The sequence below is a fragment of the Pontivivens nitratireducens genome, assembly GCF_014235845.1.
GTDB classification, from domain to species: Bacteria; Pseudomonadota; Alphaproteobacteria; order Rhodobacterales; family Rhodobacteraceae; genus Pontivivens; species Pontivivens nitratireducens.
Genome location: NZ_JACJUQ010000008.1, coordinates 56165 through 111654 on the forward strand (window position 1 = coordinate 56165; position 55490 = coordinate 111654).

The 55490-nt window shown below is 62.7% G+C and carries 60 protein-coding genes (2 of these 60 running past the window's edge); 32 read left to right on the plus strand and 28 right to left on the minus strand.

What is annotated here, in order from left to right; all coding sequences use genetic code 11:
• Positions 1–440, plus strand: partial view of a HesA/MoeB/ThiF family protein gene (locus tag H1S03_RS10600; protein WP_185804418.1) — the 3' portion only. Its footprint begins 331 nt before the window's first position; 440 of the gene's 771 nt are visible here — the last part of the coding sequence; its start codon lies beyond the left edge, outside the window; its stop codon occupies positions 438–440.
• Here H1S03_RS10600 and H1S03_RS10605 read toward each other — a convergent pair.
• On the minus strand, positions 437–2926 hold the full coding sequence (locus H1S03_RS10605; protein ID WP_185804419.1) for a GcvT family protein: 2490 nt from the start codon (positions 2924–2926) through the stop codon (positions 437–439). The two genes, H1S03_RS10600 and H1S03_RS10605, sit on opposite strands and share 4 nt — an antisense overlap.
• A gap of 178 nt (positions 2927–3104) precedes the next feature.
• On the opposite strand from H1S03_RS10605, the gene H1S03_RS10610 reads away from it, so the two are divergent.
• Positions 3105–5096 (plus strand): M3 family metallopeptidase, encoded by a 1992-nt coding sequence (locus H1S03_RS10610; RefSeq protein ID WP_185804420.1) that lies wholly within the window; start codon positions 3105–3107, stop codon positions 5094–5096.
• Positions 5093–6478, plus strand: coding sequence for an MATE family efflux transporter (locus H1S03_RS10615; protein ID WP_185804421.1), 1386 nt, complete (start codon positions 5093–5095; stop codon positions 6476–6478). Before H1S03_RS10610 ends, H1S03_RS10615 begins: the two co-directional genes overlap by 4 nt.
• Here the strand turns inward: H1S03_RS10615 and H1S03_RS10620 are convergent.
• Positions 6453–7313, minus strand: coding sequence for a glycosyltransferase family protein (locus tag H1S03_RS10620; protein ID WP_185804422.1), 861 nt, complete (start codon positions 7311–7313; stop codon positions 6453–6455). The genes H1S03_RS10615 and H1S03_RS10620 overlap by 26 nt on opposite strands.
• 241 nt (positions 7314–7554) lie before the next feature.
• On the opposite strand from H1S03_RS10620, the gene H1S03_RS10625 reads away from it, so the two are divergent.
• Both H1S03_RS10625 and miaB read left to right on the plus strand, forming a co-directional pair.
• Complete coding sequence (locus H1S03_RS10625) at positions 7555–7968, plus strand: Ros/MucR family transcriptional regulator (RefSeq protein ID WP_185804423.1); 414 nt, start codon at positions 7555–7557, stop codon at positions 7966–7968.
• Between the two features lie 88 nt (positions 7969–8056).
• On the plus strand, positions 8057–9394 hold the full coding sequence (gene miaB / locus H1S03_RS10630; RefSeq protein ID WP_185804424.1) for a tRNA (N6-isopentenyl adenosine(37)-C2)-methylthiotransferase MiaB: 1338 nt from the start codon (positions 8057–8059) through the stop codon (positions 9392–9394).
• A gap of 65 nt (positions 9395–9459) precedes the next feature.
• Here miaB and H1S03_RS10635 read toward each other — a convergent pair whose 3' ends face one another.
• Positions 9460–9951, minus strand: coding sequence for an SH3 domain-containing protein (locus tag H1S03_RS10635; RefSeq protein ID WP_185804425.1), 492 nt, complete (start codon positions 9949–9951; stop codon positions 9460–9462).
• An 81-nt stretch (positions 9952–10032) separates the two neighbouring features.
• Here H1S03_RS10635 and H1S03_RS10640 point away from each other — a divergent pair, with 81 nt between their 5' ends.
• Together H1S03_RS10640 and H1S03_RS10645 are read left to right on the plus strand one after the other, a co-directional pair.
• A complete protein-coding gene (locus tag H1S03_RS10640; protein ID WP_185804426.1) occupies positions 10033–11019 on the plus strand; it encodes a 2-hydroxyacid dehydrogenase in 987 nt (328 codons plus the stop codon).
• An 89-nt stretch (positions 11020–11108) separates the two neighbouring features.
• Positions 11109–11489, plus strand: a complete 381-nt coding sequence (locus tag H1S03_RS10645) for a hypothetical protein (RefSeq protein ID WP_249777888.1) — start codon at positions 11109–11111, stop codon at positions 11487–11489.
• Here the strand turns inward: H1S03_RS10645 and H1S03_RS10650 are convergent.
• The 7 genes from H1S03_RS10650 to fabA all read right to left on the minus strand — a co-directional run bounded on the left by H1S03_RS10650 (position 11486) and on the right by fabA (position 17792).
• Complete coding sequence (locus H1S03_RS10650; protein WP_185804427.1) at positions 11486–12484, minus strand: NAD(P)/FAD-dependent oxidoreductase; 999 nt, start codon at positions 12482–12484, stop codon at positions 11486–11488. The two genes, H1S03_RS10645 and H1S03_RS10650, sit on opposite strands and share 4 nt — an antisense overlap.
• 1 nt (position 12485) lies before the next feature.
• Positions 12486–13457, minus strand: a complete 972-nt coding sequence (locus H1S03_RS10655) for a threonine ammonia-lyase (protein WP_185804428.1) — start codon at positions 13455–13457, stop codon at positions 12486–12488.
• Positions 13454–14281: an alpha/beta fold hydrolase gene (locus H1S03_RS10660; protein WP_185804429.1), complete on the minus strand. Its 828-nt coding sequence runs from the start codon at positions 14279–14281 to the stop codon at positions 13454–13456. The genes H1S03_RS10655 and H1S03_RS10660 overlap by 4 nt, the downstream gene beginning before the upstream one ends.
• Complete coding sequence (locus tag H1S03_RS10665) at positions 14278–14973, minus strand: haloacid dehalogenase type II (RefSeq protein WP_185804430.1); 696 nt, start codon at positions 14971–14973, stop codon at positions 14278–14280. The genes H1S03_RS10660 and H1S03_RS10665 overlap by 4 nt, the downstream gene beginning before the upstream one ends.
• Positions 14974–15132: 159 nt before the next feature.
• Positions 15133–15921 carry an enoyl-ACP reductase FabI gene (locus H1S03_RS10670; protein WP_185804431.1) on the minus strand — a complete coding sequence of 263 codons (789 nt, stop codon included), beginning with the start codon at positions 15919–15921 and terminating at the stop codon, positions 15133–15135.
• Positions 15922–16019: 98 nt separating this feature from the next.
• Positions 16020–17246: a beta-ketoacyl-ACP synthase I gene (gene fabB / locus H1S03_RS10675; RefSeq protein WP_185804432.1), complete on the minus strand. Its 1227-nt coding sequence runs from the start codon at positions 17244–17246 to the stop codon at positions 16020–16022.
• Between the two features lie 36 nt (positions 17247–17282).
• Positions 17283–17792, minus strand: a complete 510-nt coding sequence (fabA, locus tag H1S03_RS10680; protein WP_166193412.1) for a bifunctional 3-hydroxydecanoyl-ACP dehydratase/trans-2-decenoyl-ACP isomerase — start codon at positions 17790–17792, stop codon at positions 17283–17285.
• A 355-nt stretch (positions 17793–18147) separates the two neighbouring features.
• On the opposite strand from fabA, the gene irrA reads away from it, so the two are divergent.
• From irrA to odhB, 15 genes are all read left to right on the plus strand, one after another.
• Positions 18148–18579, plus strand: a complete 432-nt coding sequence (gene irrA / locus H1S03_RS10685) for an iron response transcriptional regulator IrrA (RefSeq protein ID WP_185804433.1) — start codon at positions 18148–18150, stop codon at positions 18577–18579.
• A 95-nt stretch (positions 18580–18674) separates the two neighbouring features.
• Positions 18675–19697, plus strand: a complete 1023-nt coding sequence (locus H1S03_RS10690) for a PhoH family protein (protein ID WP_221892675.1) — start codon at positions 18675–18677, stop codon at positions 19695–19697.
• Between the two features lie 10 nt (positions 19698–19707).
• A complete protein-coding gene (locus H1S03_RS10695; protein WP_185804434.1) occupies positions 19708–19899 on the plus strand; it encodes a hypothetical protein in 192 nt (63 codons plus the stop codon).
• Between the two features lie 7 nt (positions 19900–19906).
• On the plus strand, positions 19907–20401 hold the full coding sequence (ybeY, locus tag H1S03_RS10700) for an rRNA maturation RNase YbeY (RefSeq protein ID WP_185804435.1): 495 nt from the start codon (positions 19907–19909) through the stop codon (positions 20399–20401).
• Between the two features lie 54 nt (positions 20402–20455).
• Positions 20456–21373, plus strand: coding sequence for a hemolysin family protein (locus H1S03_RS10705; protein WP_166193428.1), 918 nt, complete (start codon positions 20456–20458; stop codon positions 21371–21373).
• Complete coding sequence (gene lnt, locus H1S03_RS10710; RefSeq protein WP_185804436.1) at positions 21370–22932, plus strand: apolipoprotein N-acyltransferase; 1563 nt, start codon at positions 21370–21372, stop codon at positions 22930–22932. Before H1S03_RS10705 ends, lnt begins: the two co-directional genes overlap by 4 nt.
• Positions 22933–23168: 236 nt before the next feature.
• On the plus strand, positions 23169–24362 hold the full coding sequence (gene sucC / locus H1S03_RS10715) for an ADP-forming succinate--CoA ligase subunit beta (RefSeq protein WP_166193434.1): 1194 nt from the start codon (positions 23169–23171) through the stop codon (positions 24360–24362).
• A 5-nt stretch (positions 24363–24367) separates the two neighbouring features.
• Positions 24368–24919: a hypothetical protein gene (locus H1S03_RS10720; RefSeq protein ID WP_185804437.1), complete on the plus strand. Its 552-nt coding sequence runs from the start codon at positions 24368–24370 to the stop codon at positions 24917–24919.
• Positions 24920–24951: 32 nt separating this feature from the next.
• Positions 24952–25257 carry a hypothetical protein gene (locus tag H1S03_RS10725; RefSeq protein ID WP_185804438.1) on the plus strand — a complete coding sequence of 102 codons (306 nt, stop codon included), beginning with the start codon at positions 24952–24954 and terminating at the stop codon, positions 25255–25257.
• Positions 25254–25682, plus strand: coding sequence for a hypothetical protein (locus H1S03_RS10730; protein ID WP_185804439.1), 429 nt, complete (start codon positions 25254–25256; stop codon positions 25680–25682). Before H1S03_RS10725 ends, H1S03_RS10730 begins: the two co-directional genes overlap by 4 nt.
• A gap of 78 nt (positions 25683–25760) precedes the next feature.
• Positions 25761–26375 (plus strand): hypothetical protein, encoded by a 615-nt coding sequence (locus tag H1S03_RS10735; RefSeq protein WP_185804440.1) that lies wholly within the window; start codon positions 25761–25763, stop codon positions 26373–26375.
• Positions 26376–26424: 49 nt separating this feature from the next.
• Positions 26425–27309, plus strand: a complete 885-nt coding sequence (gene sucD / locus H1S03_RS10740; RefSeq protein WP_166193446.1) for a succinate--CoA ligase subunit alpha — start codon at positions 26425–26427, stop codon at positions 27307–27309.
• A gap of 54 nt (positions 27310–27363) precedes the next feature.
• Positions 27364–27963, plus strand: a complete 600-nt coding sequence (locus H1S03_RS10745; protein WP_221892676.1) for a hypothetical protein — start codon at positions 27364–27366, stop codon at positions 27961–27963.
• Positions 27960–30917 (plus strand): 2-oxoglutarate dehydrogenase E1 component, encoded by a 2958-nt coding sequence (locus tag H1S03_RS10750; RefSeq protein WP_185804442.1) that lies wholly within the window; start codon positions 27960–27962, stop codon positions 30915–30917. The genes H1S03_RS10745 and H1S03_RS10750 overlap by 4 nt, the downstream gene beginning before the upstream one ends.
• A 1-nt stretch (position 30918) precedes the next feature.
• On the plus strand, positions 30919–32433 hold the full coding sequence (gene odhB / locus H1S03_RS10755) for a 2-oxoglutarate dehydrogenase complex dihydrolipoyllysine-residue succinyltransferase (RefSeq protein WP_185804443.1): 1515 nt from the start codon (positions 30919–30921) through the stop codon (positions 32431–32433).
• Between the two features lie 43 nt (positions 32434–32476).
• Here the strand turns inward: odhB and H1S03_RS17770 are convergent, their stop codons facing one another.
• Entirely contained in the window at positions 32477–32644 is a 168-nt protein-coding gene (locus H1S03_RS17770) for a YHYH domain-containing protein (RefSeq protein WP_185804444.1), read from the minus strand.
• Positions 32645–32887: 243 nt separating this feature from the next.
• Between H1S03_RS17770 and lpdA the strand changes: the two genes are divergently transcribed.
• Complete coding sequence (gene lpdA, locus H1S03_RS10765) at positions 32888–34273, plus strand: dihydrolipoyl dehydrogenase (protein ID WP_166193457.1); 1386 nt, start codon at positions 32888–32890, stop codon at positions 34271–34273.
• Positions 34274–34400: 127 nt separating this feature from the next.
• Here the strand turns inward: lpdA and trpA are convergent, their stop codons facing one another.
• From trpA to metK, 15 genes are all read right to left on the minus strand, one after another.
• Positions 34401–35189, minus strand: a complete 789-nt coding sequence (gene trpA / locus H1S03_RS10770; RefSeq protein WP_185804445.1) for a tryptophan synthase subunit alpha — start codon at positions 35187–35189, stop codon at positions 34401–34403.
• A gap of 125 nt (positions 35190–35314) precedes the next feature.
• Entirely contained in the window at positions 35315–35650 is a 336-nt protein-coding gene (locus H1S03_RS10775) for a hypothetical protein (protein WP_185804446.1), read from the minus strand.
• A gap of 77 nt (positions 35651–35727) precedes the next feature.
• Positions 35728–36096, minus strand: coding sequence for a hypothetical protein (locus H1S03_RS10780; RefSeq protein WP_185804447.1), 369 nt, complete (start codon positions 36094–36096; stop codon positions 35728–35730).
• A gap of 86 nt (positions 36097–36182) precedes the next feature.
• The gene (locus tag H1S03_RS10785; RefSeq protein ID WP_185804448.1) at positions 36183–36722 is read right to left on the minus strand and encodes a helix-turn-helix transcriptional regulator; all 540 of its coding nucleotides are present in this window, start codon (positions 36720–36722) and stop codon (positions 36183–36185) included.
• A 6-nt stretch (positions 36723–36728) separates the two neighbouring features.
• Entirely contained in the window at positions 36729–37001 is a 273-nt protein-coding gene (locus tag H1S03_RS10790) for a hypothetical protein (protein ID WP_185804449.1), read from the minus strand.
• 370 nt (positions 37002–37371) lie between these two features.
• Positions 37372–38592 (minus strand): tryptophan synthase subunit beta, encoded by a 1221-nt coding sequence (gene trpB / locus H1S03_RS10795; protein WP_185804450.1) that lies wholly within the window; start codon positions 38590–38592, stop codon positions 37372–37374.
• Between the two features lie 289 nt (positions 38593–38881).
• Positions 38882–39544 carry a phosphoribosylanthranilate isomerase gene (locus H1S03_RS10800; protein ID WP_185804451.1) on the minus strand — a complete coding sequence of 221 codons (663 nt, stop codon included), beginning with the start codon at positions 39542–39544 and terminating at the stop codon, positions 38882–38884.
• Positions 39541–39876, minus strand: coding sequence for a lipopolysaccharide assembly protein LapA domain-containing protein (locus H1S03_RS10805; protein ID WP_166193478.1), 336 nt, complete (start codon positions 39874–39876; stop codon positions 39541–39543). Before H1S03_RS10805 ends, H1S03_RS10800 begins: the two co-directional genes overlap by 4 nt.
• Before the next feature lie 23 nt (positions 39877–39899).
• The gene (gene ihfB / locus H1S03_RS10810; protein ID WP_166193481.1) at positions 39900–40181 is read right to left on the minus strand and encodes an integration host factor subunit beta; all 282 of its coding nucleotides are present in this window, start codon (positions 40179–40181) and stop codon (positions 39900–39902) included.
• A gap of 270 nt (positions 40182–40451) precedes the next feature.
• Positions 40452–42134 (minus strand): 30S ribosomal protein S1, encoded by a 1683-nt coding sequence (gene rpsA / locus H1S03_RS10815; protein WP_166193484.1) that lies wholly within the window; start codon positions 42132–42134, stop codon positions 40452–40454.
• Between the two features lie 184 nt (positions 42135–42318).
• Positions 42319–42939, minus strand: coding sequence for a (d)CMP kinase (cmk, locus tag H1S03_RS10820; RefSeq protein ID WP_185804452.1), 621 nt, complete (start codon positions 42937–42939; stop codon positions 42319–42321).
• A 59-nt stretch (positions 42940–42998) separates the two neighbouring features.
• The gene (locus tag H1S03_RS10825) at positions 42999–43403 is read right to left on the minus strand and encodes a GFA family protein (RefSeq protein WP_185804453.1); all 405 of its coding nucleotides are present in this window, start codon (positions 43401–43403) and stop codon (positions 42999–43001) included.
• Between the two features lie 9 nt (positions 43404–43412).
• The gene (gene aroA, locus H1S03_RS10830; RefSeq protein WP_185804454.1) at positions 43413–44747 is read right to left on the minus strand and encodes a 3-phosphoshikimate 1-carboxyvinyltransferase; all 1335 of its coding nucleotides are present in this window, start codon (positions 44745–44747) and stop codon (positions 43413–43415) included.
• Positions 44748–44895: 148 nt separating this feature from the next.
• The gene (gene trmB / locus H1S03_RS10835; protein WP_185804455.1) at positions 44896–45639 is read right to left on the minus strand and encodes a tRNA (guanine(46)-N(7))-methyltransferase TrmB; all 744 of its coding nucleotides are present in this window, start codon (positions 45637–45639) and stop codon (positions 44896–44898) included.
• Positions 45639–46790 carry a methionine adenosyltransferase gene (gene metK / locus H1S03_RS10840; RefSeq protein WP_185804456.1) on the minus strand — a complete coding sequence of 384 codons (1152 nt, stop codon included), beginning with the start codon at positions 46788–46790 and terminating at the stop codon, positions 45639–45641. Before metK ends, trmB begins: the two co-directional genes overlap by 1 nt.
• A 481-nt stretch (positions 46791–47271) precedes the next feature.
• On the opposite strand from metK, the gene H1S03_RS10845 reads away from it, so the two are divergent.
• Positions 47272–48468, plus strand: coding sequence for a type III PLP-dependent enzyme (locus H1S03_RS10845; RefSeq protein ID WP_185804457.1), 1197 nt, complete (start codon positions 47272–47274; stop codon positions 48466–48468).
• 237 nt (positions 48469–48705) lie between these two features.
• Here the strand turns inward: H1S03_RS10845 and mdh are convergent, their stop codons facing one another.
• Complete coding sequence (mdh, locus tag H1S03_RS10850) at positions 48706–49668, minus strand: malate dehydrogenase (protein ID WP_166193505.1); 963 nt, start codon at positions 49666–49668, stop codon at positions 48706–48708.
• A 255-nt stretch (positions 49669–49923) separates the two neighbouring features.
• On the opposite strand from mdh, the gene H1S03_RS10855 reads away from it, so the two are divergent.
• Positions 49924–50415, plus strand: a complete 492-nt coding sequence (locus tag H1S03_RS10855) for a response regulator (RefSeq protein ID WP_221892678.1) — start codon at positions 49924–49926, stop codon at positions 50413–50415.
• A 59-nt stretch (positions 50416–50474) separates the two neighbouring features.
• Here H1S03_RS10855 and H1S03_RS10860 read toward each other — a convergent pair whose 3' ends face one another.
• A complete protein-coding gene (locus tag H1S03_RS10860; protein WP_185804458.1) occupies positions 50475–50789 on the minus strand; it encodes a hypothetical protein in 315 nt (104 codons plus the stop codon).
• Positions 50790–51034: 245 nt separating this feature from the next.
• Between H1S03_RS10860 and H1S03_RS10865 the strand changes: the two genes are divergently transcribed.
• The 7 genes from H1S03_RS10865 to sdhA form a co-directional block, all read left to right on the plus strand.
• Entirely contained in the window at positions 51035–51892 is an 858-nt protein-coding gene (locus tag H1S03_RS10865) for an HpcH/HpaI aldolase/citrate lyase family protein (RefSeq protein ID WP_185804459.1), read from the plus strand.
• Positions 51893–51929: 37 nt separating this feature from the next.
• Positions 51930–52481: an NnrU family protein gene (locus tag H1S03_RS10870; protein WP_185804460.1), complete on the plus strand. Its 552-nt coding sequence runs from the start codon at positions 51930–51932 to the stop codon at positions 52479–52481.
• 3 nt (positions 52482–52484) lie between these two features.
• Entirely contained in the window at positions 52485–52688 is a 204-nt protein-coding gene (locus H1S03_RS10875; RefSeq protein ID WP_185804461.1) for a DUF1737 domain-containing protein, read from the plus strand.
• Positions 52685–53716 carry a MaoC family dehydratase gene (locus H1S03_RS10880; RefSeq protein WP_185804462.1) on the plus strand — a complete coding sequence of 344 codons (1032 nt, stop codon included), beginning with the start codon at positions 52685–52687 and terminating at the stop codon, positions 53714–53716. Before H1S03_RS10875 ends, H1S03_RS10880 begins: the two co-directional genes overlap by 4 nt.
• Before the next feature lie 198 nt (positions 53717–53914).
• Entirely contained in the window at positions 53915–54298 is a 384-nt protein-coding gene (gene sdhC / locus H1S03_RS10885) for a succinate dehydrogenase, cytochrome b556 subunit (RefSeq protein WP_185804463.1), read from the plus strand.
• 11 nt (positions 54299–54309) lie between these two features.
• Positions 54310–54681, plus strand: coding sequence for a succinate dehydrogenase, hydrophobic membrane anchor protein (sdhD, locus tag H1S03_RS10890; protein WP_166193526.1), 372 nt, complete (start codon positions 54310–54312; stop codon positions 54679–54681).
• Between the two features lie 10 nt (positions 54682–54691).
• Positions 54692–55490: the 5' portion of a succinate dehydrogenase flavoprotein subunit gene (sdhA, locus tag H1S03_RS10895; RefSeq protein ID WP_185804464.1), read on the plus strand. 1007 nt of this gene lie beyond the right edge of the window; only the first 799 of its 1806 coding nucleotides appear in the window; it begins with the start codon at positions 54692–54694; its stop codon lies off the right edge, out of view.

A 55490-nucleotide genomic window follows, 5' to 3' on the forward strand; every position in this document is an offset into this window, starting at 1 on the left:
AGCAGACTGGCCCCGACATGATTGATGGCCCCGACCTTATTGACGGCTATGACCTGATCCTGGACGGCTCCGACAGTTATCAAACGCGCTATCTGGTCAACGCCCTGTGCGTTGCGGCAGGCAAGCCACTGATTTCCGCCGCGATGACGCAGTGGGAGGGGCAGGTCAGCCTGTATCATCCCGCTGCGGGAACCCCATGCTATGCCTGCGTCTTTCCACAAGCGCCCGCGGATGGCCTCGCCCCCAGCTGTGCGGAGGCCGGGATCGTCGGGGCGCTTGGCGGCATCATCGGCTCCATGATGGCGATGGAGGCGATCAAGCACATCACGGGCGCGGGGCAAACCCTGGCCGGATCGCTGCTGCTTTACGATGCGCTCTATGCGGACAGCCGCCGGATCACGATCGCCCGCGACCCGGCATGCAAGGTCTGCGGGGTCTAGCCGTTCATCCGAATGGCGGCGTTGCCGGGATCGTAGGGTGAATCCTCGACGACTTCCGCATCCCAAGTCTCGTTGAACATCCGCACCTTCAGCCTGGTCCCGACAGCAGCCAGCGCGGGATCGACATAGCCGATGCCGATGGATTTGCCGAAGGCCACGGAATAGCCGCCCGAGGTCAGACGCCCGATCACCGCGCCGTCATGCAGCAACGCCTCACGCCCCCACGGGTCCGCGTCGTTTGGCCCGTCGATCAGCACCGTAACGCATTTCGCGCGAATGCCGGTGTCGAGCATGGCCTGTTTGCCGCGAAAGTCCTTCTCCATATCGACGAAACGGTCCAGTCCGGCCTCCAACGGGGTGGCGTCGCGGCCCAGGTCGGAGCCGAAAGCGCGGTAGCTTTTTTCCTGCCGCAGCCAGTTTTGCGCGCGTGCACCGCACAGCTTCAGCCCATGTTTTTCACCCGCCTGAATCAGCAGGTCGTACAGATAGTTCTGCATCTCGATCGTGTGGTGCAGTTCCCAGCCCAGTTCCCCGGTATAGGCCACGCGGATCGCCTTGACCGGGCACATGCCCAGATCGATATTCTTGGCCGACAGCCACGGAAACGCCTTGTTCGTCAACGCATTTTCAGGGCTCGCGTCCGAGATGATTTCCTTGAGAATATCGCGGCTGGCCGGCCCTGCGAGGGCAAAGACTCCCCATTGAGTGGTCACATCCTGCACCTCGATCCAGCCGAATTCGCAGCACATCTTCGCGGCCTCCTTGACCAGATAATCGTGATCATAGGCCTGCGCCGCCCCGGCGGTGACAAGGTAATATTGGTCCTCCCCCTCACGCACGATGGTGAATTCGGTGCGGATGGTGCCCTTGTCGGTCAGACCGTAGGTCAGGTTGATCCGGCCCACGCGGGGCAGCTTGTTGCAGGTCAGCCAGTCCAGAAACCGCGTCGCCCCCGGTCCGGTGATCCGGTGCTTGGCAAAGGCGGTGGCGTCGAACAGGCCGGCGGTTTTGCGCACGGCCTTCGCCTCGGCCTCGGCATATTGCCACCAACCCCCCCGGCGAAAGGACCGCGCGGCGTGATCGTCGAACCCGGCGGGCGCGAAGTAATTCGGCCGCTCCCACCCGTTCACCTGCCCGAACTGTGCCCCGGCGGCGGCCATGCGGTCATGGCACGGGGCGGTGCGCAAGCCGCGCGCCGCGGGGCGTTCCTCATCGGGGTGGTGCAGGATATAGACGTGTTCGTAGGCTTCCTCGTTCTTCTTCGCCGCGTATTCACGGTTGACCCAGCCGCCGAACCGGCGCGGGTCGAGCGACCACATGTCGATCTCGGCCTCCCCCTCGGTGATGAGCTGGCTGAGGTAGTGCCCCGCCCCGCCCGCCGCCGTGATCCCGAACGAGAACCCTTCGGCGAACCAGAAGTTCTCCACCCCCGGCGCGGGTCCGATCAGTGGATTGCCGTCGGGCGTATAGCAGATCGGGCCGTTAAAATCGTCCTTCAGCCCGCAATTTTCCGTCGAGGGGATCCGGTGGATCATCGACATGTATTCCTGCTCGATCCGCCCCAGATCGAGCGGGAACAGATCGGCGCGAAAGCTGTCGGGAACCCCGAACTTGAAACAGGCGGGCGCATTACGCTCATAAGGGCCGAGGATCCAGCCACCACGCTCCTCACGCACGTACCACTTTGCATCGGCATCGCGCAGCACGGGGTGCTCGCCGTGGGTCCGGCGATAATCGACCAGGGCGGGGTCCTTTTCTGTCACGATGAACTGATGCTCGACGGGTATCGCGGGAATGTAGGTCCCGATCATCGCGGCGGTGCGCTGCGCGTGGTTGCCGGTGGCGGTGATGACATGCTCGCAAGTGATGTCGAAGGTTTCCTCCCCCCCGATCAGGTTGCCACCCCGGTCGAGCATCCGGCGGCAATGCACGATCCATTCGTCGCCGCGCCGGGTGAAGCCATCGACCTGCACGCGACGCATGATTTCAACGCCACGCTGGCGCGCCCCCTTGGCCATGGCCTGCGTCACGTCGGCGGGATTGATGTAGCCATCGGTGGGGTGATAGATCGCGCCCTCCAAATCCTCGGTGCGCAACAGGGGCCAGCGGTCCTTCATCTGGGCGGGGGTCAGCCATTCAAACGGCACACCGACCGATTCCGCCGTGGTGGCGTAAGTCATGTATTCGTCCATCCGCGCCGTGGACTGGGCCATGCGCAGGTTGCCGACGACCGAGAATCCGGCGTTCAGGCCGGTCTCTTCCTCCAACGTCTTGTAGAACTTGATGGAATAGTCGTGGATCCACGTCGTCGCGTAGCTCATGTTGAAATAGGGCAGCAGGCCAGCCGCGTGCCAGGTGGACCCGGCGGTGAGCTCATCGCGTTCCAGCAACAGGGTGTCGGTCCAGCCTGCCTTTGCCATGTGATAGGCGATGGAGGCACCGACCGCCCCCCCTCCGACGACGACTGCGCGTGCGTGCGTTCTCATCCCGACCGACCCCTGGCTGACTATCGTTGCCATCCTTTCTAGCTGATAAGGCACGGCGGCGAAGCGGCGCTACGACCGATAAGGGATCGATTCCGACCTGACAGGTTTGCCGCAGGGGCCTTGTCTGCCTGCCGCAACGCTACAGATAGCCAAGAACGCAACCGAAGGCTTACCCCTCATGACTGACAATCCGCTTCTCGCCCAATGGAACACGCCATTCGGGATGCCCCCTTTCGATGAAATCGAAATGCAGCACTTCGCCCCGGCCTTCGATGCCGCCCTGGCCGAGGCGAAGGCGAATACCGACAGGATCGCGGCGAACCCGGACCAGCCGACCTTCGCCAACACCATCGCGGGGATGGAGTTCGGGGAAACGCTGATCGACCGTGTGTCGTCGGTGTTCTACCACCTCGCCGGAACCCAGTCCGACGCCGCAATCGAGGAAATGTCGCGCGATCTGTCGCCGCGCCTCGCCGCGTTCTACAGCGATGTCTTGCAGGATCAGGCCCTGTTCGCCCGTGTCGATACCCTTTGGGAACAGCGCGATCGCTTCGATCTGGCACCGGAGGAGGCCCGCGTGCTGGAGCTTTACCACCGGATGTTCGTCCGCGCCGGTGCCGCGCTCGATGAACCGGGGCGCAAGAGGCTGAGCCAGATCATGCAGCGGTTGGCGCAACTGGGCACGACATTCTCGCAGAACCTGCTGGCGGACGAACGCGACTGGTCCGTGGCACTGGTCGAGGACGACCTGGCCGGCCTGCCCGACGATCTGCGTGAGACGATGAAGACTGAGGACGGCTGGGCGTTGAGCCTGTCCCGCTCCGTCGTGGTGCCGTTCCTGGAAAGCTCGACCCGCCGCGACCTGCGCGAAACCGCGTGGAAGGCCTGGACGGCACGTGGCGCGAATGGCGGCGCGACGGACAACCGTGAGGTCGCGGCCGAGATCCTCGCCCTGCGGCATGAGCGTGCACAATTGCTGGGCTATGACGATTTCGCGTCCTACAAGCTGGACGGAGAGATGGCCAAGACGCCGGACAATGTCCGCGACCTGTTGATGGGTGTCTGGGGCCCGGCGCGGTCCAAGGCGATGGCCGATGCGGACCGCCTGCGCAGCCTGATCGCCGCCGACGGGCAGAACCACGATCTGGCCGGTTGGGACTGGCGCTTCTACGCCGAAAAACTGCGTCATATCGAACATGATTTCGATGCGGCGGCGCTGAAACCATACTTCACCCTGAACGGGATGATCGACGCGATGTTCGACGTGTCAGCGCGTCTGTTCGGGCTGAGCTTTCGCAAGCTCGACATCCCCCTGCCCCATCCCGACGCCATGGCGTGGGAGGTTCTGCGCGGCGACGCCCATGTCGGCGTGTTCATCGGCGACTACTTCGCACGCCCCGGCAAACGGTCCGGCGCGTGGTGTTCGCGCCTGCGCCATCAGGCAGGCCCGGTGCGCCCGATCGTGACCAATGTGTGCAACTTCGCCAAGGGCAACCCCGCCCTGCTGACCTTCGACGACGCGCGCACCCTGTTTCACGAGATGGGCCACGCCCTGCATCATCTGTTGAGCGAGGCGACCTATCCAATGGTCTCGGGCACCTCGGTCGCGCGTGATTTCGTCGAACTGCCCAGCCAGCTTTACGAACATTGGTTGAGCGAGCCTCAAATCCTGCGCCAGCACGCGCGCCACTACCGCACGGGGGAGCCGATCCCGCAGGACCTGCTGGACAAGCTATTGGCGGCGGAAACCTTCGGTCAGGGCTTTTCTACGGTGGAATATATTGCCTCCGCACTGGTCGATCTGGACTTTCACACCGGCGAACCGCCAGCCGATCCGATGGCGGCACAGGCGGAAACGCTGGCCCGTATCGGCATGCCCGACGCGATTCCGATGCGCCATGCCACGCCGCATTTTGCGCACATCTTCTCGGGCGATGGCTATTCCGCAGGATATTACAGCTATATGTGGTCCGAGGTGATGGACGCCGACGCCTTCGCCGCATTCCGTGAGACGGGCGATGTCTTCGATCCGGAAATGGCGGCAAAACTGGCCACACATATCTATTCCGCCGGCGGCACCCGCCCGCCCGAGGAATTGTACACCGCATTCCGGGGCCGAATGCCCGGACCCGAAGCATTGATGCAAGGACGAGGCCTGACCGCTGGATGAGTGGACGCGAGCGCGATCTGACCGAGGGGTCCATCCTGGGCCACCTCAGGGCTGTCGCGGTGCCAGCGGCACTCTCGTTGATGTTCATCACATTCTACAATGTGATCGACACGTATTATGCGGGCATGATCTCCACCCAGGCGCAGGCCGGGTTGGGGCTTGGCTCGCAGATGTTCTTTCTGATCGTCGCGACCGGCATCGGATTTCGCGTCGCGATCTCGGCCTTCGTGGGCAACGCGATCGGCGCGGGCGACGGGAACGGTGCCGCGCGCGCCGCAGGTCAGGGGATCGGCGCCGCCGTCGTGGCAACCATCGTGGCGATGCTGGCGGGGTATTGGGGATTGCCCGCGCTGATAATTGCCATCGCGGGGGATCAGGGTTACGCGCAGGACGCCGCCACCTATTCGCGGCTGATGCTGCTGTCCGCGCCGGGCTTCATCATCACAAACGCACTGACCGGCACCCTGACCGCACAGGGCGATACCGTCACGCAGGAGCGGGCGCAATTTGCGGCGACCCTCGCCAATCTGGGCCTCAATCCCCTGTTCATCTGGGGCATTCCCGGCCTGTGGGACGGTTTCGGCCTGAACGGTATCGCGCTGGCAACGGTCTGTTCGCAAACCGGTGTCATGGTGTTCATAGGATGGCGCGCATTCGAATCGAAGATTCTGTCCGATCTGGACTGGCGCGATCTGATCCCCCGGGCCGCGCAACAGGTGGTGTTGATAAAGCAGGTCGTACCGGTCTGCTCGACGATCTATGTCACTGTTCTGGGCGGTATCATCTGTCAGTTCTTCCTGCGCGACTACGGTCAGGACGCGGTGGCGGCCTATGGCGTCGGCTTTCGTTTGCAGCAACTTTTGCTGTTGCCCATTATCGGTCTGACAACCGCGCTGCTGCCGCTGACGGCACAGAACATGGGCGCGCAGCAACCGGAACGGGTTCGCCGCACCGTTCGGATCATCGCCGTGACCAGCCTTGGCTTCATGGCGGTTGGCGCGATCGTCATCTGGACCGCGGGCCGACCGTTGGTCACGCTGTTCAACGACGATACCGCCGTCGTGGACCATGCCGTCACCTATCTGCGCATCCTGTCAGGCGCGCTGCCGTTCTTCGTTGTGATCTTTGTCGCGCAGAATTTTCTGCAAGGGCTGAAAAAGCCGCAATTCCCGCTGATCGTCGGTTTGTGGCGCATGGGTCTGGGGCTGTTCGTTTTCTGCGTCCTGTTCACGCAGGTCTACGATTTCGGCGTCACGGGGATCTGGTGGGCACTGCTGGCAGGGGCGGCCACGGGTGCGGTGCTGGCGGCGGTGCTCGCAATATGGGTGGCGCGTCGCGAAGGCGTGACGCCCGCCCCTAGAACCACTGCCCCGGCTCAATAATCCCCAGTTCCAGCAACTGCTCCGATGTCCATTCGAACCGGGTCGAGCCGCGCCAGACGAAGCTGTCGATCTCGAACATCGAGCCGGGATTGCGCTTCAGGCTCTTGGCCACGCGGAACGACGCGACGGCGGCGGTGACGTTGTGGTGCCAAGGGCAGGACAGGGTGTTCATCTCAGGCACGTTCAGGGTCAGATCGTCGTTCATGCGCAAACCTTCCACCGCGCGGAACAGAGGGATGCGGTCGATCCGCCGCCGGTCCCATGGCACGAATTCCTCGTAACGCCAAGTCAGGCCGCCGAAGATATCGAACTGCCGGTCCAGTGCGTGTCCTTCGGCATACCGTTGAAATCCGTAATATCCCGACCCGTCGAAATGCGCCGTCTTGCGCGAAACGCCGTCCCCCGCCACGTCCAGATCGGAGGCATACAGATCGAGCACGTAGCCGAAGACATGATCGCGCCGCTCCTCGACCATGAATGTCGTCAGATCGGTGATCGTCCGGCTTTCCATATAGGGGTAGAACAGAAACTCAGCGTTGAACCCCCAATACAGCCACCGACCGTTGAAACGGTCGATCAACGTGTTGAGAATGGCGACCGCATCCCCGCGTGAACGAACAGGTTCCCCGATCCGGCTGATCGAGGCCCCCTCCGGCACGCTGATATCGCCCGACACTCGACCAATCAGCAATATATGTGAAAATCCGATCCGCAAATGATGTGCGACGGTTGCGGCTATTTCAGCAAGATCCTCGACGAACAGGATCGCGACCGGGCCCGGCGGGATTCTGGAATGAGTTTCCGACAGGTACTGATCGATGCTTGCAAAATTCATGGCTGACTCATTATCGCATCCGTGATCCTGCGCAAATCCCGGTAGATAACAAATTTGTAACCACCGATTTTGGATCACAGTAGCAATAAACGTTACGGCGAATAAACAAATGGCTCTTTATTAAGCGTTACGATGTTGCAGCCGAAGGTTTTAAGTGTAAGTACCCAATACCGCTCTGCGGGCTCGGCATGACCAAGGGTCTATGCCGGGGGGGTAACATCAAATCGAAAGGACTTTTCAAATGTCCGAATTTTCACAGATAGACAAGACCGAGATTCTGGCGCTTACGTCCGAAATCGTTTCTTCGCATGTCGCGAACAATCCTGTCGCGATGAGCGAACTACCCGGCTTCATTGAATCCGTCTTCGGCAAATTGCACAATCTGGCAGAGGGAACGGTCGAGGAAGAAGTCGAGCTGGTCCCGGCAGTACCGATCAAGAAATCGGTCACAAACGACTACATCATCTGCCTGGAGGATGGACGCAAGCTCAAGATGCTCAAGCGTCACCTTGCCACTGCATTCGACATGACGCCGGATGATTACCGCGCGAAATGGGGTCTGCCGTCCGACTATCCGATGGTCGCACCGGCCTACGCGCAGAAACGCCAGGAACTGGCCAAGAAGATCGGGCTGGGCCGCAAACCAAAAAAGTGATGCGGTTGCGGGGACGTCCGCAACTGGCTAAACGACGGCGTGACCTCCGGGACGAGGTTGCGCCGTTTTTCATTTTGAGGTCCGTGTAATGTCCGCGCCCAAGAAGCTTTTCGTCAAGACCTATGGCTGTCAGATGAACGTCTATGACAGTGAGCGGATGGTCGGTGCGCTGGGGGCGTCCGGCTATGAGCAGACGCAGGACGCGTCCGAGGCGGACATGATCCTGCTCAACACCTGCCACATTCGTGAGAAGGCGGCCGAGAAGGTCTATTCCGAACTGGGCCGACTGCGACCGCTCAAGGATGCGAAGCCCGATCTGAAAATCGGCGTCGCCGGATGCGTCGCGCAGGCCGAGGGGGAGGAGATCATCCGCCGTCAGCCCATGGTCGATCTGGTCGTCGGTCCGCAAGCCTATCACCGCCTGCCCGCGATGGAGGCGAAGGTCCGCGCCGGGCAAATCGCGCTCGACACCGACTTCCCCGAGGAGGACAAGTTCGACCACCTGCCCGCCCCGCGCGGACCCAAGGCCAGCCGCGCGCCGACCGCGTTCCTGACCGTGCAGGAGGGCTGCGACAAGTTCTGCGCCTTTTGCGTCGTGCCCTATACCCGCGGTGCCGAGGTCAGCCGCCCCGCCGCCCGCCTGCTGGCCGAGGCGCGCGATCTGGTTGAGCGTGGCGTGGCCGAACTGACCCTGCTGGGCCAGAACGTCAACGGCTATCACGGCGCAGGCCCCGCCGATCTGGGCGGCGGCGACTGGACCCTTGCGCGGCTGGTGCGCGAACTGGCGAAGATCGACGGGTTGCAGCGCATCCGCTACACCACCTCGCATCCCAACGACATGACCGACGACCTGATCGCCGCGCATGGTGAGATCGACAAGCTGATGCCCTACCTGCACCTGCCCGTTCAATCGGGCAGCGACAGGATTCTGGCCGGCATGAACCGCCGCCACACCGCAGAGGAATACCTGCGCCTGATCGAACGCATTCGTGACGCGCGCCCCGACATCGCGATGTCCGGCGATTTCATCGTCGGCTTTCCGGGTGAGACGGAGGAGGATTTCGCAGACACGATCGCGCTTTGCGAACAGGTGCGCTACGGCTCGGCCTTCTCTTTCAAGTATTCGCCCCGTCCCGGCACCCCCGCCGCAGGCCGCGATTTCGTGGGGGATGACGTCGCCTCGGACCGCCTCGCCCGATTGCAGGCGGTGATCACCGATCACCAGCGCAGCTTCCAGAACGCGCAGGTCGGCAAGCGCATGTCGGTGCTGGTTGAGAAGGTCGGCCGCGAACCCGGTCAGATGATCGGCAAGACCCCGTGGCTGCACGCCGCTCATCTCGATGCGCCAGAACAGGTGCGAGGAAAGTTGGTGGAGGTCGAGATCATCGGCTCCAACACCAATTCCCTGTCGGCCCGCGCGATCTGAACGCTCAGATACGCAAGACCGCATTCGCTAAGGATATTCGGGGGGGATACTCGGGCGGTGCAGAATCAGTTCGTCAGGTCGCGATCCATGCCCCAGATCGCCGATTCGCCTACCCAGCCCTCGTGGCCGGAGCTTTCGATCCTGCACCAGCCATCGGTGCATTCGTGCAGGCGCGCGATAACCCCTGCCTCCGCAATCGCGGACAGGGGGGCCTCGGGATGGGGTTCGCGGCGCATGTCCGCGTTCTGCCCCTCCACGATCACAGTGCGCACGCCTGACAGCAACGCGAAGTGAATCCAGCCACCCAAACCATCGCGATCACGCACGTTTCGCCAGTTTTCGTACTCCGCAATGACCTGTAGCGGCATTCCCCGTCGCACAAACCGCCAATCAATGCGGTAGGCCACGCCCGGACCGCGGCGGACATTCGCCTGGCTGGTCTTGAGGCTGACAAAGCGCGGCAGCGGCAGTCCCGTCACCGGTCCGCGCGTCTGCGCGGCCACTGGCAACGCGAAACATGCGGAGGTCAGGCAAAAAGCACGTCGGGTCAGGCGCATCTTGGTGGATTTCCGGTTCAGTTCGGGGCCAGCGGACCATAAGCTGCACGAAAACGGAAATCACGCCGAAAGGGAACAACCATGCCAGCGCAAAAGCTCAAGGTCGCCGTCACGCGCCGTCTGCCAGAACCGGTGGAAACCCGGCTGGCGGAACTGTTCGATGTGACCCTGTGTGACAGCGACGCCCCCCTGCCGCGCGAGGAACTGGCGCAGCGCATGGCCTCGGCTGACGTTCTGGTGCCTACATTGGGCGACAGGATCGACGCGGGCCTGCTGTCCGGAGCGGGGGAGAAGTTGAAGCTGATCGCCAATTACGGTGCCGGTGTGGATCATATCGACGTGGAAACCGCCCGCACGCGTGGCATCGCGGTCAGCAACACGCCAGGCGTGCTGACGGACGATACCGCCGACATGACCATGGCGCTGATTCTGGGCGTGTCGCGCCGCCTGAAGGAAGGCGTCGCCCTGATGCAATCCGGCGATTGGGAGGGGTGGAGCCCGATGGCCCTGATGGGCAACCGTCTGGGAGGCAAACGACTGGGCATTCTGGGAATGGGGCGCATCGGTCAGGCGGTGGCCAAGCGGGCGCAGGCCTTCGGCATGTCCGTCCACTATCACAACCGCCGCCGTCTGCGCCCCGAAACCGAGGAGGAGATCGGCGCGCGCTGGTGGGACAGCCTGGATCAGATGCTGGCGCGGGTCGATATCCTCAGCGTCAACGCTCCCCACACGCCCGCCACATTCCACCTGCTGAACGCGCGGCGGCTGAAGCTGATGAAGCCGACAGCCTTCGTCGTGAACACCAGCCGGGGTGAGGTGATCGACGAGAACGCCCTGACCCGCGCCCTGCGCAACGGGGAACTGGCGGGCGCGGCGCTGGACGTGTTCGAGCATGGCGCCAGCGTCAATCCGCGCCTGCGCGATCTGCCAAACGTGCTGCTGCTGCCCCATATGGGATCCGCTACGATCGAGGGCCGGTTGGAGATGGGGGAGAAGGTTCTGATCAATATCAAGACCTTCGCTGACGGCCACCGACCGCCGGATCTGGTCGTGCCCAGCATGTTGTAACGTATGCGCGGGGCTAATGTGCGGATATACACGGAATGTTAAGACAGTTTAAGCGACAAGGGGATTGTCCTACCAACTGGAGATTCCCCTTGCGTCCCAATATTTTCCTCGCCTCCGCTTCGCTGGTGGCCATTCTTTCAGGCTGCGCCAGCAAATCCGAAGAAATCGCGGCGAGCTATGTCTCTCCGATGCAATACCAATCGTATTCGTGCAGCCAACTGGCACAGGAAAACAACCGGATCGCCAGTCGCCTGAACCAGATGACGGCGGCTCAGGACTCTCGCGCCAGCGACGATGCGGTCGCAACAGGCGTTGCCATCGTGCTGTTCTGGCCAGCCGCCTTTTTCATTCAAGGTGACGACATGGAGCCTGAAATCGCCCGATTGAAGGGCGAGTACGAAGCGATCGAGCAGGCCGCCAACCGCCAGACATGCAACAATTTCGAGCAGCGGTCCCCAGCGGCGCTCTAACCCTGCGCAACCAGTTCGGCAGCCTTCGCCGCCATCGCGGGGGAGGTCTGCACGCCGTAGCCGCCCTGCCCGGCCAGCCACAGGAAGCCCTCCGCGCCCCATCTGCATACCGGCGTGCGGTCGGGCGCGAAGGTGCGCAACCCCGCCCATGACCGCTCCACCCGCGTGATCGGCGTGGTGACGGCCTGCGCGTAACGGTCCAGCCCCTCGGCCAGCACCATGTCGTCGGGCCAGGCATCCATCGGGCCGACCTCGTCCTCATCTGCGGGGGAAACCATCAGGCGTCCCGCCTCGGGCTTGGCATAAAACCCTTCACTGGCGGACAGCAACATTGGCCAGCCTGACACGTCATGCCCGTCCGGTGCGGGCAGAATTGCGGCGCTGCGGCGACAGGCCCGCAACCCCAACGGCGCGACACCGGCCAGCACGGCCACCTGATCGGCCCATGCGCCTGCGGCGTTCACCACACCCTCTGCGCCGAACGCGCCTGCGGTCGTCTGCACCTGCCAACCGGGCGACAGGGCGGTCACCTCGGCCCGCGTCACGATCTCACCCCCGTGGGCGCGCAGGGTGGTGCGCAGGTCGCCCATCAATCTGTCCACGTCGATATCGCTGGCATCCGCCTCGAACGCCGCCCGCCGCACGTGGTCCGGGCGCAGGATGGGGAACAGCTCACACGCCGCCGCCGCCGAGATTTCGTGCATCCCGCTGGAGCCAGCCAGATGCGTCTCGATATTCTCCCCCTCGGCAGCGACGATCAGCACGCCGCGCTGTGTCAGGTAGGGGGTCAGCGCCGCACGGCTGGCCCGGTTCAGGCTGCGCACTGCCGCATTGCCGTAATTTTCGAAGAACAGCGCGGCGGATCGGCCGGTGGCGTGCATTCCGGGGTGGGCCTCCCGCTCCAGCACCACGACCTTGCGATCCGGTGCGATGGCGGCGGCTGCCGACAGTCCGGCGATGCCCGCGCCGATCACGATCACGTCTGCCTGCCGCATCCTACCCCTCCAGCGTTGTCAGGGCGCGTGTGAACATCGCCGCATCGACATTGCCGCCGGTTGCCACGCAGATCACCGTGTCGCCCTCGACCAGATCCGGGTGGAACAGGGCGGCGGCCAGGCTGACCGCGCCCCCCGGCTCCACCACGATCTTGAGCCGTTGAAACGCCAGCGCCACGGCCCGCAGCGCCTGATCATCGGTCACCGTCAGGCCGGGTCCGCACCGCTGCGCCAGGATCGGAAAGGTGATCTGTCCCGGTGCGGGCGTGATGATCGCGTCGCAGATCGAGCCGGTCAGCGCCGCATTGTGGACGATTTGCCCCTCGCGCAAAGACCGCGCCACATCGTCGAAGCCCTCAGGCTCCACCGGGCGGGCACGCAGGCGCGTCTCGCTCAACCCCAACGCAACGCCGCTGGTCAGACCGCCCCCGCCGCAGCACACCAGCACGTCCGCCTGCTCGATGCCCAGCGCCGCCGCGTCCTGCGCAATTTCCAGGCCGACTGTACCCTGCCCTGCAATGACATCCGCATTGTCGAAGGGTTTGATCAGGCTCAAGCCACGGGTTGTGGACAGCTCTGCCCCGATTGCGTCACGATCCTCGGTCGCGCGATCGTACAGAACCACCTCGGCCCCCAGGGCGCGGGTGTTTGCAATCTTCAGCGCCGGGGCGTCCTGCGGCATGATGATGACCGCCGGAATTCCCGCCGCCCGCGCCGCGTAGGCCACCCCCTGCGCATGGTTGCCCGAGGAGAAGGCGATCACGCCCCGCGCCCGGTCGGCCTCGGGCAGTTGCGAGATCGCGAACCACGCGCCGCGCAACTTGAACGATCCGGTATGTTGCAGGCATTCGGCCTTTACCAACACACGGCGTCCGGCGATTTCGTCCAGAAATGGTGAGCTGAGGAGCGGGGTGCGCCGGGCAACCCCGTCGAGGACACCGGCAGCCTGCCGGATGCGTGCGAGATTGCTCATCCTATCTCCTCCATCAACCTGTCGAACGTGGTGAGGCTTTCCTCCTCATCCAGAAAGGGCACATGGCCACGGTCGGGAACGGTCGCGGTGATCATGCTGGCGTGCATGGCCTTCATCGCGGTGAAGGTCCGTTCGCTTAGCAAATCCGAGTTCTCGCCCCGCAGAGCGGCCAGCGGAACCTGACCAAGCTCCGCAAATAGCGGCCACAGATCGGGGGCCGGGCCGCCAGCCTCGGACGCGTCTCGCAGGGCCGGATCGTAGCGCAGTTGCAGGGCATCGGCATCCTGATCGTACCACCGGCGTGCCCAGACCTGCCATTGCGCCGCATCGACGCCCGGAAACGCGCGCGCGTAGAATCGAGCCAGTCCCTGCGCCGCCTGCTCGTAGGTCTTGGCGGCGGGGCGTTTGCCCAGATAGGTCATGATCGCGTCCAGCCCCGCCTGCTCGATCGTCGGTCCGATATCGTTGAGCAGCACGCCCGCCAGCCGCTGTTTCGCAATAGCGGCGAGGTACATGGCGATGATGCCGCCGCGCGACGTACCGACGATGACGGCGCGCGAAATGCCAAGATGATCCAGCAGTTCCAGCACGTCACGCGCCTCGACCGGGACGGTATAGCCCTGCAACGGGTTGGGGTCCCAGTCGGATTCGCCCCGGCCGCGCAGATCCATGCGAATGATCCGCGCGGTCTGCCCACGCGCCGCCAGCAACGGCTCGAAATCGCGCATGTCGCGGGTCAGGCCGGGCAGGCACAGCACCGGCGTGCCCTCCCCCCTGTCATCATAGGCAATCTGCAAACCATCGCTGGCGGAAAAATGCTTCATTGCCCCACCTGCTCGTTCGCCACCTGAGGTATCTGCGTCAGATCGTCGAGCATGACATCCGGTTGCCCCCACAAACGATCGACAGGTGCCCCCGCCCGGTTGACCCATGCCGTGCGAAATCCGTAGCCGGCGGCGGCGCACACGTCCCATCCGTTCGAGGAGACGAACAGCACATCGCCGCGCGTGCAGCCGAACCGTTCCCCGACCAGATCGTAAACACTGGGATGCGGCTTGAAGACCCCGACCTGTTCGACGCTCAACACGTCGTCGAGCATATGGGAAATCCCGGCGGAGGATACGGCGCCATCCAGCATTGCGGGCGATCCGTTCGACAGGATCGCGGTGGACAGACCGACCGATTTCAGGGTGGACAGCATTTCGGGCACCTCGGGAAAGGCGTCCAGTTCCCAGTATAACTGCAACAAACGTTCGCGCAGGCCGGGAACCGAGAGGGACATGGCCTCCAGCGCCCAATCCAGACCGTCCTCCGTGACCTGCCAGAAATCACTGTGCTGGCCGGCTGCGGCCCGCAGCCAAGTGTATTCCAGCTGCTTGGTCCGCCAATCGGCGGCGATCTTCTGCCAGTGGGCCGCGAACTGTTCCGGCCAGGGTTCCTCCGCTGCGGCGCGCGCGGCGGAGGTGACATCGAACAGCGTTCCGTAGGCGTCGAAAATGCAGGTTGTGATGGGCATGGGCATCTCCTTCGGCGCAAGAGTGCGGAATGCCTTTCACCGGCGCAAGGGCTGCTTTGTGACCGCCACACTCGAAACTGCCCCGATCCTGCGCGAGCCTCCCAAAAACGCAGGACCCCGCATAATAGCCGCGCTGCGCGGATGTCCGGTCAGCGAAGCCTAGAGGTTTTCGACCTGCGGCATTCCGGTGATGTTGAAACCGCCATCGACGAACAGACACTCCCCGGTCGTGGAGCCGCCCAGATCGCTGAGCATGTAGAGCGCCGCGCCGCCCACATGATCCAGCGTCGCGTTGGCGCGCAGGGGGCTGTTGGCCTCCGCTTGCTTGTAGACCTTGCGCGCGCCGCCGATCGCGGCACCGGCCAATGTGCGCATCGGTCCGGGCGACAGCGCATTCACGCGAATCCCGTCCGCGCCCAGATCATTGGCCAGATAGCGCACGGTGGATTCCAGTGCCGCCTTGGCCACGCCCATCACGTTGTAGTTCGGCGTGACCCGCTGCGCGCCCAGATAGCTCATCGTCAGGATCGAACCGCCCGGCTTCATCAGGGGGGCCGCCCGCCGCGACACGTCGATCAGCGAATAGCATGAGATATCCAGCGAGTTGAGGAAGTTCGCCCGGCTGGTCTTGATGAAGCGCCCGGTCAACTCGTCCTTGTTGGAATAGGCGATGGCGTGCACCACGAAATCCAGTTCGCCCCATTCATCCGCGATGCGCGCGAAGGCCGCGTCCATCGACGCCTCGTCCGTCACGTCGCAATCCACGACCATCGAGGAGCCGAGGCTCTCGGCCAGGGGCTGGACCCGTTTGCCGAACGCGTCGCCCTGATAGGTGAAGGCCATCTGCGCCCCATGCGCGGCGAGGGTCTTCGCGATCCCCCAAGCGATGCTCTTGTCGTTCGCGACCCCCATGACGAGGCCGCGTTTTCCTTGCATCAGTTCGGTCATGGGACGCCTCTTGTTCGCTTGTTTTTCAGATCATTCGGCATCGGGCCTTCAGACAGGCCCGGCCCGGTTTTGATAGACGTACAGGTTCGGTGCGCGCATTACCCGCGCCACTTGCTGAGCAACATCGAGCCATTGGTGCCGCCGAACCCGAACGAGTTTGTCATCACCGTGTCCAGCCCGGCATCCTCGACCAGCGACGTGGCGATTTCCTCGGGCTTCAGCGCGGGGTCCAGCGTTTCGACGTTGATCGAGGGCGCGATGAAATCGTCGCGCAGCATCAGCAGGCAAAAGATCGCCTCCTGCGCGCCGGTGGCGCCCTGGCTGTGGCCCGTCATCGACTTGGTGGAGCTGACCGGCGGGGTCGAGCCTTCGCCAAAGACCCGGCGCACGGCCTCGATTTCCCCGACATCACCGACAGGGGTCGATGTGCCGTGAGCGTTGATGTAGCTGACCGACCGATCACCGATCGTGTCCAGTGCCAGACGCATCGCCCGCTCACCGCCCTCACCGCTGGGCGCGACCATGTCCGCCCCGTCCGATGTCGCGCCATAGCCGGTAACCTCGGCGTAGATTTTAGCGCCGCGCGCCTTTGCGTGCTCCAACTCCTCCAACACCAACATGCCGCCACCGCCCGCGATTACGAAACCGTCGCGGTTCGCGTCGAACGCGCGCGAAGCCTTCTCCGGCGTATCGTTGTATTTCGAGGACATCGCGCCCATCGCGTCGAACAGGCAGGATAGCGTCCAATCCAGCTCCTCGCCACCGCCGGCGAACATCACGTCCTGCTTGCCGAACTGGATCTGCTCCGTCGCCGATCCGATGCAGTGCAGCGAAGTGGTACAGGCCGAGGTGATCGAATAGTTGACCCCCTTGATCTTGAACGCCGTGGACAGGTTCGCGCTGACAGTCGAGGACATGCCCCGCGGTACCATCAACGGCCCGATCCGCTTGGGGGAGCCTTTCTCCAGCACGATCTGATGCGCCGCGAACAGGTTCGAGGTGGACGGCCCGCCGGACCCCGCAATCACCCCCGTGCGCGGGTTGGAGATGTCGCTCTCCTCCAGCCCTGCATCCGCGATGGCCTGCTGCATGGCGATATGGGCGTAGGCCGCCCCCGGTCCCATGAAGCGCAAGGCGCGCTTCTCGATATGCTCAGCCACATCGATCCGGGGCGCGCCGCTGATCTGACTGCGAAACCCGCGTTCGGCCATTTCGGCGTCGGCTGCGATGCCCGATCGGCCGGCCTTCAGACTGGCCACGACTTCTTCGGTGGAATTGCCGATCGAGGATACGATCCCCAGACCGGTAATGACGACACGGCGCATAGCGCTCTCCCTTGAATGCTTTGGACCTGCTGCGGCTCAGTCGTCCGAGAACAGACCGACCTTCATGTCCGAGGTCGTATAGATCGTCTCGCCGTCCGCCTTCATGACACCGTTGGCCATGCCCAGCTTCAACTTGCGGTCGATGACGCGGGTAAAATCGACGTGATAGGTGACCAGCTCGGTCCTGGGCGTCACCATGCCGGTGAACTTGACCTCACCCACGCCCAGCGCACGGCCCCGACCCTGCATGCCGCGCCAGCCCAGGTTGAACCCGGTCAGTTGCCACAGCGCGTCCAGCCCCAGGCAGCCCGGCATCACCGGATCGCCGATGAAGTGGCAGGCAAAGAACCAAAGATCGGGGTTGATGTCGAATTCGGCCACCACGTGACCCTTGCCATGCTCACCACCATCGGCGCTGATCTCGGTCACGCGGTCCATCATCAACATCGGCGGAGCGGGCAATTGCGGGTTGCCGGGGCCGAACATTTCGCCCCGCGCGCATTGCATCAGCCCATCGTAATCGAAGCTGGTCGGACGTTCCGTCATATTGCGGCTCTCTTTTTACTACAGTCTGGTAATGTTTCCTCACACATCCCTACCATCGTGCGGGTTCACCCTGCAATCAGCGAATACGCCCCGCGAGGCAGCGTTCGGCGTCATATAGCCAGTTCCCGCTATAGGACAGCCGGTCGGCCACGTGGGACTGATTTATCCGGGAAAACTGCGGAGGCTGAGAAGTCCGCGCGCAACTCGAACCACCTGCCGTCGATCCGGCGGCAAAGGTATGGCACCGCGATACGGGCCATAGGTGAGATACAAATTCCGGTTTACGTGCGCATACTGGTAAAACGCCATGAAACACATATAGTATGTACATGAAACCAACAGCGAAGACACGCGCATGACCCAGACGACCGCTCAGCCGCTATCCTCCCGCCGTGCACGCCAATGGCTGGCACAGGCAGATTTGCGTCCGACGCGGCAAAGGTTGAGTCTTGCGGAATTGCTGGTCGGTGACGGTCAGGACCGCCACGTCACGGCGGAGGGGTTGCACCACGCGGCCTCGCGCGCGGATGTTTCGGTGTCGCTTGCGACGGTCTACAACACGCTGCGCGCGTTTTGCGAGGCTGGCCTGATGACCGAGATCACGCTGGACGGCACCCGATCCTATTTCGACACGCGAATCGACGATCACCCCCATTATTACTGGGAGGAAGACGGCGCGATCACCGATGCGCCCACCGATTCCGTGGCCTTCGACCGCCTGCCCGCTCCGCCCGAGGGGACGGAGATCGCCAAGGTCGATGTCGTGATCCGCTTGCGCAAGAACTGATTTCGGCGTGACAGGTCCGCGACACATCCGCCCTTGTCAGCGTGTCGTGCCGCGCCACCTTCGATGTATCGCAATTTCCATCGGGAAGGGTTCCCTTGGCGTCTGAGATCGTGACCACACCGCCCACCGCAGATCGTGCCCCGCTGGAGCAGATCGTCAGCTTTCCCGACAACCTCCTGCTGATCGAGCTGATCGGCCCGCATGGTGTCAATCTGGCCAAGATCGAACAGTTGCTGGGCGTCGCCATCAGCCATCGCGGCAACGAGTTTTCCGTATCGGGGGATGAATCTGATGTCATCCGCACCGCCGAAACCCTGTCCACGCTCTATGAACGTCTGGAACAGGGCAAGCAGGTCGAATCGGGCGATGTCGATGCCGCCATTCGTCTGGGCCGCTCCGGCGTTGGCACCGAAATCCAGCCCGGCGATCAGGTGGAGATGTTCCCCGGTCAGGGTGACAGGGTCGAACTGCGCACCCGCAAGAAGGTCGTCGAACCCCGCACCCAGACGCAAAAGGCCTATGTCCAGCAACTGATGCAGCATGAACTGGTGTTCGGGCTTGGCCCCGCCGGTACGGGCAAGACCTACCTCGCCGTGGCCGCCGCGATGCAGTATTTCCTGGATGGTGACGTGGACCGGATCATCCTGTCGCGCCCTGCGGTCGAGGCGGGCGAACGCCTCGGCTTTCTGCCCGGCGACATGAAGGAGAAGGTCGATCCCTACATGCAGCCGCTCTATGACGCGCTGAACGATTTCATGCCCGGCAAGCAGGTTCAGAAGCTGATCGAGGACAAGCGGATCGAGATCGCACCCCTCGCCTTCATGCGCGGTCGCACGCTGTCCAACGCCTTCGTCATTCTGGACGAGGCGCAGAATGCCACCACCATGCAGATGAAGATGTTCCTGACCCGGCTGGGCGAAAACTCCCGCATGGCGATCAACGGCGATATGAGCCAGATCGACCTGCCGCGCGGCACCACATCCGGTCTGGTCGAGGCAGAGCGGGTGCTGCGCGGCGTGAAGGGCATCGGCTTCACCCGATTCACCGCCGCCGATGTCGTGCGTCACAAGCTGGTGCAGCGGATCATCGAGGCTTACGATTCCGATCCCGCAACGTGAGGGTGCCCTCATGAACAAGACTTTCGTCTGGATACTGATCGCAGCGGCCCTGGTGCTGTTCGCGATCGGCATGGCGATCAGGGCGCTGTTTCTGGTGATCGGCTGTGCCGTGCTGCTGGGCATCGCCGCGCTGATCTGGCGCAGTCTGCGCCGGACTGAAGCCCGGACCAGAAGCGACGCCGACACCCCGAACCGGCGTTGACGGACCGATGACCACACTCGACATCGTTATCGAGGATGACCGCTGGGAACAGCTCCCCCTCACCCGGATCGCGGATACCGCCACCCGCGTGGCGCTCAACGCGGTGAAGGCGCAGGAGGGATACGAGATCGTCCTGATGGCCTGCGACGACGCGCAAATCGCCGCCCTGAATGCGGAGTTTCGCGGCAAGCCTGCACCGACCAATGTGCTGAGCTGGCCTGCCTTCGACCTTGCCCCGCTCTCCCCCGGTGACATCCCCGCATCGCCCCCCGCCCCGGATGGCTTCGACAACGCATTGGGCGATATCGCGCTGGCCTACGAGACCTGCGTGAGAGAGGCGCGCGAGCAGGGCAAATCGGTCGAGGATCACCTGACCCATTTAATTCTGCATGCGACGCTCCATCTGCTGGGATACGACCATGAAACGGATGCGGATGCCAACCTCATGGAAAGTATCGAAACACATGCCCTTGCCTCTATAGGCATAGCGGACCCATATTAGACGCAGCAGGCACCCGGCCTGTCCAACCGAATTGATAACCGAATTGCGGAGACGATGAACGACAGTTCCGAAGGCCCTTCTGGCGCGGCGCGTGGCGCGCAACAGGACGAGGCGACCGAACGACAGCAATCGCTGTCATGGGCAGGCATCATAAGCCGCTTTCTGGGCGGCGGCCATGCCGACGAGGCCGAAGACTCTTCGCAGAGCGCGATGGAGCGCGTATCCGAAGCCGGCGCGCGTGAGATGCTGGTCAATCTGGGCAAGATGCGCGACATGCGCGTGCAGGACGTCGCAGTCCCCCGCGCCGATATCGTGGCCATATCCAAGACGGCGACGCTGGATGAGATCATGCAGATCTACCGCGACAGCGGCTACACCCGCCTTCCCGTCTATGACGATACGCTGGACGACCCGCAGGGGTTCCTGCACCTCAAGGATCTGACCTTGCGCTACGGTTTCGGCGCAGATACCGATCAGGCGGATATCGCGCCGCTGATCCGGCGCATCCTGTTCGTTCCGCCCTCGATGCCCCTGGGCGCGCTGCTGCAACGGATGCAGAACACCCGGATCCACATCGCGCTGGTGATCGACGAATATGGCGGGGTCGATGGCCTCGTCACCATCGAGGACCTGCTGGAGGAAATCGTCGGCGACATCGAGGATGAGCACGACACCGAGGAAGCCAGCATGTGGCGTGAGGAAAGCCCCGGCATCTACATCGCCAACGCGCGCGCCGAACTGAGCGATTTCGAACAGGTCGCGGGCGTCGATCTGCTGTCGGACAAGCTGGACGAGGAGGTCGATACCTTGGGCGGTCTGGTCTTCATGTTGCTGGGGCGCATCCCCGAACGCTCCGAGGTGATCTTTCACCCCGACGGCCACGAATTCGAAGTGGTGGATGCCGATCCCCGCCGGATCAAGCGTCTGCGGGTGCGCATTGCCGACCCCGATCAGAGGGCAGCCGCCGAATGAACTCCGACATCGCCAGCATCCCGCAGGCCTACCGGGCCCTTGCCGGGTTGCGCCGTTGGGGCCGTTTTCTCGTCACGCTGATCGCTGGCGCGTCGCTGACCCTGTCGCAACAACCATGGGGGTTCTGGCCCGCTCTGTTGTTCGGCATTCCCGTCATCGTCTGGATGTGGTGGGCAAGACCGGGTTTCAAGCAAGCCGCCTTCACCGGCTGGACGGCGGGTTTCGGAATGCTGATCTTCGGTCTGTACTGGATCGCGGAGGCGTTTCTGGTCGATATCGCGCGGCACGGCTGGATGATCCCCTTCGTGATCGGCGGGTTGGCGGCGGGACTGTCGCTGTTCTGGGGCGCGGCCTTCGCGCTGGCCCGCTGGATCGCGCCACGCCCCGGCGTGATCTCGGTCATCGTGCTGGCGCTGAGCGTGACTGCGTTCGAGATGGCGCGCACCTACGTGCTGACCGGCTTTCCGTGGGGCATGATCGCCTATGGCTGGATGGATACGCCGGTGGCGCAGCTGACCGCATATGTCGGCCCGCACATGCTGAACCTCGTGACCCTGCTGATCGGCGGCCTGTTGGCGTGCAACGGGCGTTCGGGCTGGCCCACTATCGCCGCAGGCACCGCCCTGCTGGCAAGCTGGCAGATCGGGGCCATACGTCTGGAGCAGGAGGTTATCCCCCGTCCCGACGGCTATACCGTGCGTCTGGTGCAACCCAACGCGCCCCAGCGTGAGAAATGGCTGGCGGATCGCATTCCGGTCTTTTACGACCGCGCGCTGGGATTCACCGCAGGCGGCGATTACGACGCTGTCGTCTGGCCTGAAACCTCGGTTCCGCAGCGGATCGAGACTCCGGCGGTGCAGATCGCGGATCGCATCTATTCCTGGATGGATATTTCACGTGCTGCCGGCGGTCGCCCTGCCCTGATCGGCACGCGCAGCACCGAACCGGAGCCTGACTGGATCAACTGGTACAACGCCCTCGCCGTGGTCGGGCAGGATGGGGCTATCCTCGCCAGCTATGCCAAGCACTCGCTCGTGCCGGGGGGGGAGTTTCTGCCCTTCGACCGCACGATGTCCCGACTGGGCCTGCGCTCCGTCGCGTCGGGCACGTCCGGCGGTTTCGTGCCGGGGCCGGGCCCCGCGACGATTCAGATCGACGGGATGCCCCGTGTCCAGCCTCTGATCTGTTACGAGGCGATCTTCCCCCACGAACTGCGCACCGATGGTCCACGACCGGAATGGATTGTGCAGATCACGAACGATGCCTGGTTCGGGAAAAGCTCCGGCCCGTGGCAGCACCTTGCACAGGCGCGCTATCGCGCCATCGAACAGGGACTGCCGCTCGCCCGGGCCGCCAATACCGGTATTTCCGCTTTCGTGGACCCGTACGGACGCCTGATGCAGACCTTGGCAATCGGCGAAGCGGGGTTCCTGGACGGTGTGCTGCCCGCCCCGATTGCCGCGCCTCTCTACGCGCGCAGTGGCGACCTGCCGGGGGTGGTTCTGCTGCTGGCCGCGCTATCGGGCTTCGCCGCGTCCATGCGGCGCGGGCGGGCGTGATTCGCCTTAGAGGGCCCCAACTTGTGATCACATGGAAAATGCGTGTGATCACAAAGTTGAAAATATCGCGTCCAGGGGGGCTACTGCCCCCCAAATCATTTGAAATAAAGGTGCATGGCCCCTAGTCTCCCACGCGACACGACCGGTTCGTCCGGTCTTTCCATCCCGTGCCCCTGCGGCATGGCTCGATTTGATCGGTCCGGGTTTCCCGGCCAGCCACGACAAAGGATTGCCCGATGAACATTCACGAGTATCAGGCCAAGCAACTTCTCAAGGCATATGGTGCCCCCGTTTCCGACGGTCGCGTCGTGCTGAAGGCCGAGGAAGCCAAGACCGCCGCGGGTGAACTGGATGGTCCTCTGTGGGTTGTGAAGGCGCAAATCCACGCCGGTGGTCGCGGCAAGGGATCGTTCAAGGAAGAAAGCGCCGGCGAAAAGGGCGGCGTCCGCCTCGCCCGCTCCGCCGAGGAAGCCGCTGATGAGGCGCACAAAATGCTGGGCCGCACGCTGGTCACGCACCAGACCGGCCCGGCGGGCAAGCAGGTCAACCGCATCTACATCGAGGACGGCTCCGACATCGAGCGGGAACTGTACCTGTCGATGCTGGTGGACCGCGAAACCTCGCGCATCTCCTTCGTGTGCTCGACCGAGGGTGGCATGGACATCGAGGAAGTCGCCGCAGAAACACCTGAGAAGATCATCAGCTTCTCCGTCGATCCTGCCTCCGGTCTGTCCGGCTTCCATGGCCGCCGCGTCGCCTTCGCCCTCGGGCTTGAGGGCGGTCAGGTCAAGCAATGCGTCAAGCTGGTGAACCAGCTTTACAAGCTGTTCGTGGAAAAAGACCTCGAAATGCTTGAGATCAACCCCCTGATCGTCACCGACAAGGGCGATCTGAAATGCCTCGACTGCAAGATGGGCTTCGACGGCAACGCGCTCTACCGCCACTCCGACGTGATGGCCCTGCGCGATGAGACGGAGGAGGACGCGAAGGAACTCGCCGCCTCCAAGTTCGACCTGAACTACATCGCGCTGGACGGTGAGATCGGCTGCATGGTCAACGGCGCGGGCCTGGCCATGGCGACGATGGACATCATCAAGCTCTACGGTGCGGAGCCTGCAAACTTCCTCGACGTCGGCGGCGGCGCCACCAAGGAGAAAGTGACCGAGGCATTCAAGATCATCACCTCCGATCCGCAGGTGAAGGGCATCCTCGTCAACATCTTCGGCGGCATCATGCGCTGCGACGTCATCGCCGAGGGCGTGGTCGCCGCGGTCAAGGAAGTCGGCCTGAAGGTTCCGCTGGTCGTCCGCCTTGAGGGCACGAACGTCGAAAAGGGTAAGGAGATCATCAACACCTCCGGCCTGGACGTGATCGCCGCCGACAACCTCGCGGATGCGGCCGAGAAGATCGTCAAGGCCGTGAAGGGCTGATCGGAATGCGAACTCTTATCCGAACATCCGCGATCATCGCATTGACGGCTTCTCTCAGCGCGTGTGTAAGCGGGGCGCAGTCGGTAAACATGGTTCCGACCAGCCTTCAACAGGTAGATACCGGCAACCCACTCTCCTCATCGGTAAGTGTCGAAGGCGTTACAGGCGGGAAGGAAACCAGCCCGCTCTGGACGTCCCAAATTTCGAACACGCAATTTCATGGCGCTCTTCGTGACGCGCTGACTTCGGCGGGACTGTACGAACCGATTGGTGACTACACCCTCGAAGCGCGTTTGATATCGGTTGATCAGCCATTCGCGGGTCTGGACCTGACAGTTACGACAACTGTCGAGTACATCCTGCGACGTTCGAACGGCTTGGAAGTGTTTCGGGAGACGATCAGCACGCCCTATACAGCCACTTTCAGTGACGCGATGATCGCATCAACGCGATTGCGTTTGGCAAATGAAGGTTCTGCGCGGGCGAACATTTCCCGGATGATCGATCAGTTGCAGAGCGAAGGTAACAAACTTCGCTCGACATCGGTAACTTCCTGACGGAATTAGTAAAAAAGATTGGGAGCCGGAGGATGATTGATCGCGATACCGCCATGACCGCAGCCCCTTTCGCTGCCGCCATCGGCCTTGTTGCGGCGGGGTTCGCCCTGACGCGGTGGAAGCCCGGTGCGCTTGATATGCCGGAGCCGAATGCGACGCCGCGCCTTCCTGATTTTCGGGATGGTGGCGACATCGTGCGGCAGTTGCGTGAAGGCGCGGCGGCCCTGTCCCCGCGCAATCTGACCGACACGCTGGGCCGGTCGCTGATCATCTCGGGTGCGTTGCTGCTGATGGTTCGGGCAATCGACGGGTTGGACAAGAAGGGGGCGAAGCGATGAAGTGGTTGCTTCCCCTCCCCCTGCTCGCCGCCTGCGCCGCGCCGGTGGAAACGCCCGTCGATCCGGCGGAGCCTGCGGCCCCTGTGGCCGTAACCCTGTCGGGACCGGAAGCGGTCGCGACACTCGATCAGATCTGCGGTGACGGTTCCGACCGGTTCCTGAACTTCGGTCAACGGTTGGCCATCGCGCAGCAAAACGGTGAGTTGCCCGAGACGGCGACCGCCACGCTGGTTGGCGGCACCTGTACATTGACCTTCACCCCCGAGGGCGATGCCGAGGCATTGCGCACCGCCCTCTCGGCCCTGGGGCGCCCGCTCGACACCACCGAAACGGGTGGTGTGTACATTCGCCCCAACGATGCGGTCATCATCTTCACCCATGACGATCCGTCGGAATGGACGCTGCAAACCTATCGCGCGGTCTGACCAGGCTGCACTGAATTTACGGATACGCTAATCGTGAATACACCTGAAACTACGAATGGACGTCAGACATATCTTGCGATGCTTGCCGCTGTTCTGATCACGGTTGTCATCGCGGTGAGTTTGCCCGTGACCTGGGTTGATCCGTGGATGGCTGAGAGCGGTCCGTTCGAGCAGGGATCCGTTCTGTGCTACATCCTGGCCGTGGCGGTCTTGCTGTTCACGAATGCACGGCGGCTTTGGCCCTACGCGGGGGGGCTCGCTCTGTTTGCGCTTCGCGAACTGGATATGGACAAGGCCAGCTTCTTCACCGAGGGCGTGTTCAAGGCGCGGCAATATTCCGGCGATCACGTCAGCCTGATCGAAAAGGTACTATCGCTGGCCATTCTGATCGTGGTGCTTGTCATCGCGTTCAAGTGCTTGCAGCGCGGGCTTCCCGCACTGCTGCGCGGGCTGCGTCAGCTCGACGCTGTATCGCTGCTCATCACCACAGGGCTGTTTCTGGCCGTTCTGGCAAAGAGTCTGGACGGCCTCAGACGCAAGCTCGCTCCGCTGGGGATTGAGGTTTCCAACCTCGTTTCCGCCAAGACCGGGATCATCGAGGAGACGACCGAACTTGGTCTGGCTGCGATGATGCTCGCCGCAACTGTAACAGTCTGGCAGCGCGAAAGGGTGGCGTCAGACTATTTGAATTGAGACACTGCAATGGCCGACAGGCCGCACGACAGTCAATAAGGAGGCCCCAATGGCCGTACTCGTCAACGAAAACACCAAGGTGATCTGTCAGGGCCTCACCGGCTCGCAGGGCACGTTCCACTCCGAGCAGGCCATCGCCTATGGCACGAAGATGGTCGGCGGTGTGACCCCCGGCAAGGGCGGCACCGACCATATCGGCCTGCCCGTGTTCGACACGGTGGCCGAGGCACGCCATTCCACGCAGGCCAATGCCACCGCGATCTACGTGCCCCCGCCCTTCGCCGCCGATGCAATCCTTGAGGCGATCGACGCCGAAATGGAACTTATCGTCTGCATCACCGAGGGCATTCCCGTGCTCGACATGATGAGGGTCAAGCGCGCGCTCGAAGGATCGAAATCCATCCTGATCGGGCCGAACTGCCCCGGTGTCATCACGCCCGACGCGTGCAAGATCGGCATCATGCCCGGCCACATCCACAAGCGTGGTTCCGTCGGCGTCGTCTCCCGCTCCGGCACGCTGACCTACGAGGCGGTTGGCCAGACCACGGCGGCGGGCCTCGGCCAGTCCACCTGCATCGGCATCGGTGGCGACCCGATCAAGGGCATGGAGCATATCGACGCGCTCGAACTGCTGCTGGGCGATCCGGAGACGGAGAGCATCATCATGATCGGTGAGATCGGTGGCTCCGCCGAGGAAGACGCGGCGCAGTTCTACGCCGATGAGGTCAAGGCCGGCCGCGGCAAGCCCATCGCAGGCTTCATCGCCGGGCGCACGGCCCCTCCGGGCCGCCGCATGGGTCACGCTGGCGCGATCATCGCCGGCGGCAAGGGCGGTGCCGAGGACAAGATCGAAGCCATGCGCTCCGCCGGGTTCGCCATCGCCGAAAGCCCTGCCGATCTGGGCAAGGCCGTGCTGGAAGCCATCGGCAAGTAAGGCCGAACATGCCGGGCGCCCCGTCGCGCCCGGCCTCACCTCCAATGCCCACGGTTGGTCATGTTGCTGTCGCATACGCATCAGTTCATCTTCCGCAAGACGCGCAAGAGCGCCTCGACCTCGGTCGAGATGCTGCTGGAACCGTTTTGTCGGAAGGGGGTTGCGGTCGTGGACCAGATGCCCGCCGCAGAGGACGCGCCCCTGCGTAACCTGTTCGCCGCCGTCCATTCCCTGTTCCACCATCATGCGACGCAGACCAGCCGGCGCGGCCGCGTGGTTCTGGCGCGCTGCAAACAATGGTTCGGCAATGCCGATATCGTGAGTCTGAGCGACAGGCTCATCATGGATCGGTTTGCCCATTTTGAACGTTTAAGTCATGGCCTGACCGATCTGATCGCGGATCGGGGCCTGAAGATCGTCGTCGCCCTCCTGCCTTGGACCATGATTTCCAAACAGGCGGGAACCGCGTACGATGTGAGTGATCTCTACGATACGGGCACGGCAGACATCGTGCGCGACCGTCACAGCTGGGCATTCGAGGGCGTGGGGTATTCTCCCCGGCTTGAGAATTCCGCCCTTCCACCCGCCCGTTTTCAGGGTGCGGAGCAATCACGGGTAGCCATTCCCGACATACCCGTCCGGAGTTCGACATGACCGACCAGAGTTCCAACGACCAGTTCCATTCCTCGTCCTTCCTGCAGGGGCACAATGCGGAATATGTAGAACAGCTGCACGCACGCTACGCCGCCGATCCGGCATCGGTGGACGAAAGCTGGCAGGACTTCTTCCGCCAATTGAATGAGGATGAGATCGCGCGCGAATCCGCGAGCGGCCCTTCGTGGGCGCGCAGCGATTGGCCCCCGGTCCCCACCGGCGACATGGTCGCCGCCTTGACCGGCGAATGGGACGAGGCATCGCCCGCCGAGCTGGCCAAATCCGTCGCCAAGAAGGCCGCAGGCAAGGGCGTGGATCTGTCCGAGGCACAGGTCCAGCAGGCCGTCACCGATTCGATCCGGGCGATCATGCTGATCCGCGCCTACCGCATCCGGGGCCATCTGGCCGCCAATCTCGACCCACTGGACCTCAAGAATCCCGAGGATCACCCCGAATTGAACCCGGCCTCCTATGGGTTCACCAAGGATGATTTCGATCGCAAGATCTTCCTCGATATGGTGCTGGGGCTTGAGGTCGCGACCCTGCGCGAAATCCTCGACATCGTCAAAAGCACCTATTGCGGCACCTTCGCCATGCAGTACATGCACATCTCCAACGCGGAGGAAGCAGGCTGGCTGAAGGAACGGATCGAGGGCTACGGCAAGGAAATCGCCTTCACCCGCGAGGGGCGCCGCGCGATCCTGAACAAGCTGGTCGAGGCCGAGGGCTTCGAGAAATTCCTGCACGTCAAATATACCGGCACCAAGCGGTTCGGTCTGGATGGCGGCGAGAGCCTGATCCCCGCGATGGAGCAGATCATCAAGCGGGGCGGCAATCTGGGCGTTCAGGAGATCATCATCGGGATGCCCCATCGCGGCCGCCTCAGCGTGCTGGCCAATGTGATGGGCAAACCCTATCAGGCGATCTTCAACGAATTTCAGGGCGGCAGTTTCAAACCGGATGAGGTCGAAGGCTCGGGCGATGTGAAATATCACCTCGGCGCGTCCTCTGACCGGGAGTTCGACGGCAATTCCGTCCACCTGTCGCTGACGGCCAATCCCAGCCATCTGGAGGCCGTGAACCCCGTCGTTCTGGGCAAGGCCCGCGCGAAGCAGGCCCAGCTCAACGATACGGATCGCACGAAGGTGCTGCCTGTCCTGCTGCACGGCGACGCTGCCTTTGCCGGTCAGGGCGTCGTGGCGGAATGCTTCGGCCTGTCCGGCCTCAAGGGTCACCGCACCGGCGGCACCATCCATATCGTGGTGAACAACCAGATCGGTTTCACCACGTCGCCACACAATTCGCGTTCCTCCCCCTATCCGACCGACATCGCGCTGATGGTCGAGGCCCCGATCTTCCACGTGAACGGCGACGATCCGGAGGCCGTGGTCCACGCCGCAAAGGTCGCGACCGAGTTCCGGCAGAAGTTCCACAAGGATGTCGTTATCGACATTTTCTGCTACCGCCGCTTCGGGCACAACGAGGGGGATGAGCCGATGTTCACCCAACCCCTCATGTACACGGCGATCAAGAAGCAGAAGACGACACTGCAATTGTACACCGAACGTCTGACCCGCGACGGCCTGATCCCCGAGGGGGAGATCGAGGACGTGAAGGCTGCCTTCCAGGCCAGGCTGAACGAGGAATTCGAGGCGGGCAAAAACTTCAAGCCGAACAAGGCGGACTGGCTGGACGGTCGCTGGTCCGGCATGGCCAGGGCGAAGTCTGGCAAGTACCAGCGCGGCACCACCGCCGTGGCCCTGGATGACCTGCGCATGGTCGGCAAGGGGCTGACGACCCTGCCCGACGGCTATAACGCGCACCGCACCGTCGCGCGTCTGCTTGAGGCCAAGAAGGAGATGATCGACACCGGCCGGAACCTCGACTGGGCCACGGCCGAGGCGCTGGCCTTCGGATCGCTGCTGGCGGAGGGCTATCCCGTCCGCCTGTCAGGTCAGGATTCCACACGCGGCACCTTCTCGCAGCGCCATTCCGGCATCATCGACCAGAAGACCGAGGAACGGTATCTGCCGCTCAACCACATTGCCGACGATCAGGCGGGATATGAGGTCGTGGATTCCATGTTGTCGGAATATGCGGTTCTGGGCTTCGAATACGGATACTCGCTGGCCGAACCGAACACCCTGACCCTGTGGGAGGCGCAGTTCGGTGATTTCGCCAACGGTGCGCAGATCATGATCGACCAGTTCATCTCCTCGGGCGAAAGCAAGTGGCTGCGGATGTCCGGCCTCGTCCTGCTGTTGCCCCATGGCTATGAGGGACAGGGGCCTGAGCATTCCTCGGCCCGGTTGGAGCGATTCCTGCAGATGTGTGGCGGCGACAACTGGATCGTTGCGAACTGCACGACGCCTGCGAACTATTTCCACATTCTGCGCCGTCAGATGCACCGGTCCTTCCGCAAGCCGCTGATCCTGATGACGCCCAAATCGCTGCTGCGTCACAAGATGGCGGTCAGCACGCTGGAGGAAATGGGCACCGGGTCGTCCTTCCACCGCGTGTTGTGGGATGACGCCGAAAAGGGCAATTCCGATCTGAAGCTGGTCGCAGACGACAAGATCAAGCGCGTGGTCCTGTGCTCGGGCAAGGTCTATTACGATCTGCTGGCCGCACGGGACGAACAGGCGCTCGACAACGTGTACCTGCTGCGGGTGGAGCAATTCTATCCGTTCCCGGCACAATCGCTCAGCAAGGAAATCGCCCGCTTCCCCGATGCCGAAATCGTCTGGTGTCAAGAGGAACCGAAGAACCAGGGCGCCTGGACCTTCATCGAGCCGAACATCGAATGGGTCTTGAACCGCAACAAGTCCAAGACCCAGCGGCCGCGCTATGCTGGCCGTCACGCTTCCGCCTCGCCCGCCACGGGTCTGGCCTCGCAACACAAGAAAGAACAGGACGCGCTCGTCAACGATGCGCTGACCGGAGAAGGAAACTGATATGAGCACCGAAGTCCGCGTTCCCGCCCTCGGCGAATCCGTGACCGAAGCCACCGTCGCCACCTGGTTCAAGAAGCCGGGCGATGCCGTTGAGGTTGACGAGATGTTGTGTGAACTTGAAACCGACAAGGTGACGGTCGAGGTGCCCTCCCCCGTTGCCGGCACGCTGGGTGAAATTGTCGTCGCGGAGGGCGAAACCGTCAGCCCCGACGCCCTGCTCGCCACCATTTCCGAAGGCGCACCCTCCGCCGGGGCGGAGGATGTCAGACCGCGTGAGGTCGAAACCACCGCAAAGGCTGAGAGCGCCCAACCCAGCGGCCACGTGGATATCCCCGTGCCCTCCCTGGGCGAAAGCGTGACCGAGGCGACCGTCGCCACCTGGTACAAGAAGGTCGGCGATACCGTCGCCGCGGATGAGATGATCGCCGAGCTTGAGACCGACAAGGTCTCGGTCGAGGTTCCGGCCCCGCAATCGGGCACGATCTCGAAGATCCACATCGCGGAGGGGGAGACCGTCTCCGCCGGTGGTATCCTCGCGCAGATGGCAGCGGAGGGCGGCGCGGCCTCAGCCGCACCCGCCGCAGAACCCGCCGCTGCGGCGACCCCGCCATCCGAATCCGGCAGCGCGAAGGATATCGAGAACGCGCCCTCCGCCAACAAGATGATGGCGGAAAAGGGCATCGATCCCGCATCGGTCAAGGGCTCTGGCCGTGACGGGCGCATCATGAAGGAGGACGTGATGAACGCCTCCTCCACATCGGCACCTGCCCCAACCGCATCCGCCGCCCCGCGCGCGCCCGTCTCCGCCGACGATGCCAACCGTGAGGAACGGGTCAAGATGACCCGCCTGCGCCAGACCATCGCCCGCAGGTTGAAGGATGCGCAAAACACCGCCGCCATGCTGACCACCTTCAACGAGGTGGACATGAAGGCGGTCATGGACCTGCGCAACACCTACAAGGCCGAGTTCGAAAAGAAGCACGGCGTGCGCCTCGGCTTCATGTCGTTCTTCACCAAGGCCTGTGTGCACGCGCTCAAGGAAGTGCCGGAGGTCAACGCGGAGATCGACGGAACCGACATCGTCTACAAGAACTTCGTGCATATGGGCGTCGCCGCCGGTACGCCCACCGGCCTCGTCGTGCCGGTGATCCGCGATGCAGACCAGATGTCCTTCGCCGAGATCGAGAAGGCCATCGGGGAAAAGGGTCGCAAGGCCCGCGACGGCAAGCTGTCCATGGCGGAAATGCAGGGCGGCACGTTCACCATCTCGAACGGCGGTGTCTACGGCTCGCTGATGTCCTCGCCCATCCTCAACCCGCCGCAATCGGGTATTCTGGGGATGCACAAGATTCAGGACCGCCCCGTCGTCATCAACGGTGAGATCGTAATCCGCCCGATGATGTACCTGGCCCTCAGCTATGACCACCGCGTCGTGGACGGCAAGGGTGCGGTGACGTTCCTCGTCCGCGTCAAGGAGGCGCTGGAGGATCCGCAACGCCTGCTGATGGATTTGTAAACAATCGGCCCCAAGTTAAAGCTTGGGGCCGGTAAACGTAATTTTAGTGGCAATGATAAGTTCCAGCTTTCCGATCATTGTGACAACCTGCGCGGTTTAGTCCACCACCATGCTGAAGTTCCGTTGCGACTGTCGGAGCTTCGGTGGTTTTAGCAAACCCCGGTGTGGCAAACGACAGTATTGTAAGGGTGATTGCTGCAATGATTCGCATACTGGTGTTCCTCGTTAACGATTGTTATTAACTCCTTAATAGGAAGAATTCAGCTTGAACTCAATTAACAAAAGTTAATAGCCTTCTCTTGCCGCTCCGCGTCGCTTTGCAACCATTTGAATTAAAAATATTTTCTAACCGAAGTATTTTGATTTATTCGCACCCCGAGCTCTATCCGCACACTAACTCATACAACGATGAGAACATTCGCAAACACAGCGTTAACTTTTCGAGGAGATCACCATGGCCGAGTACGACGTCATCATCATCGGCGCAGGCCCCGGCGGCTACGTCTGTGCAATCCGCTGCGCCCAACTGGGGCTGAAGACCGCCTGCGTCGAGGGGCGTGAAACCCTTGGCGGCACCTGCCTGAACGTCGGTTGCATCCCGTCCAAGGCGATGTTGCACGCCTCCGAATTGTATCATGAGGCGACCACCAATTTCACCAAGATGGGCCTGATGGGGCAAAGCCCCTCCGTCGATCTGCCCAAGATGGTGGACTACAAGCAGGAAACTGTGAACTCCAACACCGGAGGCATCGAATTCCTGTTCAAGAAGAACAAGGTGGACTGGATCAAGGGCTACGGCTCCATCCCCGAGGCGGGCAAGGTCAAGGTCGGTGACGACACCCACACCGCCAAACATATCGTCATCGCCACCGGTTCCGAGGCCGCCAGCCTGCCCGGTGTCGAGGTAGACGAGAAGGTCGTCGTGACCTCCACCGGCGCGCTGGAGTTGAAGAAGGTTCCGAACAAGATGGTCGTCATCGGCGGCGGCGTCATCGGGCTGGAACTTGGCTCCGTCTACTCCCGCCTGGGGGCGGAGGTTACGGTGATCGAATATCAGGACGCCATCATCCCCGGCGCCGATGGGGAAATCCAAAAGAACTTCCTGAAATTGCTCAAGAAGCAGGGCATCAAATTCGAACTGGGCGCCGCCGTTTCCGGTACCGAGGTCAAGAAGAACAAGGCCACGGTCAGCTACAAATCGCGCAAGGACGACAGCGAGCATCAGATCGATGCGGACATCGTCCTGCTGGCCACCGGTCGTCGCCCCTACACCGAAAATCTGGGCCTCGATGCGCTCGGCGTCGAGATGGATCGCGGCATGATCAAGACGGACGCGCACTGGGCCACGAACGTCAAGGGCATCTACGCCATCGGTGACGTGATCGCAGGCCCCATGCTGGCGCACAAGGCCGAGGATGAGGGCATGGCAGTGGCCGAGACCATTGCCGGTCAGAAGGGGCATGTTAACTACGGCGTCATCCCCGGCGTGATATACACCCATCCCGAGGTCGCGAATGTCGGCAAGACGGAGGAGCAGCTGAAGCAGGAGGGGCGCAAGTACAAGGTCGGCAAGTTCCCGTTCATGGGCAACGCCCGAGCCAAGAGCCACTTTGCCGGCGACGGTTTCGTCAAGATGATCGTGGACGCAGAAACCGACCGTATTCTGGGCGCACATGTCATCGGCCCGATGGCGGGCGATCTGATCCACGAGGTTTGCGTCGCGATGGAATTCGGTGCCGCGGCGGAGGATCTGGCCCGCACCTGCCACGCGCACCCGACCTTCTCCGAGGCGATGCGTGAGGCTGCACTGGCCTGCGGCGACGGCGCGATCCACGCCTGACATTCCAAACCGGGCGGTCGCGTTCGACCGCCCGGTTTCACCCCATCAGCTTTGCATTTCTGAAGGTGCGATAGCCGGCACGGTCGCGTAGAAAGTGGGCAACGCCCCCTTCGCCCGTGCGGTATCCTCAGCTATGTGTTGCGGTGGCCAGTTCGGAAACGAAGGCCAGAACCTGCTCTGCGCTGTCGCCACGGGCCATCCTCTCAACAATGGCGGAGCCTACGACGACCCCGTCCGCGATCTTTGCCATGCTTGCCGCAGCCTCGGGCGTCTTGATGCCGAAACCGACACAGACCGGCAAATCGGTCTGGGACTGGATCCGCGCGATCTCCGGCCCGACGGAAGCGGCGCTCGCCTCGGCGGAACCGGTGATGCCGGTGATCGAAACATAATACACGAAACCGGAGGTGTTTTGCAGGACCTTCGGCAAGCGCTTGTCATCGGTGGTGGGAGTGGCGAGCCGGATGAAGTTCAGTCCGGCATCCTGCGCGGGCAGACACAACTCGGAATCTTCCTCCGGTGGCAGATCGACGACGATCAGCCCATCGGCGCCGGCCTCGGATGCCTCGGCCAGAAACCGATCCACGCCCTTGGAATAGATCGGGTTGTAATATCCCATCAGGACAATCGGGGTGGTGTTATCGGTCTTGCGAAACGTGCGCACCATTTCCAGCGTCTTGTTCAGCGTCATGCCTGCATCCAGCGCGCGTTGTCCCGCCAACTGGATCGCGGGGCCGTCGGCCATCGGGTCGGTGAACGGCATGCCGATCTCGATCACATCGACCCCCGCCCCCGGCAGACCGTGCAGCACCTCGGCACACAGATCAGGGGTCGGATCACCCGCCATGATGAACGAAACGAAGGCGGTGCGCTCGGCCTTGGCCAGCTCTGCGAATTTGGTGTCGATGCGGGTCATGGGCCTGTCCTTGAATACGGTGTTCGGTTTAGCCGACGCGCAGCGCGTTTACCAGTATCCACGACCTTCGGACATGCAAAAGGGCCGCGCCCTGCGGCGCGACCCTGAAAACTGGTATGCGGCGATCAACGCAGCAGGTCGGACAGCGCACCAATGACCGCGATGGTCGCGTAGGTATCGCTCGACACGACCACCACGCGGTTGTCGACGACCGCGTAACGCTGCCCCTCAGGAAGCGGGGGCAGACGGTAATCGCCGGGGTCTTGCAGGAAAACGTAGTCGGCATTGGCGCGATCATGGTTGTCACGATCCCGACCGAGATCGGAACGTTCGCCGAATTCGCACCAGCCCTTTTTCTCATGCCCCGGGGGACAGTGCTGTGGTTCAGCGAGGGCGGGGCCAGCCAGCATAGCGGCGAAAACGGCCGCCGTGGTGGAGGCCAGAACGGATTTATCAAACATGGTTACTCCCAACGACTGCAATTGGCAGATCATCAAGGAAACGCATGTTCACGACCGTCCGTTCCAGCCTGCGCCGATCAATCCTTGCGGAAGAACTTGTTCTCACGCGGTTTGCCGTCCCAGCCGGGCTTGCCACGGGGCTTGTCATCACGGTCGCCGCCACCCTTGTAGCCGCCGCGATCGCCGCCCTTGTTGAAGCCACCGCGATCACCGCCACGGTCGCCACCGCCCTTGTAGCCGCCACGGTCGCCGCCCTTGTTGAAGCCACCGCGCGTATCCTCGCGCTGCTCCCATTTCTTGAGCAGCACGGTCGCGAACGTGTCACGACCGATCACGCCCTCGTTGCACCACACGGTCGAGGCGGTGTCGCCATCGACGGATTCCACTGCCATGCGCATGGACCCTGCGGTCAGCACCACGATATCGCCGATCTGAAAGTCAGCCATTTTCATCACTCCATAATTCCGCCGGTGGCGTCTCCACCGGATCGAACCGTGCCATGCGCCTGTTTTGCCCGCGTCGCAAGTCTATTTCACGCCGCGTCCTGTGACGTCACGGGAATATCCAGCAAATCATCGAGGAACGCACCCAGAAGCTGCGCCCGCCCGTTGACCCCAGCCTTGCGAAAGATCGCGGTGCTTTGCGCCTTGATCGTGCCTTCGGAGGTGCCGCGCAGGGTTGCGATTTCACCGTTGCTCAACCCCTTGATCATGAACAGCGCCACGTCTCGCTCGGATGGGGTCAGCGCCCAATCGTCGAAGCGGTCGACAACCGCCTCATGAAACGCGCCCGAGGCCATGCGCAGACGCCAGGCGGCGCGGCGCCGCTCCGCCATCAGGGTCGCGAACAGGGTCAGGCCCAGCACGGTGCCCAGGATCAGGCCAAGGGTTGCCATGATCTCCACCACTTCGATCCACGTCCAGCTTACAGGTTGCGAACGCCAGCCGAAGATCTGCGCCGAAAGATTATAGACGAAAAACAGCGCGCACACGCCCTGCAACGTCGCCAGTCCGGCGACGAGTGCGGAGGTTCGGGCCTTGGTCCTGACCGGAGGGGATGTGGGATCGGACATGCGGAATCAGTCGGCGTCGGAAGCAGGCATGTCATCCTCGGCCGTGGCCGCACGGGGCAGATCGCGCAGTATCTCACCCGAGTTCGGGTTGATCACGATTTCACGTATTTCGTCATCACGCCGCACGACGATCTGGGTTCGTCCCAGCAGGGTTCCACGCTGATCCAGCACAACGTAGCCGTCCGCCTTCAGCTCCTCGACCAGATCGGCGACAACATCCGTCTGGGCGGCAACCGGCACGGTAAACAACGTAAATAGCAGGATGAAAATGAACCGCATCCGAGCCTCCAGTAAGGGCGGTGGCAGCAAATGCCCCCCAACCAGTATAGCGTACCACCGCCCCGTCGTACACGCCCGCATCCGCGGGGCGTCGATAGCTGACTTTGCGATGATTTCGGGACATTCGCTGTCAGCCACCGAAACCGGGCCTGGTGCGCACCGGCACATCCGCTTCCCCCCATCCCCGCGGGGGCGCCTTGTACCGGCCCGAGACCAGAGCCCGGTCCCGATGGGGACACATCGCAAGATGCGCCCCGTGTTGGACAATTCGGTGTTTTTGCGGATGGATGCCATGCATCCCAGGCTTAATTCCGCGAGCATGAAACCGGGGCAATACGCGCGTATAACCCCGGTTTATGGCCTGTTTCGCTCAGATATTGTGACCCAGAGCGTCCGCCACGGTGAAGATATCCTTGTCCCCGCGCCCGCACATATTCATCACCAGCAGGTGATCCGAGGGCAGATCGCCCGCGATCTTGGCCACGTGGGCCAGGGCGTGGGACGGTTCCAGCGCAGGAATAATACCTTCGGTCACGCAGCACATCTGAAAGGCTTCCAGCGCTTCAAGATCGGTGGCGGAGACATATTCGACACGTCCGACATCGTTCAACCAGGAATGCTCGGGCCCGATTCCGGGATAGTCCAACCCGGCGGAGATCGAATGTCCTTCGATGATCTGACCGTCATCGTCCTGAAGCAGATAGGTCCGGTTCCCGTGCAGAACGCCGGGCCGACCGCCGGTCAGCGAGGCGGCATGTTCCATCCGGTCATCCACACCATGTCCGCCAGCCTCGACCCCGATGATGCGCACGCTCTCATCGTCGAGGAAGGGGTAGAACAGGCCCATCGCGTTCGACCCGCCACCTATGCAGGCGACCAGGCTGTCGGGCAGACGACCCTCACGCTCCTGCATCTGTTCCTTGACCTCCTTGCCGATAATCGACTGGAAATCGCGAACCATCGCCGGATAGGGATGCGGCCCCGCGACCGTTCCGATGCAATAGAAGGTGTCCTTCACGTTGGTTACCCAGTCACGCAGCGCCTCGTTCATCGCGTCCTTCAACGTTCCCCGCCCCGAGGTAACGGGAATGACCTTCGCACCCAGCAGGTTCATGCGAAAGACGTTGGGCTTTTGCCGCTCCACATCCGTGGCGCCCATGAAAACGATGCATTCCAGACCGAAGCGCGCGCACACCGTCGCGGTGGCCACACCATGCTGCCCTGCCCCGGTTTCCGCGATAATCCGTTTCTTGCCCATGCGGCGCGCCAACAGGATTTGGCCCAGCACGTTGTTGATCTTGTGCGCACCGGTGTGGTTCAGCTCGTCACGTTTGAGATAAATCTTCGCGCCGCCGAACTTCTCGGTCAGGCGTTCAGCGTGGTAGAGCGGCGACGGGCGTCCGACATAGTGCGTCCACAGATCGTTCATTTCCGCCCAGAAGTCGTCGTCAGTCTTGGCCTTTTCGTACTCCGCCTCCAGATCGAGGATCAGAGGCATCAAGGTTTCAGACACGAAGCGACCGCCGAATTGACCGAAGCGCCCCTGCGCATCGGGACCGGCGGAAAAGGAATTGGGCATTGGGCTGGTCATGGTGGCGATCCTAGGCTGGTTTCGAGGCCTTTCTACAGTGCGGCGCGCCCAGCGTCGATATCAGTGCAGGGACGGATCGTCGCGCAGCATAAAAAATATTCTCGCAACGGATGAAACTTTTTATACGCACCCTAGTTACTTATGTGTCGGACGAAAAAAGCCGTTCATTTCAATCTGTCCCTGAAATGACGTCATCGCTCGATAGGCAGGTCGGTGGTGCGTCCTGCTGCGTGTGGAATTTCTGCATGACCCTTCGCCGCTCGGTCCATTGGAACGAGCGGCGTTTTTTTCAGAACAGCTTTGGTGGTTGAGGTCCGAGAGCAGCGACGAACGCCGCAATCTTGTCCGCATCCTTGAGGCCGGGCGCAGTTTCCACTCCGCTGGAGACGTCCAATTGGTTGGCACCTGTCAGGTTCGCCGCCCGCATCGCATTATCCGGCGTCAATCCACCGGCCAGCATCCACGGGCACGGCCAGCGCCGCCCGGACAGAAGCGACCAGTCAAAGGCAAGGCCGTTGCCTCCCGGCAGATCAGCCCCTTTCGGCGCCTTCGCGTCAATCAGCAACTGGTCGGCCACCTCCGCGTAAACGTCGATCTGGGCAAGGTCGTCCGCCTCGCGGATGCCCACCGCCTTCATGACGGGCAAGCCGTACCGCGCCTTGATCTCACTCACCCGTTCAGGGGTTTCCGCGCCGTGCAGTTGCAGCATGTCCAGCGGCACGCGATCCGTGATCGCATCCAGCGTGGCATCGTCTGCATTTACCACAAGCGCCACCTTGCACACCCCCGGCGGCACATCGGCGGCGAGGTTGCGCGCCGTTTCGATATCGACGTTCCGTGGTGACTTGGCGAAGAAGACGAAACCGACGTAAGCGGCCCCGGCATCAACAGCCGCAGCGACGCTGTCGGCGGTGGTCAGACCGCAAATTTTGGTGCGAATGGCAGAGGTCACTTGAGCAGTGCGAGGACCTCGTCCTCCTCCGCTCCGGTATCGCGGCGCAGGGTTTCGACCTCACGCTCCAACGTCACGATCTTGCGGCGGCGTTGACGTGCAACGGTGCGGGTGCGCTGGTCACGCAGCCACTCCCACAACCAGCCGAGCGCGAACCCGCCCATGGCCAGCACGATCATCACGACCGCCAATGGCATCTGCCGGCTCCAGTCAGATACGAAGCCGAATTCCGCCGGCAACAACTGGACGGTTACCGTTTCACGGTTCGCAACCACCAGCATGATGATGAACAAGGCCACCACGGCTAGCAGAATCAGTTTAACAATGCGCATCTCAAGTCTCCCTCGACGCGGGATCACTTGCCGTTCAAACGGTCCCGCAGCAGTTTTCCTGTCTTGAAGAAAGGAACGTGTTTTTCTTCAACGTCAACCGCTTCACCGGTTCTGGGGTTCCGTCCCAGGCGCGATTCACGTCGTTTGACGGAAAAAGCACCGAACCCGCGCAGCTCGACCCGGTTGCCCGACGCCATCGCCTCGATGATCTCATCGAAGATCGTACCGACGATCCGCTCCACATCCCGTTGATACAAGTGAGGATTTTCCTCGGCGATCTTTTGAATCAGCTCCGATTTGATCATGGCTCTGGTTCCCTAGTCCCGCGGTTCACCCGCATTCACGAATTTCACCCTTCTTTGACATGTCACGAACCTGCGTGGCAAATCGAAAATGCTTTCAAAACAAGACGATCGCAGAAGCCAAATCGGCGAAATCAAAATATCACAGGTGACAAGCCATTGATATGAATGCTTTTAATGAATTTAACCGCGCAGGAGGTCAAATTATCCCGCATCATGAAAAAGGGCACCATTACAGATGTAATGGTGCCCTCAAATTGGCCGAAGCCAGCTTTACTCGTCGTCACGGCCTTTCAGCGCCGCGCCGAGGATGTCGCCCAGCGACGCGCCAGAATCAGAGGAGCCGTACTGTTCGACAGCTTCCTTCTCTTCCGCGATCTCACGCGCCTTGATCGAGAGGCCAAGACGACGCGACGCCTTGTCGATCTGGGTGATGCGTGCATCGACCTTGTCACCGACCGAGAAACGCTCGGGGCGCTGCTCGGAGCGATCACGGCTGAGGTCGGAGCGACGGATGAAGGCCTTCATACCGTCATACTCGACCTCGATGCCGCCATCCTCGATGGAGGTGACGTTGACGGTCACGACCTGGCCACGCTTGATGCCGTCAACGGCACCGTCGAAGCTCTCGTCCAGCGCCTTGATCGAGAGGGAGATACGCTCACGCTCGGCGTCGATCTCGGTGACCTTCGCGCGAACCATGTCGCCCTTCTTGTAGTCCTCGATCGCATCTTCGCCACGGCGATCCCAGTCGATATCGCTGAGGTGCACCATGCCGTCGATGTCGCCGTCCAGACCGATGAACAGACCGAATTCGGTGATGTTCTTGACCTCGCCCTCGACCTCGGTTCCCGGAGGATACGCGGCTTCGAAGTTCTCCCACGGGTTGCCCTGGGTCTGCTTGAGGCCGAGCGACACGCGACGCTTCGCGGTGTCGATCTCCAGCACCATGACCTCGACCTCCTGAGAGGTGGAAACGATCTTGCCCGGATGGACGTTCTTCTTGGTCCAGGACATCTCGGAAACGTGCACCAGACCCTCGACGCCCGGCTCCAGCTCCACGAATGCACCGTAGTCGGTGATGTTCGTGACGCGGCCCGTGTGGCGGCTGTCGATCGGGAACTTGCTCTCGACATCATCCCACGGATCGGCCTGAAGCTGCTTCATGCCGAGCGAGATGCGCTGGGTTTCCTTGTTGATCTTGACGACCTGAACCTTGACGGACTCACCGATGTTCAGGATCTCGTTCGGGTGGTTCACACGGCGCCATGCCATGTCGGTGACGTGCAGCAGGCCGTCAACGCCGCCCAGATCGACGAATGCGCCGTACTCGGTGATGTTCTTGACCACGCCCTCGATGACGTCACCCTCGGTCAGCTTGCCGACGATCTCGGCGCGCTGCTCGGCACGCGATTCTTCCAGAACGGCACGACGCGACACGACGATATTGCCGCGACGACGGTCCATCTTCAGGATCTGGAACGGCTGGGGCAGACCCATCAGCGGGCCGGCATCGCGCACGGGACGCACATCGACCTGGCTGCCGGGCAGGAATGCCACGGCGCCGCCCAGATCGACGGTAAAGCCGCCCTTGACGCGACCGAAGATTGCGCCCTCGACGCGCTCCTCTTTCTCGTATGCTTTCTCCAGCCGGTCCCATGCCTCTTCACGGCGGGCCTTGTCGCGGGAGATGACAGCCTCGCCACGCGCGTTCTCGACACGCTCGAGGTAGACCTCGACTTCGTCGCCGGGGGCGATTTCAGCTTCCTGGCCGGGCTGTGCGAATTCTTTCAGCTCGACACGGCCTTCCATCTTGTAGCCGATGTCGATGATGGCCTGTCCCGCTTCGATCGCGATGACAGTCCCTTTGACGACGGTTCCCTCTTCGGGGGTCGTCAACTCGAAGCTCTCGTTCAACAGGGCTTCGAAATCTTCCATACTTGTTTGAGTAGCCATACTGGCACAGTCTCCTAAAGGTCGATTTTCACGGGCCTGGCGGTTGGTTCCGCCGGTCTTTGAGGTTGATGCCGCATCAGGCCGGACCGAGCCGCGAACCCGCGAAGGGGATTCGCACTCAGGACGGAGTCCGAGCGACGGGCGGGTCTATACGCTTTTCAGGCAGGATAGGCAAGGCGACGGCTTAGCGCGCGGCCTGTACCCGCGCGATGGCCTGCGCCACGGCGGCGTCGATCGACATCAGGGTGGTGTCGAAAACCAGGGCATCCGGGGCCGGTTTCATCGGCGCGGTGTCGCGGGATTCGTCACGCCGGTCCCGCTCCCGCAGATCGGACAGAACCTGTTCCAGCGTCAGATCGGGTCGGGCGACGACCAGTTCCGCGTGACGGCGGCGGGCGCGTTCCTCATCCGAGGCGGTGACGAACAGCTTCACCTCCGCCTCCGGGCAGACGACCGTGCCGATATCGCGCCCGTCCAGGACCGCACCACCGTCGCGCCGGGCAAAGGCATGTTGCCAGTCCAGCAACGCCTTGCGCACCGCCGGCATCGCCGCGACGACCGAGGCCGCCTGCCCCGCATCGCCGGTGCGCAGATCGTCCCGCGCCAGATCCGCGTCGGTCAGGGTGCGGGCCGCACGCTCTGCCAGGGTCGGCTCCAACCCGCCCAAAGCCAGTGCGCGCGCGCCGGTCGCGCGGTACAGCAGGCCGGTGTCCAGATGCGCAAATCCGAAATGCGCTGCGACCGCGCGGGCGATCGTTCCCTTTCCTGCGGCGGCGGGGCCGTCGATAGCGATTGTAAAGCTCACGAAATCCTCCCGCTTCGTCCCTATCACGTTGGCCTGAAGCGCCATTCGTCAAGTGCGTATTACTTCGTCGTCATCTCGTCGTCACCCTGTGGATAGGTCGGCAGATCGTCGCAGATGTCGTAGTAGTCGCCCTTGTCCGCCACGAAAATATGACCGCGCAGGCGCAGACCCGTCGTTCCGTCCAGCGTCCCCGCCCAGATCGAGACCCTGTCACCGCCCCCATCCCAGAACATCGCCGATCCGCAATCGCGGCAGAAGCCGCGCCGCGCCGTGTCGGAGCTGGAATACCACTTCACATCGCCCGCGATACGCAGATCATCCCGCGCGGCGGAAGTCGCGGCACCGTAATGGCCCGAAGTCTTGCGGCACTGCTTGCAGTGGCAGGCGACGACCGGTCGCAAGGGGCCGTTGACCTGATATTTCACCGCACCGCACAGGCAGCTTCCGTGATGGCGTTCACTCATTTCGCGCCCTCAATCGTTGTGACGCCGGAACGACGCCCCCAGTTTTTCCATCAATGGCAGGAAGTTCGGAAAGCTCGTCTCCACCACCGTCGCGTCGTCGATGCGCACCGGTTTCTGCGTCGCCATGCCCAGACAGAAGAAACTCATCGCGATGCGGTGGTCCAGACGGGTGCCGACGGTGGCACCACCCGGAACCTTGCCGCCCATGCCATGCACGGTAAAGCTGTCCTCGGTTTCCTCGACCCTGACGCCGCACGCCTCCAGCCCGCGGGCCATGGCGTCGATGCGATCGGATTCCTTGACGCGCAATTCCTTGACGCCGTGCATGACGGTCACCCCCTCGGCCAGGGCTGCCACGACGGAGAGGATGGGGTATTCGTCGATCATGCTCGCCGCCCGCTCCGGCGGAACCTCGATCCCCTTCAGCGGGCCGAAACGTGCACGCAGATCGGCGACCGGTTCGCCGCCCTCCTCACGCGCATTCTCGAATGTCAGATCGGCGCCCATTTCACGCAGAGTGGTATATAGCCCCGCCCGCGTTGGATTCAGGCCGATGCCGGGCACCAGCACGTCCGATCCCTCGCAGATCAGCGCGGCGCAGACGGGAAACGCGGCGGAGGACGGATCGCGCGGCACGGCGATGACCTGCGGTTTCAGCTCCGGCTGTCCCTTGAGTGTGATGACCAGCCCGTCCGTCTCAACCTGCGCGCCAAAGCCGCGCAGCATCCGCTCGGTATGATCGCGGGTCGCCTCAATCTCCTCGACGATGGTGTCGCCGGGGGCGTTCAGGCCGGCCAGCAGGACGGCGGATTTCACCTGCGCCGAGGGCACCGGCACCTTGTACCGAACGGGCGCTGGGTTCGCGGCCCCCACCAGCGTCAGCGGCAACCGCCCGCCCGAACGCCCGTGCGCCACCGCGCCGAACAGGGCCAGCGGATCGGTCACGCGGCCCATCGGACGGGACCGCAGGCTGGCATCGCCGGTAAAGGTCGTGGCGAAACCATGGGTCGCGACCGTGCCCATCAGCAGTCGCACGCCGGTGCCGGAATTGCCGCAATCGATCACGTCCGCCGGTTCAGAAAAGCCACCGACGCCGACACCATGGATCGACCATTCGCCCTGTCCGTGCCGGATCACCTCCGCGCCCAGCGCCCGCATTGCCTTGGCCGTGTCCAGCACATCTGCCCCCTCCAGCAAGCCGGTCACCTTCGTTTCCCCCACCGCCATCGCGCCGAAGATCAGCGAGCGGTGCGAGACAGACTTGTCACCCGGAATCTCAGCACTGCCGTTGAGGGTGGCACCGGGCACGGCGCTCATCGGACGGGGTTCACCGGTATGGGACATGGGGACTCCTGTTTGACTGCGCCCGATATAGCCCGTGGCGCGGCGACGCGGCAGGCCAAAAACACTCCCGAGCTGGCATTTTTGCCAAATCAGTGCCAGCCCGATGACAGACCGACGTCAGCACGGGGCCAGACCAAGGCCAGTCAGGTCAGACGCGGCGAAAGGTAAGGTAGTGCGGCACGCGATCCTCGCGGATTGCCTTGGCCTCGTAGCGGGTGCGCGTCCAGTCGGACCAGGGTTCGCGCCAATCGGCAGGCCCCTCGGCCAACCATTCGAATTCCGGCATCCGGTGCACAACGTCCAGCGTGTGACGAACGTAGTCGGGAATATCCGTCGCGACGCGCAAATGCGACCCGGATTTCAGGGCACGGGCCAGCATGGTAAAGTTCTCGACACTGGCGAAACGACGGCGGTGGTGCCGCGTCTTGGGCCACGGATCGGGATACAGCAGGAACGCGCGATCCAGGCTGCCCTCGGGCAGGACTTCCAACAGATCACGGGCATCGCCAGCATGGATGCGCACATTGTCCAGCAGATCGTCGCGCATCTTGCTCATCAACTGCGCGACGCCGTTGATATAGGGCTCACACCCGATGATGCCCACGCCGGGATTCGAACCGGCCTGATGGAACATATGCTCCCCCGCGCCGAAGCCGATTTCCAGCCAGACCGGCGCGTCCCGCCCGAACAGGTCGGTCAGGTCGATGGGCGTGCGGTCGGGGTTATCCTCACGCGTGACGCCCTGTGGCGCGATCTCGGCCAGGGTCACGTCCATGTCGTGCGCCTGCGCGGCGCGCAGTTTCTTGCCGTGGCGGCGACCGTAGAAGTTGCGCCACTCGGTCCCATCCTCACGAACGGGACCGATGCCGGGTGTCGGAGACTTCTTCGGCATCAGAGCGCGAGCTTCAGCGCTTCGACCAGATCGGTACGCTCCCACGAGAAACCGCCATCCGCATCGGGTTCACGTCCGAAATGGCCATAGGCCGCCGTGCGCTGATAGATGGCGCGGTTCAGGCCCAACTGTTGGCGGATGCCCTTTGGCGTCAAGTCCATGACCTCCGCCACCGCAGCCTCGATCGCGCTCTCGTCCACAGCGCCAGTGCCGTAGGTATCGACATAGATCGACAGCGGTGCCGCGACGCCAATGGCATAGCTCAGCTGGAGGGTGCAGCGTTCCGCCAGACCTGCCGCGACGACGTTTTTCGCCAGATAGCGGGCGGCATAGGCGGCGGAGCGATCCACCTTCGTCCAGTCCTTGCCGGAAAAGGCACCGCCCCCGTGAGGTGCGGCCCCGCCGTAAGTGTCCACGATGATCTTGCGCCCCGTAAGGCCAGCGTCGCCGTCCGGGCCGCCGATCACGAACTTGCCGGTGGGGTTCACGTGCCAGACTGTCTTGGGGGTCAGCCACCCCTCGGGCAGAACCTCGCGAATATAGGGCTCGACCACCTCACGCACATCGGCGCTGGTCATCGCATGATCCATGTGCTGCGTGGACAGGACGATCGACGAGACATCCACGGGCTTTCCATGCTCATACCGCACGGACAGCTGGGATTTCGCGTCGGGACCTAGAACGGCCGCCTCGCCCGATTTGCGGACCTCGGCCAGACGCTTGAGGATCGCGTGAGAATACTGGATCGGCGCGGGCATCAGTGCGTCGGTCTCCCGGCAGGCATATCCGAACATGATGCCCTGATCGCCCGCGCCATCGGTATCGACACCTTGCGCGATATGCGTGGACTGTTCGTGCAGCAGGTTTGTGACTTCCATCGTCTCCCAGTGGAAACCCTCCTGCTCGTATCCGATGCCTTTCACAGTTTCGCGCGCGATCTGCTCGATCCGTCGCATGACCGGTTCGGGGCCGCGCACCTCACCGCCGATGACAATGCGGTTCGTGGTGGCAAAGGTCTCACAGGCAACGCGCGAGAATGGCTCCTCCGCCAGAAATGCATCGACGATCGCATCCGAGATCTGATCGCAGACCTTATCGGGATGGCCCTCGGATACGGATTCCGAAGTAAAGGTGTAGTTCTGGCGTGTCATGTGAAAGTGCTCCGAATTAAACTGTAAAGTTCGCAGAAGCAGGAAGCCGCCGCATACGAACCGAAGGCCCAAAGGGCCCCAAAGGCTGGGTGTCACCTTTTAAGATAAAAAACGCAATCGGAATTTGACGTGCGTAGGTCTGCGCGCACCCGTGCCCGACAGCCCCTTTCGATGCATTCCACCGGCCCCGACAGACATCTGGATTCGCGCCCAAAGGGGGTGGACCTGCGGAATTCATGCGCTGTACGACTGCGGAAATCCGCATTTTTCGATTTCTGAACAGGTATTTGACGATATGCGCAAAATTAATTTGGCGGCACAGCAATTTTTTTCTTTTCACAGCGGCGAAAGCATCCTAAATCCCCGTTCAGACGCCAACGCACGCGCCTCTGGCACGGCATTTTCGCACGGTTACGCAGCGACGGTAACGTCTCCCTTGGAAGTGAGCGGTCATATATGGCCGGGTCTATTGGAGATGACCATGAACGCTTTTGTAACCGACCTTTCCGGTCGCACCCGTACCTCTGCCCACTCCTTCTCGGAGATGGCCGTCAGCACCCGTGTCGAGCAATTCATTGCCGCAAACCAGTTCGACAAGCCGACGCTGGTTCTGGATACCGATGTGGTCGAGCGGAACTTCCTCGCCCTGCGCGCCGGTCTCGGCCATGCCCGCATCCATTACGCCGTGAAGGCGAACCCGGATCGTGCGATCCTGTCCCGTCTGGTCGCGCTCGGCTCTGGCTTCGACGCTGCATCACGTGGCGAGATCGAGCAGTGCCTGGCACTGGGCGCCGCGCCTGAGAACATTTCCTTTGGCAACACCGTCAAGCGGGCCTCGGACATCGCGTTCGCGCATGGTGCGGGCATCGACCTGTTCGCCGCCGACGCGGAGGAAGAGCTGGAGAAGATCGCCGAGCACGCCCCCGCCGCGCAGGTCTATATCCGCCTGATCGTCGATGCGTCCGAGGCCGACTGGCCGCTCAGCCGCAAGTTCGGCTGCGCCCGCGACAAGGCGATTGCGCTGCTGGACATGGCGCGCGAACTGGGGCTGAACCCGGTCGGCTTCTCGTTCCATGTCGGCTCGCAAACCCGCAAGTCATCCATGTGGCGCACCACGCTGGACCAGATCGCGGAGATCTGGGCCGAGGCTCTGCGTGCAGGTCACGCGCTCAGCCTGCTCAACATCGGCGGCGGCTTCCCGGCGTTCTATGGCGATGCGATCGAGGATCCGACCTCCTACGCCGCATCGGTGATGGATGAGATCGCGCAGCGTTTCGGCTCGGTCGCACATATCATGGCGGAGCCCGGCCGCGGTCTGGTGGCGGAGGCCGGCGCAATCGCCGCCGAGGTTCTGCTGGTCAGCCGCAAGTCCGACAACGACATGCACCGTTGGGTCTATCTGGACATCGGCAAGTTCTCGGGCCTGGCAGAGACCATTGACGAGGCCATCCGTTACCAGTTCATCACCGGCCGCGACCATGAACAAACCGGCCCGTGCATCCTGGCCGGCCCGTCCTGCGACAGCGCCGACGTGCTGTATGAAAAACGTCCGGTCAACCTGCCGCTGGGCCTGCGCTCCGGCGACAAGGTGATCATCCGCAATTGCGGTGCCTATACCTCGACCTATTCGTCGGTCGGCTTCAACGGCTTCCCGCCGCTGGATGTCGTGGTCATCTGACCCCAACGGGCGGCACCCACCCTGCACTGTGGAGCGCGCCATCCTACGCGCTCCTGCACGGCCCCTGCCGAAACCGAAACGACCCGGTCGCCACATGCGACCGGGTCGTTTTCGTCTGCTCATCACTTTCGACAAATATCCCCGCCGGAGGCCCCTGCCCTTCAAAGAAGAATACCCCCGGCAACGAAAAGGCCCCCGGCGTGAACCGAGGGCCTTCGTTCATTCGCGGCGATCAAATCAGGCGAGCGAACCGTCGATATCCTGGCATGCCTTGACCAGACCTTTGACGGCGTTGACCGAGTTCTGGAACATCTCCATCTCCGCATCGTCCATCTTGATCTCGACCACACGCTCGATGCCACCGGCACCGATCACGGTCGGAACGCCGACATACATATCGTCGAGACCATAGGCACCGGACACGTGCGCGGCGGCGGGCAGCACCCGCTTTTGATCCTTGAGGTATGCCTCGGCCATCTGCACGGCGGATGCGGCGGGCGCATAGAACGCGGAGCCGGTCTTGAGCAAGCCGACGATTTCCGCGCCGCCGTCACGGGTGCGCTGCACGATCGCGTCCAGCTTGTCCTGCGTGGTCCAGCCCATTTGCACCAGGTCGGGCAACGGAATGCCCGCGACCGTGGAATAGCGGGTCAGCGGCACCATGGTGTCGCCATGGCCGCCCAGCACGAAGGCCGTGACATCCTTGACCGAAACGTTGAATTCATCCGCAAGGAAATGCCGGAACCGTGCGGAATCCAGAACGCCCGCCATGCCCACGACTTTCTCTGTCGGCAGGCCGGAGAATTTCTGAAGCGCCCAGACCATCGCGTCCAGCGGGTTCGTGATGCAGATCACGAAGGCGTTCGGCGCGTGGGCGGCGATGCCCTCACCCACCGATTTCATGACCTTGAGGTTGATGCCCAGTAGGTCGTCGCGGCTCATCCCCGGCTTGCGCGCCACACCGGCGGTGACGATGCAGACATCGGCCCCCGCGATTTCGGAATAGTCGTTCGCGCCGCTCATCGCCGCGTCGAAACCATCGACAGGCGCGCTTTCCGCAATGTCGAGCGCTTTGCCCTGGGGCGTGCCCTCGGCGATGTCGAACAGGATCACGTCGCCCAGTTCCTTCAGCGCCAGCAAGTGTGCCAGCGTGCCGCCGATCTGTCCCGCTCCGATTAGTGCAATCTTGGCTCTCGCCATATCGAGTCTCCCTTGGCCAGTAAGGTCTGGCGTTTGCCTAGCGCCAAACATGATGCACTGCAAGAATTGCCTGTCTCCGACGGCTCCGCGCACTGCCTTAGAACCGGCGTCTTGCGACAGAAAACCGTCACATTGTCCGGGAACAGACCGAAATCTTAATCAGATGGTCATGAGTTTGGTCGCAGATAGGCTCCGACGCTGCGTGGCAATCACGCCGCAATTCGCAAGATATCACTTCTGAATAGGATATGAGCCATGCGCCTGCCCACTCTCCCTTCGCTGGCCCGGGCTTCGCTGGTTCGGGTTTTCAGCCCCGCCGATGGCGGCCTCAGCCTTTCATCCGGTCGTTCATCCGACGCGCCATGCGTAGACATGCTCACCGGGCGCAGGGTTCTGATCGTGGAGGATGAGGGGCTGCTGGCCCTCGATCTGGAATTTGCGCTGATCGACGCAGGTGCCACCGTGATGGGCCCGGTGATTCAGGTGGATGAGGGTTTGACGCTGATGGCCACCGAAACCGGCCCTATCGACGCGGCGATCCTCGACCTCGACCTGCGGGGGCAGCCATCCTACCCCCTCGCCGATTGCCTGATCGAACGCGGTGTCCCGTTCGTCTTCCATACCGGCCACGGGCGTGAGGCTGACCTGCGCGCGCGCTATGGCGCCGACATCCAGGTCTTCGCCAAACCCTCCCGGATCGAGGGGGTCATCGCCGCGCTGGCGAAATTGATCGCAAACCGAAGCTGAAGGAGAGTGGCGCAGGCGATTCCCGCTTTTGTACGGACCTGAACCCAGGCCAGAGAGAGCTAGCTTTCCAGACCCGTCGTGGGTGCACCAGGGTTCGGCGTAAAGTGCTCGCCCGCCGCCAGCAGGCAGGTTCGCCCGTTCGGCAGGGTCAACGTCACCGTCCACGATCCGGTACGGTCGGACGCGTAGACCTCCACGATTCCCCGATTGTCGAGCGCCATGGCCCGCCGGGTTTCACCGAACTGCTCAGTCAACGTTCGAATCGTCTGGTTCCGCACGCCGCATTCATCCGCTTGCGCCTGCACGTCGGCGGCAAAAATGCCGGCGGCGAACAGAACGATAGAACTGGCGAGGACTTTGTTGAAAAGGGTCATGCAATATCCTTTCGACCCCGCAAATCGGGGGTGGGCTGAAATCGGCTCGGGTTGGGAGGGCCGCGGAAATACACGGCTTGCCGATCATGTTGCGCTGATTTGGTTAACGGTCGGTTACCATCGCCCGTGATGCCGATAGATTAAGGCGCGACCATGGGTCCGGATGAAATATTGTTGCGTGACCTCTTGCGCTATGTGCTGCCGCAGGTATGTTGCGGCGCAACGCAATTCGTCCGGACAGTCCCATGAACCATCGCCCCCGCCGCTCCGTCCTTTACATGCCCGGCTCGAAGTCGCGCGCCTTGGATAAGGCCGCAACGCTGCCGGCGGACGCCCTCATCCTCGATTTGGAGGACGCTGTTTCCCCCACGGAAAAATCCGCGGCCCGCGATCTGGTCTGCGAGGCGGTGAAGTCCCGCCCGTTCGGCCCGCGTGAGGTTATCGTGCGCATCAATGGCGCCCAGACGGAATGGGGCGGGGCCGATCTGGCCGCCGCCGCCGATGCCCGCCCCGATGCGATTCTGCTGCCCAAGGTCGAAAGCCCCGACGACATCGCCAAGGCGCGGGCTGTCGCGGGTGATATTGCGATCTGGGCGATGATGGAAACGCCGCGCGGCCTGCTGAACGCTGACGCGATCGCCGCCGCGCCCGGTCTCGCCTGCATGGTCATGGGCACGAACGATCTGGCCAAGGAACTGCACGCCAGTCACATTCCCGGCCGCGTCCCGATGATCGCCTCGCTCGGCCTTGCCCTGCTGGCTGCACGGGCGCATGGCCTCGCCATCATCGACGGGGTCTACAACGCCTTCAAGGATGATGAGGGATTGCGGGTCGAGTGTGAGCAGGGCCGTGACATGGGCTTCGATGGAAAAACGTTGATCCATCCCGCCCAGCTGGCCGTGACAAACGAGGTGTTCGGCCCCTCGCCCGAGGCACTGGAGGAGGCGCGCGCCCAGATCGCGGCCTTTGAACAGACCGAGGCATCCGGCGGCGGCGTCGCCGTGGTCAACGGGCGGATCGTCGAAAATCTGCACGTCGAAAATGCCCGCCGCCTGTTGGCGGAGGCGGACGCAATCGCGACATTGGAAGAGGCGGCGCGCTAGGCTATCCTCCACCAGCTTTCGCCAATCGGAGTTCGAGATGTCGTTTTTTATCCTGATTCTCGGTGTCGCCCTGTGGTGGGGCGGGCATCTGTTCAAGCGTATCGCGCCCGATGCCCGCGCCCGTATGGGAAAGGGTGGCAAGGGCATTATCGCCGCTGTTCTGGGCGTCTCGATCCTGCTGATGATCATCGGCTATCGCGGAACCGAGTTCATTCCCGTCTGGTTTCCGCCGGCGTGGACCGTTCACCTCAACAACCTGATGATGCTGATCGCGATCTTTCTGCTGGGCGCGGGCAGTTCCAAGGGCCGCGCCCGGACGTGGTTTCGCCACCCGATGCTGATCGGCTTCACGATCTGGACCGTGGCGCACCTGCTGGTGAACGGCGATCTGGCCGCGATCGTGCTGTTCGGCGGGCTGGGCCTGTGGTCGCTGACCTCGATATTCGTGATTAACCGCGCGACGCCCGAATGGCATCGCCCCCCGGCGGGGGCTGTCGGTGGCGACGTGCGGCTGGTTGTGATCACACTCGTCGTGTTTGCCGTGATAGCGGGCATCCACTCCATTTTCGTTTGGCCATTTCCGGGGTAAACCATGATCGCCTACAGACTTTTGACCCATGAGGATTCCTCCGCCTTCTGTCACAAGGTGACCGAGGCGCTGAGCAAGGGGTGGAGCCTCTACGGTGACCCGACCTACGCCTTCGATGCGGGCAAGGGCGTGATGATGTGCGGTCAGGCGGTGACCAAGGAGGTCGCGGGCGACTATGATCCGGACAGGAGGCTGGGCCAGCTATGAAGACGAGTGCAGGCCGCTTCTTCGAGGATTACCGCGTCGGTGACACCATCGTACACGCAATTCCGCGCACCGTCGGATCGGGGGAGCGGGCGCTGTACCATGCTCTGTATCCGGCGCGCCACGCGCTTTATTCCGCCGACAGTTTCGCGCAGGGTTGCGGCCTGCCCGCCAGCCCACTGGACGATCTGATCGTGTTCCACACCGTGTTCGGCAAGTCGGTGCCCGATATCTCGCTGAACGCTGTGGCCAATCTGGGCTATGCCGAGGCCCGCTTTCACCGCCCCGTCTGGCCGGGGGACACTCTGGCGTCACGCTCGACCGTGATCGGGGTGAAGCAGAACTCCAACGGCAAGACCGGCGTGGTCTGGGTGCACACCGAGGGGCACAACCAGCACGGCGATCTGGTACTGGATTTCAAACGCTGGGTGATGCTGCGCAAACGCGATCTGGATGCACCCGCGCCTGACACTGTCGTGCCCGAACTGTCGGATGCGGTGGCGTCCGGCGCGTTGCACGTCCCACACGGCCTGGACTTCAGCCGCTACGACACGCTTGCTGCCGGGTCACCGCATAGGTGGAGCGATTATGAGGTGGGTGAGAAAATCGACCATGTCGATGGCGTCACCATCGAGGAAGCCGAGCACATGCTCGCCACCCGTCTGTGGCAAAACACCGCCAAGGTTCATTTCGATGCCACCAATCGCGAGGACGGCCGCCGCCTGATCTATGGCGGGCACGTCATCAGCATGGCCCGCACGCTCAGCTTCAACGGCCTTGCCAATGCGCAGATGATGGTGGCCATCAACGCCGGTGCCCATGCGAATCCGTGTTTCGCTGGCGACACAGTCCGCGCCTGGTCCGAGGTTCTGGACAAGGCCGATACCGACGCCGCCGGTGTCGGAGCGTTGCGCCTGCGTCTGGTCGCCACGAAGGGGGACAGCGGCGCGTTTCCATTGCGTGACGAGGCCGGAAAATATCGCCCGGACGTGCTGCTGGATTTGGACTATTGGGCCGTTATGCCGAAGTAGAGCAGCAGGCCGAACCACGTGATCACACGAAATATTTTGTGATCACACACGCACCCGCTGCGGCAGAATAGACGTGGAAATCCTCGAAAGCCGGCGAATCCGCTCTTTGGCTTGGGATAGAACTGTTCTAGGTTGTCGCTCAATAGCCCCGATTGCAGGGCTTCGATCAATTCTGCCGTGACTATCCTTGGAGGACCTATGGCCGACGTGAACCGGGGCAACCGCCCGCTTTCACCGCATCTGAGCATTTACAAGCCTCAGCTGACCTCGATCACATCCATCCTGACGCGGATCACCGGAAACGCCATGCTGGTGGCGGCGCTGATGATTGTCTGGTGGTTTCTCGCCCTGGCCGCCGGGCCCGAGGCGTATGAAAACGCAAGCTGGTGGATCACGTCCTTCGTTGGCGACCTGATCATGCTCGGGTCGGTCTGGGCGCTGTGGTATCACTACCTGGCCGGTCTGCGGCACCTGTATTGGGATACCGGACGCGGGCTGGATATCGAAACAGCCGAGAATCTGGGCAAGGCCTGCATCATCGGCTCGTTCGTGCTCACCCTTTTGACAATCATCGTGGTTTGAGGAGAGACACCATGGATTTCCGTACAGACCGCCAGCGGGTCGAGGGCCTCGGCTCCGCCAGATCCGGCACCGACCACCACTGGAAGATGACGCTGTCCTCAATCGCGCTGGTCATTCTGGTGCCGCTGTTCATCTTTACCTTCGGCGCAACGCTGGGCTCGGATTACGAGACGGCGCTGGCCACCTATTCCCGCCCCTTCCCGGCGATCGTCGCGATCCTGACGCTGGGCGTCGGCTGGATGCACTTCAAGGGCGGCGTTCAGGTGCTGATCGAGGATTACACCCAGGGCGGAACGCGCACCGCGCTGATCGTTGCCACGACCTGCCTGAGCTATGCCGCTGCTGCCGCTGGCATCTTCGCCATCGTCACCATCGCGCTCTGAGAGGACCGACATGTCTGCTTACGAATTTACTGATCACGTTTACGATGTCGTCGTCGTCGGGGCCGGCGGCGCCGGTCTGCGCGCGACGCTGGGCATGGCCGAACAGGGCCTGCGCACTGCTTGTATCTCCAAGGTTTTTCCGACCCGCTCCCACACGGTTGCGGCACAGGGTGGCATTGCCGCCTCGCTGGGCAACATGGGGCCGGACTCGTGGCAATGGCACCTGTACGACACCGTGAAGGGGTCGGACTGGCTGGGCGATACGGACGCGATGGAATACCTCGCACGTGAGGCGCCCAAAGCGGTTTACGAGCTGGAGCATTACGGCGTTCCCTTCTCCCGCACGGAGGAGGGCAAAATCTATCAGCGGCCCTTCGGCGGTCACACGACCGAGTTCGGCGAAGGCCCGCCCGTGCAGCGCACCTGCGCCGCCGCCGACCGGACCGGTCACGCGATCCTGCACACGCTCTATGGGCAATCGCTCAAGCAGCAGGCCGAATTCTATATCGAGTATTTCGCCACCGATCTGATCATGTCCGAGGACGGCGTGTGTCAGGGCGTCATCGCGTGGAAGCTCGACGACGGCACGATGCACCGGTTCTCGGCCAAGACGGTGGTTCTGGCCACGGGCGGCTATGGCCGTGCCTACTTCTCCGCGACCTCCGCGCACACATGCACGGGCGATGGCGGCGGCATGGTGGCCCGTCAGGGTCTGCCGCTTCAGGATATGGAGTTCGTGCAATTCCACCCGACCGGCATCTACGGCGCTGGCTGCCTCATCACCGAGGGCGCGCGTGGCGAGGGTGGCT

What these genes read in the sequence shown, in the direction of transcription:
- H1S03_RS10790 (WP_185804449.1), bottom strand. Translation starts at nt 37,001, where the DNA reads ATGCGGTTCATTTTCATCCTGCTATTTACGTTGTTTACCGTGCCGGTT.
- H1S03_RS10605 (WP_185804419.1), bottom strand. Translation starts at nt 2,926, where the DNA reads ATGAGAACGCACGCACGCGCAGTCGTCGTCGGAGGGGGGGCGGTCGGT.
- H1S03_RS10665 (WP_185804430.1), bottom strand. Translation starts at nt 14,973, where the DNA reads ATGCCCATCACAACCTGCATTTTCGACGCCTACGGAACGCTGTTCGAT.
- H1S03_RS10735 (WP_185804440.1), top strand. Translation starts at nt 25,761, where the DNA reads ATGCTTGCCGCTGTTCTGATCACGGTTGTCATCGCGGTGAGTTTGCCC.
- trpB (WP_185804450.1), bottom strand. Translation starts at nt 38,592, where the DNA reads ATGACCAGCCCAATGCCCAATTCCTTTTCCGCCGGTCCCGATGCGCAG.
- H1S03_RS10730 (WP_185804439.1), top strand. Translation starts at nt 25,254, where the DNA reads ATGAAGTGGTTGCTTCCCCTCCCCCTGCTCGCCGCCTGCGCCGCGCCG.
- sdhC (WP_185804463.1), top strand. Translation starts at nt 53,915, where the DNA reads ATGGCCGACGTGAACCGGGGCAACCGCCCGCTTTCACCGCATCTGAGC.
- fabA (WP_166193412.1), bottom strand. Translation starts at nt 17,792, where the DNA reads ATGACGGAACGTCCGACCAGCTTCGATTACGATGGGCTGATGCAATGC.
- H1S03_RS10825 (WP_185804453.1), bottom strand. Translation starts at nt 43,403, where the DNA reads ATGAGTGAACGCCATCACGGAAGCTGCCTGTGCGGTGCGGTGAAATAT.
- rpsA (WP_166193484.1), bottom strand. Translation starts at nt 42,134, where the DNA reads ATGGCTACTCAAACAAGTATGGAAGATTTCGAAGCCCTGTTGAACGAG.
- H1S03_RS10670 (WP_185804431.1), bottom strand. Translation starts at nt 15,921, where the DNA reads ATGACCGAACTGATGCAAGGAAAACGCGGCCTCGTCATGGGGGTCGCG.
- H1S03_RS10635 (WP_185804425.1), bottom strand. Translation starts at nt 9,951, where the DNA reads ATGCGCCTGACCCGACGTGCTTTTTGCCTGACCTCCGCATGTTTCGCG.
- mdh (WP_166193505.1), bottom strand. Translation starts at nt 49,668, where the DNA reads ATGGCGAGAGCCAAGATTGCACTAATCGGAGCGGGACAGATCGGCGGC.
- H1S03_RS10860 (WP_185804458.1), bottom strand. Translation starts at nt 50,789, where the DNA reads ATGACCCTTTTCAACAAAGTCCTCGCCAGTTCTATCGTTCTGTTCGCC.
- H1S03_RS17770 (WP_185804444.1), bottom strand. Translation starts at nt 32,644, where the DNA reads ATGCGAATCATTGCAGCAATCACCCTTACAATACTGTCGTTTGCCACA.
- ybeY (WP_185804435.1), top strand. Translation starts at nt 19,907, where the DNA reads ATGACCACACTCGACATCGTTATCGAGGATGACCGCTGGGAACAGCTC.
- trpA (WP_185804445.1), bottom strand. Translation starts at nt 35,189, where the DNA reads ATGACCCGCATCGACACCAAATTCGCAGAGCTGGCCAAGGCCGAGCGC.
- H1S03_RS10865 (WP_185804459.1), top strand. Translation starts at nt 51,035, where the DNA reads ATGAACCATCGCCCCCGCCGCTCCGTCCTTTACATGCCCGGCTCGAAG.
- H1S03_RS10610 (WP_185804420.1), top strand. Translation starts at nt 3,105, where the DNA reads ATGACTGACAATCCGCTTCTCGCCCAATGGAACACGCCATTCGGGATG.
- odhB (WP_185804443.1), top strand. Translation starts at nt 30,919, where the DNA reads ATGAGCACCGAAGTCCGCGTTCCCGCCCTCGGCGAATCCGTGACCGAA.
- H1S03_RS10725 (WP_185804438.1), top strand. Translation starts at nt 24,952, where the DNA reads ATGATTGATCGCGATACCGCCATGACCGCAGCCCCTTTCGCTGCCGCC.
- H1S03_RS10640 (WP_185804426.1), top strand. Translation starts at nt 10,033, where the DNA reads ATGCCAGCGCAAAAGCTCAAGGTCGCCGTCACGCGCCGTCTGCCAGAA.
- sdhD (WP_166193526.1), top strand. Translation starts at nt 54,310, where the DNA reads ATGGATTTCCGTACAGACCGCCAGCGGGTCGAGGGCCTCGGCTCCGCC.
- irrA (WP_185804433.1), top strand. Translation starts at nt 18,148, where the DNA reads ATGACCCAGACGACCGCTCAGCCGCTATCCTCCCGCCGTGCACGCCAA.
- H1S03_RS10695 (WP_185804434.1), top strand. Translation starts at nt 19,708, where the DNA reads ATGAACAAGACTTTCGTCTGGATACTGATCGCAGCGGCCCTGGTGCTG.
- H1S03_RS10720 (WP_185804437.1), top strand. Translation starts at nt 24,368, where the DNA reads ATGCGAACTCTTATCCGAACATCCGCGATCATCGCATTGACGGCTTCT.
- metK (WP_185804456.1), bottom strand. Translation starts at nt 46,790, where the DNA reads ATGACACGCCAGAACTACACCTTTACTTCGGAATCCGTATCCGAGGGC.
- H1S03_RS10750 (WP_185804442.1), top strand. Translation starts at nt 27,960, where the DNA reads ATGACCGACCAGAGTTCCAACGACCAGTTCCATTCCTCGTCCTTCCTG.
- lnt (WP_185804436.1), top strand. Translation starts at nt 21,370, where the DNA reads ATGAACTCCGACATCGCCAGCATCCCGCAGGCCTACCGGGCCCTTGCC.
- H1S03_RS10870 (WP_185804460.1), top strand. Translation starts at nt 51,930, where the DNA reads ATGTCGTTTTTTATCCTGATTCTCGGTGTCGCCCTGTGGTGGGGCGGG.
- H1S03_RS10855 (WP_221892678.1), top strand. Translation starts at nt 49,924, where the DNA reads ATGCGCCTGCCCACTCTCCCTTCGCTGGCCCGGGCTTCGCTGGTTCGG.
- H1S03_RS10655 (WP_185804428.1), bottom strand. Translation starts at nt 13,457, where the DNA reads ATGAGCAATCTCGCACGCATCCGGCAGGCTGCCGGTGTCCTCGACGGG.
- H1S03_RS10620 (WP_185804422.1), bottom strand. Translation starts at nt 7,313, where the DNA reads ATGAATTTTGCAAGCATCGATCAGTACCTGTCGGAAACTCATTCCAGA.
- H1S03_RS10615 (WP_185804421.1), top strand. Translation starts at nt 5,093, where the DNA reads ATGAGTGGACGCGAGCGCGATCTGACCGAGGGGTCCATCCTGGGCCAC.
- trmB (WP_185804455.1), bottom strand. Translation starts at nt 45,639, where the DNA reads ATGCCGAAGAAGTCTCCGACACCCGGCATCGGTCCCGTTCGTGAGGAT.
- aroA (WP_185804454.1), bottom strand. Translation starts at nt 44,747, where the DNA reads ATGTCCCATACCGGTGAACCCCGTCCGATGAGCGCCGTGCCCGGTGCC.
- lpdA (WP_166193457.1), top strand. Translation starts at nt 32,888, where the DNA reads ATGGCCGAGTACGACGTCATCATCATCGGCGCAGGCCCCGGCGGCTAC.
- sucC (WP_166193434.1), top strand. Translation starts at nt 23,169, where the DNA reads ATGAACATTCACGAGTATCAGGCCAAGCAACTTCTCAAGGCATATGGT.
- ihfB (WP_166193481.1), bottom strand. Translation starts at nt 40,181, where the DNA reads ATGATCAAATCGGAGCTGATTCAAAAGATCGCCGAGGAAAATCCTCAC.
- H1S03_RS10785 (WP_185804448.1), bottom strand. Translation starts at nt 36,722, where the DNA reads ATGTCCGATCCCACATCCCCTCCGGTCAGGACCAAGGCCCGAACCTCC.
- H1S03_RS10625 (WP_185804423.1), top strand. Translation starts at nt 7,555, where the DNA reads ATGTCCGAATTTTCACAGATAGACAAGACCGAGATTCTGGCGCTTACG.
- fabB (WP_185804432.1), bottom strand. Translation starts at nt 17,246, where the DNA reads ATGCGCCGTGTCGTCATTACCGGTCTGGGGATCGTATCCTCGATCGGC.
- H1S03_RS10805 (WP_166193478.1), bottom strand. Translation starts at nt 39,876, where the DNA reads ATGCGCATTGTTAAACTGATTCTGCTAGCCGTGGTGGCCTTGTTCATC.
- H1S03_RS10705 (WP_166193428.1), top strand. Translation starts at nt 20,456, where the DNA reads ATGAACGACAGTTCCGAAGGCCCTTCTGGCGCGGCGCGTGGCGCGCAA.
- H1S03_RS10775 (WP_185804446.1), bottom strand. Translation starts at nt 35,650, where the DNA reads ATGTTTGATAAATCCGTTCTGGCCTCCACCACGGCGGCCGTTTTCGCC.
- H1S03_RS10650 (WP_185804427.1), bottom strand. Translation starts at nt 12,484, where the DNA reads ATGCGGCAGGCAGACGTGATCGTGATCGGCGCGGGCATCGCCGGACTG.
- H1S03_RS10845 (WP_185804457.1), top strand. Translation starts at nt 47,272, where the DNA reads ATGAACGCTTTTGTAACCGACCTTTCCGGTCGCACCCGTACCTCTGCC.
- miaB (WP_185804424.1), top strand. Translation starts at nt 8,057, where the DNA reads ATGTCCGCGCCCAAGAAGCTTTTCGTCAAGACCTATGGCTGTCAGATG.
- H1S03_RS10875 (WP_185804461.1), top strand. Translation starts at nt 52,485, where the DNA reads ATGATCGCCTACAGACTTTTGACCCATGAGGATTCCTCCGCCTTCTGT.
- H1S03_RS10780 (WP_185804447.1), bottom strand. Translation starts at nt 36,096, where the DNA reads ATGGCTGACTTTCAGATCGGCGATATCGTGGTGCTGACCGCAGGGTCC.
- sucD (WP_166193446.1), top strand. Translation starts at nt 26,425, where the DNA reads ATGGCCGTACTCGTCAACGAAAACACCAAGGTGATCTGTCAGGGCCTC.
- H1S03_RS10880 (WP_185804462.1), top strand. Translation starts at nt 52,685, where the DNA reads ATGAAGACGAGTGCAGGCCGCTTCTTCGAGGATTACCGCGTCGGTGAC.
- H1S03_RS10660 (WP_185804429.1), bottom strand. Translation starts at nt 14,281, where the DNA reads ATGAAGCATTTTTCCGCCAGCGATGGTTTGCAGATTGCCTATGATGAC.